General features: G+C 62.2%; 54 protein-coding genes (2 of these 54 running past the window's edge). 42 read left to right on the top strand and 12 right to left on the bottom strand.

All coding sequences use genetic code 11. From position 1 onward, the window contains the following. The 17 genes from nuoF to LHL23_RS03140 form a co-directional block, all read left to right on the top strand. Positions 1–416, top strand: the 3' portion of a protein-coding gene (gene nuoF / locus LHL23_RS03220) for an NADH-quinone oxidoreductase subunit NuoF (RefSeq protein ID WP_226428770.1). It extends 883 nt beyond the left edge of the window; 416 of the gene's 1,299 nt are visible here — the last part of the coding sequence; its start codon lies off the left edge, out of view; it ends in the stop codon at positions 414–416. A gap of 3 nt (positions 417–419) precedes the next feature. Continuing rightward, positions 420–836 (top strand): MAPEG family protein, encoded by a 417-nt coding sequence (locus LHL23_RS03215; RefSeq protein WP_226428769.1) that lies wholly within the window; start codon positions 420–422, stop codon positions 834–836. Between the two features lie 20 nt (positions 837–856). Next, on the top strand, positions 857–1,198 hold the full coding sequence (locus tag LHL23_RS03210) for a hypothetical protein (protein WP_222475053.1): 342 nt from the start codon (positions 857–859) through the stop codon (positions 1,196–1,198). A gap of 101 nt (positions 1,199–1,299) precedes the next feature. Further along, positions 1,300–1,704 carry a DUF5333 domain-containing protein gene (locus LHL23_RS03205; RefSeq protein WP_226428768.1) on the top strand — a complete coding sequence of 135 codons (405 nt, stop codon included), beginning with the start codon at positions 1,300–1,302 and terminating at the stop codon, positions 1,702–1,704. Between the two features lie 3 nt (positions 1,705–1,707). Then, positions 1,708–3,726 (top strand): NADH-quinone oxidoreductase subunit NuoG, encoded by a 2,019-nt coding sequence (gene nuoG / locus LHL23_RS03200; protein ID WP_226428767.1) that lies wholly within the window; start codon positions 1,708–1,710, stop codon positions 3,724–3,726. Next, positions 3,723–4,109 (top strand): hypothetical protein, encoded by a 387-nt coding sequence (locus LHL23_RS03195; protein ID WP_222475056.1) that lies wholly within the window; start codon positions 3,723–3,725, stop codon positions 4,107–4,109. Before nuoG ends, LHL23_RS03195 begins: the two co-directional genes overlap by 4 nt. 6 nt (positions 4,110–4,115) lie before the next feature. Continuing rightward, a complete protein-coding gene (gene nuoH, locus LHL23_RS03190) occupies positions 4,116–5,153 on the top strand; it encodes an NADH-quinone oxidoreductase subunit NuoH (RefSeq protein WP_019295986.1) in 1,038 nt (345 codons plus the stop codon). A gap of 3 nt (positions 5,154–5,156) precedes the next feature. Next, positions 5,157–5,651, top strand: a complete 495-nt coding sequence (gene nuoI / locus LHL23_RS03185; protein WP_226428766.1) for an NADH-quinone oxidoreductase subunit NuoI — start codon at positions 5,157–5,159, stop codon at positions 5,649–5,651. Further along, positions 5,648–6,067 carry a carboxymuconolactone decarboxylase family protein gene (locus tag LHL23_RS03180; protein ID WP_222475057.1) on the top strand — a complete coding sequence of 140 codons (420 nt, stop codon included), beginning with the start codon at positions 5,648–5,650 and terminating at the stop codon, positions 6,065–6,067. The genes nuoI and LHL23_RS03180 overlap by 4 nt, the downstream gene beginning before the upstream one ends. Then, entirely contained in the window at positions 6,064–6,666 is a 603-nt protein-coding gene (locus LHL23_RS03175) for an NADH-quinone oxidoreductase subunit J (RefSeq protein WP_222475059.1), read from the top strand. The genes LHL23_RS03180 and LHL23_RS03175 overlap by 4 nt, the downstream gene beginning before the upstream one ends. A 4-nt stretch (positions 6,667–6,670) precedes the next feature. Then, a complete protein-coding gene (nuoK, locus tag LHL23_RS03170) occupies positions 6,671–6,976 on the top strand; it encodes an NADH-quinone oxidoreductase subunit NuoK (protein ID WP_008553673.1) in 306 nt (101 codons plus the stop codon). Positions 6,977–6,982: 6 nt separating this feature from the next. After that, the gene (nuoL, locus tag LHL23_RS03165; protein ID WP_226428765.1) at positions 6,983–9,115 is read left to right on the top strand and encodes an NADH-quinone oxidoreductase subunit L; all 2,133 of its coding nucleotides are present in this window, start codon (positions 6,983–6,985) and stop codon (positions 9,113–9,115) included. Then, a complete protein-coding gene (locus LHL23_RS03160) occupies positions 9,115–10,662 on the top strand; it encodes an NADH-quinone oxidoreductase subunit M (protein ID WP_222475062.1) in 1,548 nt (515 codons plus the stop codon). The genes nuoL and LHL23_RS03160 overlap by 1 nt, the downstream gene beginning before the upstream one ends. 15 nt (positions 10,663–10,677) lie before the next feature. Continuing rightward, positions 10,678–12,117 carry an NADH-quinone oxidoreductase subunit NuoN gene (gene nuoN / locus LHL23_RS03155; RefSeq protein ID WP_226428764.1) on the top strand — a complete coding sequence of 480 codons (1,440 nt, stop codon included), beginning with the start codon at positions 10,678–10,680 and terminating at the stop codon, positions 12,115–12,117. Between the two features lie 71 nt (positions 12,118–12,188). Continuing rightward, positions 12,189–12,935: a biotin--[acetyl-CoA-carboxylase] ligase gene (locus tag LHL23_RS03150; RefSeq protein ID WP_226428763.1), complete on the top strand. Its 747-nt coding sequence runs from the start codon at positions 12,189–12,191 to the stop codon at positions 12,933–12,935. 12 nt (positions 12,936–12,947) lie between these two features. Then, entirely contained in the window at positions 12,948–13,730 is a 783-nt protein-coding gene (locus LHL23_RS03145) for a type III pantothenate kinase (RefSeq protein WP_065267100.1), read from the top strand. Next, positions 13,727–15,394 (top strand): ribonuclease J, encoded by a 1,668-nt coding sequence (locus tag LHL23_RS03140; RefSeq protein ID WP_226428762.1) that lies wholly within the window; start codon positions 13,727–13,729, stop codon positions 15,392–15,394. The genes LHL23_RS03145 and LHL23_RS03140 overlap by 4 nt, the downstream gene beginning before the upstream one ends. 159 nt (positions 15,395–15,553) lie before the next feature. Here the strand turns inward: LHL23_RS03140 and LHL23_RS03135 are convergent, their stop codons facing one another. The 4 genes from LHL23_RS03135 to LHL23_RS03120 form a co-directional block, all read right to left on the bottom strand. Then, on the bottom strand, positions 15,554–15,733 hold the full coding sequence (locus tag LHL23_RS03135; RefSeq protein WP_222475068.1) for an RSP_7527 family protein: 180 nt from the start codon (positions 15,731–15,733) through the stop codon (positions 15,554–15,556). A 204-nt stretch (positions 15,734–15,937) separates the two neighbouring features. Beyond that, on the bottom strand, positions 15,938–17,332 hold the full coding sequence (locus LHL23_RS03130; RefSeq protein ID WP_226428761.1) for a DEAD/DEAH box helicase: 1,395 nt from the start codon (positions 17,330–17,332) through the stop codon (positions 15,938–15,940). Positions 17,333–17,515: 183 nt separating this feature from the next. Beyond that, positions 17,516–18,457 (bottom strand): glycosyltransferase family 2 protein, encoded by a 942-nt coding sequence (locus LHL23_RS03125; RefSeq protein ID WP_226428760.1) that lies wholly within the window; start codon positions 18,455–18,457, stop codon positions 17,516–17,518. A gap of 100 nt (positions 18,458–18,557) precedes the next feature. Next, entirely contained in the window at positions 18,558–20,165 is a 1,608-nt protein-coding gene (locus LHL23_RS03120) for a peptide chain release factor 3 (protein WP_226428759.1), read from the bottom strand. Between the two features lie 189 nt (positions 20,166–20,354). Between LHL23_RS03120 and LHL23_RS03115 the strand changes: the two genes are divergently transcribed. Both LHL23_RS03115 and LHL23_RS03110 read left to right on the top strand, forming a co-directional pair. Then, a complete protein-coding gene (locus tag LHL23_RS03115) occupies positions 20,355–21,968 on the top strand; it encodes an ATP-binding protein (protein WP_226428758.1) in 1,614 nt (537 codons plus the stop codon). Positions 21,969–22,228: 260 nt separating this feature from the next. Further along, positions 22,229–22,594: a BrnA antitoxin family protein gene (locus LHL23_RS03110; RefSeq protein WP_226428757.1), complete on the top strand. Its 366-nt coding sequence runs from the start codon at positions 22,229–22,231 to the stop codon at positions 22,592–22,594. Positions 22,595–23,121: 527 nt separating this feature from the next. On the opposite strand, the gene LHL23_RS03105 is transcribed toward LHL23_RS03110, so the two are convergent. Next, positions 23,122–24,564, bottom strand: coding sequence for an NCS1 family nucleobase:cation symporter-1 (locus tag LHL23_RS03105; protein WP_222475076.1), 1,443 nt, complete (start codon positions 24,562–24,564; stop codon positions 23,122–23,124). A 168-nt stretch (positions 24,565–24,732) separates the two neighbouring features. On the opposite strand from LHL23_RS03105, the gene LHL23_RS03100 reads away from it, so the two are divergent. Beyond that, complete coding sequence (locus tag LHL23_RS03100; protein WP_226428756.1) at positions 24,733–25,389, top strand: GntR family transcriptional regulator; 657 nt, start codon at positions 24,733–24,735, stop codon at positions 25,387–25,389. Between the two features lie 740 nt (positions 25,390–26,129). Here LHL23_RS03100 and LHL23_RS03095 read toward each other — a convergent pair. After that, positions 26,130–26,987, bottom strand: coding sequence for a helix-turn-helix domain-containing protein (locus tag LHL23_RS03095; RefSeq protein ID WP_226428755.1), 858 nt, complete (start codon positions 26,985–26,987; stop codon positions 26,130–26,132). A 210-nt stretch (positions 26,988–27,197) separates the two neighbouring features. Here LHL23_RS03095 and LHL23_RS03090 point away from each other — a divergent pair, with 210 nt between their 5' ends. The 5 genes from LHL23_RS03090 to LHL23_RS03070 all read left to right on the top strand — a co-directional run bounded on the left by LHL23_RS03090 (position 27,198) and on the right by LHL23_RS03070 (position 31,200). Continuing rightward, positions 27,198–27,455, top strand: a complete 258-nt coding sequence (locus tag LHL23_RS03090; protein ID WP_226428754.1) for a hypothetical protein — start codon at positions 27,198–27,200, stop codon at positions 27,453–27,455. Between the two features lie 87 nt (positions 27,456–27,542). Continuing rightward, entirely contained in the window at positions 27,543–28,028 is a 486-nt protein-coding gene (locus LHL23_RS03085; protein ID WP_226428753.1) for a YHS domain-containing (seleno)protein, read from the top strand. Between the two features lie 61 nt (positions 28,029–28,089). Further along, positions 28,090–28,500: a VOC family protein gene (locus LHL23_RS03080; protein ID WP_226428752.1), complete on the top strand. Its 411-nt coding sequence runs from the start codon at positions 28,090–28,092 to the stop codon at positions 28,498–28,500. Between the two features lie 104 nt (positions 28,501–28,604). After that, the gene (locus LHL23_RS03075; RefSeq protein WP_222475082.1) at positions 28,605–29,309 is read left to right on the top strand and encodes an SDR family NAD(P)-dependent oxidoreductase; all 705 of its coding nucleotides are present in this window, start codon (positions 28,605–28,607) and stop codon (positions 29,307–29,309) included. Between the two features lie 184 nt (positions 29,310–29,493). Then, positions 29,494–31,200, top strand: a complete 1,707-nt coding sequence (locus LHL23_RS03070) for an FAD-binding oxidoreductase (RefSeq protein WP_226428751.1) — start codon at positions 29,494–29,496, stop codon at positions 31,198–31,200. A gap of 856 nt (positions 31,201–32,056) precedes the next feature. Here the strand turns inward: LHL23_RS03070 and LHL23_RS03065 are convergent. Continuing rightward, positions 32,057–32,908 (bottom strand): helix-turn-helix domain-containing protein, encoded by an 852-nt coding sequence (locus LHL23_RS03065; RefSeq protein WP_226428750.1) that lies wholly within the window; start codon positions 32,906–32,908, stop codon positions 32,057–32,059. A gap of 195 nt (positions 32,909–33,103) precedes the next feature. Between LHL23_RS03065 and LHL23_RS03060 the strand changes: the two genes are divergently transcribed. The 6 genes from LHL23_RS03060 (at position 33,104) to ade (ending at position 41,325) form a co-directional block, all read left to right on the top strand. Then, positions 33,104–34,864: an adenine deaminase C-terminal domain-containing protein gene (locus LHL23_RS03060; protein WP_226428749.1), complete on the top strand. Its 1,761-nt coding sequence runs from the start codon at positions 33,104–33,106 to the stop codon at positions 34,862–34,864. An 87-nt stretch (positions 34,865–34,951) separates the two neighbouring features. Continuing rightward, on the top strand, positions 34,952–35,965 hold the full coding sequence (locus tag LHL23_RS03055) for a BMP family lipoprotein (protein WP_222482394.1): 1,014 nt from the start codon (positions 34,952–34,954) through the stop codon (positions 35,963–35,965). Between the two features lie 54 nt (positions 35,966–36,019). Beyond that, positions 36,020–37,528 carry an ABC transporter ATP-binding protein gene (locus LHL23_RS03050; protein ID WP_222482393.1) on the top strand — a complete coding sequence of 503 codons (1,509 nt, stop codon included), beginning with the start codon at positions 36,020–36,022 and terminating at the stop codon, positions 37,526–37,528. After that, complete coding sequence (locus LHL23_RS03045) at positions 37,525–38,595, top strand: ABC transporter permease (protein WP_222482392.1); 1,071 nt, start codon at positions 37,525–37,527, stop codon at positions 38,593–38,595. Before LHL23_RS03050 ends, LHL23_RS03045 begins: the two co-directional genes overlap by 4 nt. Continuing rightward, positions 38,588–39,520: an ABC transporter permease gene (locus LHL23_RS03040; RefSeq protein ID WP_226428748.1), complete on the top strand. Its 933-nt coding sequence runs from the start codon at positions 38,588–38,590 to the stop codon at positions 39,518–39,520. The genes LHL23_RS03045 and LHL23_RS03040 overlap by 8 nt, the downstream gene beginning before the upstream one ends. Before the next feature lie 14 nt (positions 39,521–39,534). Beyond that, a complete protein-coding gene (gene ade, locus LHL23_RS03035) occupies positions 39,535–41,325 on the top strand; it encodes an adenine deaminase (RefSeq protein ID WP_226428747.1) in 1,791 nt (596 codons plus the stop codon). A 539-nt stretch (positions 41,326–41,864) separates the two neighbouring features. Here the strand turns inward: ade and LHL23_RS03030 are convergent. Next, positions 41,865–42,890: a Hint domain-containing protein gene (locus LHL23_RS03030; protein WP_226428746.1), complete on the bottom strand. Its 1,026-nt coding sequence runs from the start codon at positions 42,888–42,890 to the stop codon at positions 41,865–41,867. Between the two features lie 202 nt (positions 42,891–43,092). Here LHL23_RS03030 and LHL23_RS03025 point away from each other — a divergent pair, with 202 nt between their 5' ends. The 5 genes from LHL23_RS03025 (at position 43,093) to LHL23_RS03005 (ending at position 48,549) form a co-directional block, all read left to right on the top strand. Next, a complete protein-coding gene (locus LHL23_RS03025) occupies positions 43,093–43,872 on the top strand; it encodes an SDR family oxidoreductase (RefSeq protein ID WP_222475087.1) in 780 nt (259 codons plus the stop codon). Between the two features lie 15 nt (positions 43,873–43,887). Beyond that, entirely contained in the window at positions 43,888–45,012 is a 1,125-nt protein-coding gene (locus LHL23_RS03020) for a hypothetical protein (RefSeq protein WP_226428745.1), read from the top strand. 264 nt (positions 45,013–45,276) lie between these two features. Beyond that, positions 45,277–46,326, top strand: a complete 1,050-nt coding sequence (locus tag LHL23_RS03015) for a methyltransferase domain-containing protein (protein ID WP_226428744.1) — start codon at positions 45,277–45,279, stop codon at positions 46,324–46,326. Positions 46,327–46,548: 222 nt separating this feature from the next. Continuing rightward, entirely contained in the window at positions 46,549–47,655 is a 1,107-nt protein-coding gene (locus LHL23_RS03010; protein ID WP_226428743.1) for an ABC transporter ATP-binding protein, read from the top strand. Between the two features lie 42 nt (positions 47,656–47,697). Then, on the top strand, positions 47,698–48,549 hold the full coding sequence (locus tag LHL23_RS03005) for a GNAT family N-acetyltransferase (RefSeq protein WP_226428742.1): 852 nt from the start codon (positions 47,698–47,700) through the stop codon (positions 48,547–48,549). A gap of 64 nt (positions 48,550–48,613) precedes the next feature. Here LHL23_RS03005 and LHL23_RS03000 read toward each other — a convergent pair whose 3' ends face one another. Further along, the gene (locus LHL23_RS03000; RefSeq protein WP_065269410.1) at positions 48,614–49,288 is read right to left on the bottom strand and encodes a helix-turn-helix transcriptional regulator; all 675 of its coding nucleotides are present in this window, start codon (positions 49,286–49,288) and stop codon (positions 48,614–48,616) included. A 101-nt stretch (positions 49,289–49,389) separates the two neighbouring features. Beyond that, a complete protein-coding gene (locus LHL23_RS02995) occupies positions 49,390–49,698 on the bottom strand; it encodes a hypothetical protein (protein ID WP_222475095.1) in 309 nt (102 codons plus the stop codon). A 226-nt stretch (positions 49,699–49,924) separates the two neighbouring features. On the opposite strand from LHL23_RS02995, the gene LHL23_RS02990 reads away from it, so the two are divergent. The 4 genes from LHL23_RS02990 (at position 49,925) to LHL23_RS02975 (ending at position 52,252) form a co-directional block, all read left to right on the top strand. Continuing rightward, positions 49,925–50,140: a twin-arginine translocase TatA/TatE family subunit gene (locus LHL23_RS02990; protein WP_226428741.1), complete on the top strand. Its 216-nt coding sequence runs from the start codon at positions 49,925–49,927 to the stop codon at positions 50,138–50,140. A gap of 6 nt (positions 50,141–50,146) precedes the next feature. Further along, on the top strand, positions 50,147–50,623 hold the full coding sequence (gene tatB / locus LHL23_RS02985; RefSeq protein WP_222475098.1) for a Sec-independent protein translocase protein TatB: 477 nt from the start codon (positions 50,147–50,149) through the stop codon (positions 50,621–50,623). Next, positions 50,620–51,510, top strand: coding sequence for a twin-arginine translocase subunit TatC (tatC, locus tag LHL23_RS02980; RefSeq protein ID WP_222475100.1), 891 nt, complete (start codon positions 50,620–50,622; stop codon positions 51,508–51,510). The genes tatB and tatC overlap by 4 nt, the downstream gene beginning before the upstream one ends. 169 nt (positions 51,511–51,679) lie before the next feature. Beyond that, entirely contained in the window at positions 51,680–52,252 is a 573-nt protein-coding gene (locus LHL23_RS02975; RefSeq protein WP_226428740.1) for a GNAT family N-acetyltransferase, read from the top strand. A 308-nt stretch (positions 52,253–52,560) separates the two neighbouring features. Here LHL23_RS02975 and LHL23_RS02970 read toward each other — a convergent pair whose 3' ends face one another. Next, positions 52,561–53,379 carry a DUF2189 domain-containing protein gene (locus LHL23_RS02970; RefSeq protein ID WP_226428739.1) on the bottom strand — a complete coding sequence of 273 codons (819 nt, stop codon included), beginning with the start codon at positions 53,377–53,379 and terminating at the stop codon, positions 52,561–52,563. 312 nt (positions 53,380–53,691) lie between these two features. Between LHL23_RS02970 and LHL23_RS02965 the strand changes: the two genes are divergently transcribed. Continuing rightward, complete coding sequence (locus tag LHL23_RS02965; protein ID WP_226428738.1) at positions 53,692–54,333, top strand: hypothetical protein; 642 nt, start codon at positions 53,692–53,694, stop codon at positions 54,331–54,333. Positions 54,334–54,407: 74 nt separating this feature from the next. Here LHL23_RS02965 and LHL23_RS02960 read toward each other — a convergent pair whose 3' ends face one another. Further along, positions 54,408–55,580, bottom strand: a complete 1,173-nt coding sequence (locus LHL23_RS02960; protein WP_226428737.1) for an adenylate/guanylate cyclase domain-containing protein — start codon at positions 55,578–55,580, stop codon at positions 54,408–54,410. 228 nt (positions 55,581–55,808) lie between these two features. Between LHL23_RS02960 and LHL23_RS02955 the strand changes: the two genes are divergently transcribed. Next, positions 55,809–56,513: the 5' portion of an ATP-binding protein gene (locus LHL23_RS02955; protein WP_226428736.1), read on the top strand. Its footprint extends 138 nt past the window's final position; 705 of the gene's 843 nt are visible here — the first part of the coding sequence; its start codon is at positions 55,809–55,811; its stop codon lies beyond the right edge, outside the window.

Genomic DNA, 56,513 nt, shown 5'->3' with positions numbered 1-56,513 from the left:
GCGGCGAGAACATGCGCGACGCGATCATGGATTTCGATTACCTGCGCGGCGAACTGGGGTCCGGCCTCGGCACTGCGGCGGTGATCGTGATGGACAAGCAGACCGACATCATCAAGGCGATCTGGCGCCTGTCCAAGTTCTACAAGCACGAGAGCTGCGGCCAGTGCACCCCCTGCCGCGAAGGCACCGGCTGGATGATGCGCGTCATGGACCGCTTGGTGAAGGGCGAGGCCGAGCTGGAAGAAATCGACATGCTGTGGGACGTGACCAAGCAGGTCGAGGGCCACACCATCTGCGCCCTTGGCGATGCGGCGGCCTGGCCGATCCAGGGCCTGATCAAGAACTTCCGCGAGGAAATCGAAGACCGCATCCGGGCCCAGAAGACCGGCCGCATGGGCGCGATGGCGGCTGAGTAACAGATGGAAGCCTTCGCTGCATATTCCCACGCTCTGGCCGCGCTGGTGATCTTTACCCTGATCACCCTGGCGCTGTCGCCGTTTTCGGCGCTGGCCAAGCAGAAGGCGGGCCTCGCACCGGGGGCCACGCCGCGGGAGGATTATGCGGAAAAGGCGTACCGGCTGAACCGCGCATACCTGAACGGCTGCGAGACGCTGCCTGCCTTCCTCACCGTGACACTGGTGGCAATTCTGGCGGGTGCAGCGCCGTTCTGGGTGAACCTGCTGGCCTCGCTGGCGCTGGCGGCGCGGGTCATCATGATTTTCATTCACCTTCAGGGCATCGGCAAACCGCACAGCGGCCCGCGCTCTGTTTTCTATGTTGTCGGCTGGGCCTGCATGGCCGGCTTGGCGATCCTGGCATTGGTGGCAGTATTTTGAGCATCTTGAAGACATACCGGATGGCCGTTCCTGCGGCTTGCCTGGCGGCTCTGGCGCTGGTTTCGGCCTGCGGCACCTCCGTTACCAACAAGAGCCGCACGCTGTATGACGGCGTGCCGTTCAAGGCCAAGGCTAAGCCCATCGACAAGAAAACCGATCCGGCAGTGTTCCAGATCGACATCAAGGGCGTCGAACGGTCGCTCACGGGCGCGCGCGAAGCTGCGGCACATGGCGGCACCACCTACTGCGTGACGACCTATGGTTCTTCCAAGATCGAATGGGCCAACGACCCGCGCAACGAGGATATTCCGCTGACCATCACCGATGGCCGCGCCGTCTTCCAGGGGACCTGCACTCCGTGAGCGGATTTCCGGCATATCAGGGCCGTGCGGCCCGGCTGCTATTGCATAGCAGCGGCGCGGCCTTGCGCATGGGGGCTTCGAAACTGAAGGAGTCCCATGCCATGCGTGCCCTGATTGCTGCTGTTCTGACCACCTTTGTTGCCCTGCCTGCCCCGGCCCTGACCAAGCCGTCGCTGCGCGAAGTGCAGGAAATCGAAGACCCGCTGTTTGCCGTCGCCGTGGCCAAGGAAGTCTCGGATTATTGCGAGGAGATTTCCCCGCGCTACCTGAAAGGGCTGGTCGAGTTGCGCCGGCTCAAAGCGCGGGCAAACGAGCTGGGATACTCGGACACGGAAATCCGCAGCTACATCGAATCTGATGCCGAAAAGGCCCGGATGCGCGCCAAGGGAGAAGAACTCCTGGCGCAGAACGGCGTTGACTACGGCGAACCCGAAACATTCTGCGCCTATGGCCGCGCAGAGATTGAGAAAAACAGCGCGATCGGCGTGTTACTGAGGGCGAAATAGACCATGTCTGACCTCCGCAAGATCAACATTGACGGAACCGAGATCGAGGTGGATGGGGCGATGACCCTGATCCAGGCCTGTGAGGAGGCCGGCGTCGAGATCCCGCGCTTCTGCTACCATGAGCGGCTGTCGATTGCCGGCAACTGCCGCATGTGCCTGGTGGAGGTCGTCGGCGGCCCGCCGAAGCCCGCCGCCTCCTGCGCGATGCAGGTGCGCGACCTGCGCCCGGGTCCCGAAGGCCAGGCGCCGCAGGTCAAGACCAACTCGCCGATGGTCAAGAAGGCCCGCGAAGGCGTGATGGAATTCATGCTGATCAACCACCCGCTGGATTGCCCGATCTGCGATCAGGGCGGCGAATGCGACCTGCAGGACCAGGCGATGGCCTATGGCCTGTCGGGCAGCCGCTTCAAAGAGGCCAAGCGCGCGGTGGACGATCTGGACCTCGGTCCGCTGGTTTCCACCACCATGACCCGCTGTATCTCCTGCACCCGCTGCGTGCGCTTCACCACTGAGGTGGCAGGCATCACCCAGATGGGCCAGACCGGGCGCGGCGAGGATGCGGAGATCACCTCCTACCTGAACCAGACGTTGCAATCGAACCTGCAGGGCAACATCATCGACCTGTGTCCGGTGGGCGCGCTGACGTCGAAGCCTTATGCTTTCACCGCCCGCCCGTGGGAGCTGACCAAGACCGAAACCATCGACGTGATGGACGCGCTGGGGTCGAACATCCGCGTGGATACCAAGGGCCGCGAAGTGATGCGGATCCTGCCGCGCAACCACGACGGCGTGAACGAGGAATGGATCAGCGACAAGACCCGCTTTGTCTGGGACGGCCTGCGCCGCCAGCGCCTTGACCGTCCTTACGTGCGCGTCGACGGCAAACTGAAGCCCGCCACCTGGGCGGAGGCGCTGTCTGCTGCTGCAAATGCCATGAAGGGCAAGAAGATTGCGGGCCTGATCGGCGATCTGGTTCCGGTCGAGGCAGCCTTTGCGCTGAAGCAGCTGGTCGAGGGCCTGGGCGGCAAAGTTGAGTGCCGCACCGACAACGCCCGCCTGCCGATCGGCAACCGGGCGGGCTATGCCGGCACCGCCACCATCGAGGATATCGACAACGCCAAGTTCATCCAGCTGATCGGCACCAACCCGCGCGACGAGGCGCCGGTGCTGAACGCCCGCATCCGCAAGGCATGGCTGAACGGCGCACAGGTCGGCCTGGTCGGCCAGCCGGCGGACCTGACCTATGAATACGCCCACGTCGGCACCGACCGCGCTGCGCTGGAAGGCCTGCTGAACAAGGACTACGGCGCCGTCAAGGACGCACCCTCTGTCGTGATCGTCGGGCAGGGTGCCCTGCGCGAGGCCGACGGCCTGGCGGTTCTGGCCGCCGCGCAGAAACTGGCTGCCGATACCGGCTCCAAGCTGATGGTGCTGCACACCGCCGCTTCCCGCGTCGGGGCGATGGACATCGGCGCTGTGACCGAAGGCGGCATGGCCGCAGCCATCGACGGGGCAGAGGTGATTTACAACCTCTGCGCCGATGAGGTGGAAATCGACGCAGGCACTTTTGTGATCTACCAGGGCAGCCACGGCGACCGCGGTGCGCACCGCGCCGACGTGATCCTGCCGGGCGCTGCCTACACCGAGGAGAACGGCCTGTTCGTGAACACCGAAGGCCGCCCGCAGCTGGCCATGCGTGCTGCATTTGCACCGGGCGAGGCCAAGGAGAACTGGGCCATCCTGCGCGCGCTGAGCGCCGAAGCTGACGCCAAGCTGGGCTATGACTCGCTGGCGCAGCTGCGCCAGGCGCTGGTCGCGGAAGTTCCGCATCTGGCCCGGATCGACGAAGTGGCCGAAAAGGACGGCGAGCCGCTGGAGCAGGACAAGCTCGGCAGCGCGTCCTTCCTGCCCGCGGTCAAGGATTTCTACCTGACCAACCCGATCGCCCGCGCATCGCAGCTGATGGCGGAGCTGTCGGCAGGCGTGAAGGCCCGCGAAACCGGGAAACTGGCCGCCGAATGATCCGCTTCGCCCTCATAACCCCTTTTCTGCTGGCCGCCTGCGCAATGGCGCCCGGCACTGAAGGCGCGCAGCCCGCTCCTGTCTACGAAGGGGTGGAAACCAGTCTGCTGGAGGGCGATCTGGTGCAATTCAACGTCTCCATGCGCGGCGCTGCCGCGCCTGGCGACCTCGACAAATATGCGGAATGCGCCGCCGCGCAATATGCGCTGATCCGGGACTACGGGTTCGCGCGCCATGTGCGCACAACAACGAAACAGGCAGGGGGCAGCCGGACCGCTGATGCGGTCTATCTGATTTCGCCCTCTCTGCCGCGCGGCCTGCGCACCATCGACGCCAGCGTCGCGGTCGCGGATTGCGCGGCAAACGGAATACCCACGGTGTGAGGACCTATGGCTGATTTCTTTAACACTCCAGGCGGCATCGCTGTTCTGATCCTGGCGCAAGTGCTTGCAGTTGTTGCCTTTGTGATGATCTCGCTCCTGTTCCTCGTCTACGGGGACCGCAAGATCTGGGCTGCGGTCCAGATGCGCCGGGGCCCGAACGTGGTGGGCGTCTACGGCCTGCTGCAATCGGTGGCCGATGCGCTGAAATACGTGGTGAAAGAGGTGGTGATCCCGGCCGGCGCCGACCGCACCGTCTTTATCTTGGCGCCGATGACCTCTTTCGTGCTGGCGATGATCGCCTGGGCGGTGATCCCCTTCAACGACGGCTGGGTGCTCTCTGACATCAACGTCGCTATCCTCTATGTCTTCGCGGTCTCCTCGCTGGAGGTTTACGGTGTGATCATGGGCGGCTGGGCGTCGAACTCGAAATACCCGTTCCTGGGCAGCTTGCGCTCTGCGGCGCAGATGATCTCCTACGAGGTCTCCATCGGCCTCATCATCATCGGTGTGATCATCTCTACCGGTTCCATGAACTTCGGCGACATCGTGCGCGCGCAGGACGGCGATCTGGGCCTCTTGAACTGGTACTGGATCCCGCATTTCCCGATGGTCTTCCTGTTCTTCATCTCGGCGCTGGCGGAAACCAACCGGCCGCCGTTCGACCTGCCGGAAGCGGAATCGGAACTGGTCGCAGGCTATCAGGTGGAATACTCGGCGACTCCGTTCCTCTTGTTCATGGCCGGTGAATACATCGCCATCTTCCTGATGTGCGCGCTGACCTCGCTGTTGTTCTTCGGCGGCTGGCTGTCCCCGATCCCGGGCCTGCCCGATGGCGTCCTGTGGATGGTCGGCAAGATGGCGTTCTTCTTCTTCCTCTTCGCAATGGTGAAGGCGATCACGCCGCGCTACCGCTACGACCAGCTGATGCGCCTGGGCTGGAAAGTGTTCCTGCCGTTCTCGCTGGCCTGGGTGGTCTTCGTGTCCTTTGCTGCAAAATTTGACTGGTTCTGGGGCATCTTCGCCCGCTGGACCGTGGGAGGCTAACTGATGGCGAACATCGACTACACCCGCGCCGCCAAATACTTCCTGCTGCAGGATTTCTGGGTCGGCTTAAAACTGGGGCTGAAGTATTTCTTCGCCCCCAAGGCCACCCTGAACTACCCGCACGAGAAGGGCCCGCTGTCGCCCCGTTTCCGCGGCGAGCACGCGCTGCGCCGCTACCCGAACGGCGAGGAACGCTGCATCGCCTGTAAACTCTGCGAGGCGGTCTGCCCGGCGCAGGCGATCACCATCGACGCGGAACCGCGCGAGGACGGCAGCCGCCGCACCACGCGCTATGACATCGACATGACCAAATGCATCTACTGCGGTTTCTGCCAGGAAGCCTGCCCGGTGGATGCGATTGTCGAAGGCCCGAACTTCGAATTCGCCACCGAAACCCGCGAGGAGCTGTTCTACGACAAGGAGAAGCTGCTTTCGAACGGGGAGCGCTGGGAAGCCGAGATCGCCCGCAACCTGGAAATCGACGCGCCGTACCGATGACTGATCCCAAGAACCCTTTCGAGGCCATGATGGCCCAGGCCCAGCAGATGGCCAAGGCGTTCAACCCGGCGCTGGAGAACTTCTCGCCCTCCGAGGCTTTCAAGGAGTTCGAGGCGCTGTGGCCGACCATGCCCAAAGAGGTCATGGAAATGATGTTCGGCAACACCGTCAACAAAGACGGGCTGGATGCCAAGACCCGGCTGCTGCTGACACTGGCCGGGCTGACAATGCAGGGCGCGCAGGCCGACAGTGCCGTGCGCCAGACCGTTCGCCACGCCCTCGCGGCCGGCGCCAAGAAACAAGAGATCGTGGAAACGATCGGACAGATGTCGGTGTTTGCCGGCATTCCGGCCATGAACCGGGCGCTGGATCTGGCGCAATCGGTCATGGACGACAAAAGGGACGATGAGACATGAGCGTTTTTGCCTTCTACCTCTTCGCCATCAGCGCCATCACCGGCGGGCTGTTCACCGTGATCAGCCGCCAGCCGGTGCATTCGGTACTGTGGCTGATCCTGGCCTTCCTTTCCTCGGCCGGGCTGTTTGTGCTGTTGGGGGCGGAGTTCGTCGCCATGCTGCTGGTCATCGTCTACGTGGGCGCGGTCGCGGTGCTGTTCCTGTTTGTGGTGATGATGATCGACGTCGACTTTGCCGAGCTGAAGGCGGAGATGGCGAAATACATGCCGCTGGCGCTGCTGATCGGCCTTGTGATCCTGATGCAGTTCGTGATGGCCTTCGGCGTCTGGGAAACCGCCCACAAGGCGCCGGAGCTGCTGGCCAATCCGGTGCCTGCGGACCGCCACAACACCGAGGCGCTCGGCCTCATCATCTATGACCAATATTTCCTTCTGTTCCAGCTGGCGGGCCTGATCCTGCTGGTGGCGATGATCGGCGCGATTGTGCTGACCCTGCGCCACCGCACCGACGTCAAGCGCCAGGACGTGGTTGCGCAGATGATGCGCGACCCGGCCGCCGCGATGGAGCTTAGGGACGTGAAACCGGGGCAGGGGCTGTGATCCAATGATCGGACTTGAACATTATCTGACCGTCGCGGCGACGCTGTTCGTCATCGGCATCTTCGGGCTCTTCCTGAACCGCAAGAACGTGATCATCCTGCTGATGAGCATCGAACTGATGCTCTTGGCGGTGAACATCAACCTGGTCGCCTTCTCCAGCTTCCTGGGCGATCTGGTGGGGCAGGTCTTTACCCTGTTCGTGCTGACCGTGGCCGCCGCAGAGGCCGCCATCGGCCTTGCGATCCTGGTCTGCTTCTTCCGCAACCGCGGCACCATCGCCGTGGAAGACGTCAACGTGATGAAGGGCTAAAGAAACATGGAAACCATCCTTCTCTTTGCCCCGCTGGTTGGCGCAATTATCTGCGGCTTCGGCCACAAGATGATCGGCGAGAAAGCCGCCACCGTGACCGCCACGGCGCTTTTGTTCCTTGCGGCGCTGCTCAGCTGGATCACCTTCCTGTCGTTTGACGGGGTGACCCAGAACATCGAGATTTTCCGCTGGATCGAAAGCGGCTCGCTGTCGACCTCCTGGGCGATCCGCCTGGACCGGCTGACCGCGATCATGCTGATCGTGATCACCACGGTTTCGTCGCTCGTGCACCTCTATTCCTTCGGCTACATGGACCATGACCCGCAGTGGAAAGAGGGCGAGAGCTACAAGCCGCGCTTCTTTGCCTATCTGTCGTTCTTCACCTTCGCGATGCTGATGCTGGTGACCTCCGACAACCTGGTGCAGATGTTCTTCGGCTGGGAAGGCGTCGGCGTGGCCTCCTATCTGCTGATCGGCTTCTACTACCGCAAGCCTAGCGCCAATGCAGCGGCGATGAAGGCCTTCATCGTCAACCGGGTCGGCGACTTCGGCTTTGCGCTGGGGATCTTTGGCCTGTTCTTCCTGACCGACAGCATCAACCTGTCTGACATCTTTGCAGCGGCACCCACGCTGGCGGAAACCCAGGTGTCCTTCCTGTGGAGCGAATGGAATGCGGCGAACCTGCTGGCCTTCCTGTTGTTTGTCGGCGCGATGGGCAAATCGGCACAGCTGATCCTGCACACCTGGCTGCCGGACGCGATGGAAGGCCCGACCCCGGTGTCGGCGCTGATCCACGCCGCGACCATGGTGACCGCGGGCGTGTTCCTGGTCTGCCGCATGTCGCCGCTGATCGAGTTCGCGCCTGAGGCCGCGGCCTTCATCACCGTGCTGGGGGCTGCCACTGCCTTCTTCGCGGCCACCGTGGGCCTGGTGCAGAACGACATCAAGCGCGTGATCGCCTATTCGACCTGCTCGCAGCTGGGCTACATGTTCGTGGCGGCTGGCGTCGGCATGTACTCGGCGGCGATGTTCCACCTGTTCACCCACGCCTTCTTCAAGGCGATGCTGTTCCTCGGCGCCGGTTCGGTGATCCACGCCATGCATCACGAGCAGGACATGCGGAACTACGGCGCGCTGCGCAAGAAGATCCCCTATACCTTCTGGGCGATGATGATCGGCACGCTGGCCATTACCGGTGTTGGCATCCCGCTCAGCGGCTGGGTTGGCTTTGCCGGCTTCGTGTCCAAGGACGCCATCATCGAAAGCGCCTATGCGGGCGGCTCGATGTTCGGCTTCTGGGCGCTGGTGATCGCCGCCTTCATGACCTCCTTCTACTCTTGGCGCCTGATCTTCATGACCTTCTACGGCGAGGCGCGCGGCGACAAGCACACCCATGACCATGCCCATGAAAGCCCCTGGACCATGCTGGTGCCGCTTGGCGTGCTGGCGGTGGGTTCGGTCACCGCGGGCATGATCTGGTACAGCAGCTTCTTCGGTCACGCTGATCAGGTCGGCAAGTTCTACGGCATCCCGGTGGCGGAAGCATCCGCTGCGGCACATGGCGAAGAGGCCGGCCACGGTGAAGAGGCTGCGCATGGCGACGACGCTGCGCACGGTGAAGAAGCCGCCCACGGCGAAGACGCGGCACATGGCGGTGAGCACCACTATGTGTTTGCCGGCAAGCCGGGCGAGGGCGCGCTGTACATCGGCAAGGACAACCACATCCTGGAGGATGCCCATGCGGCGCCGAAATGGGTGAAGCTGTCCCCGTTCGTCGCAATGCTGGGCGGCCTGGTCCTGGCGCTGTGGTTCTACATCTGGAACCCGTCGCTGCCCGCGCGCCTGGCGCAGCAGCAGCGCCCGCTGTACCTGTTCCTGCTCAACAAATGGTATTTTGACGAAATCTATGACGTGATCTTTGTCAAACCGGCCGTGGCCATCGGCCGCTTCTTCTGGAAACGCGGCGATGGCAGCACCATCGACGGCTTCCTGAACGGCCTGGCCATGGGCGTTGTTCCCTTCTTCACCCGCCTCGCGGGCCGGGCGCAGTCCGGTTACATCTTCACTTATGCCTTCTGGATGGTGCTGGGCATTGCAGCCCTGGTCACCTGGATGTCGATCGGCGGAGGAACGCACTGATGGACAATCTCCTTTCTATTGTCACCTTCATCCCGGCGCTCGCGGCGGCCATTCTGGCCCTGTTCCTGCGCGGCGAGGATAGGGCGGCGCAGCGCAACGCCAAGTTTGTTGCGCTCTTTGCCACCACGATCACCTTCCTGGTGAGCCTGGGCATCTATTTCGAGTTCGATCCTGCCAACACCGGCTTCCAGTTTGTCGAGGACCGGGAGTGGATCTTCGGGCTCAAGTACAAGATGGGCGTCGACGGCATCTCGGTACTGTTCGTGATGCTGACCACCTTCATCATGCCGCTGACCATCCTGGCCAGCTGGTCGGTCACGGCCCGCGTGAAGGAATACATGATCGCCTTCCTGCTCCTGGAGACCCTGATGCTGGGTGTCTTCATGGCGCTGGACCTGGTGCTGTTCTACCTGTTCTTCGAGGCGGGCCTCATTCCGATGTTCCTGATCATCGGTATCTGGGGCGGCAAGGAGCGGATCTACGCCTCCTTCAAGTTCTTCCTCTACACCTTCTTCGGCTCGGTGCTGATGCTGGTGGCGATGGTCTTCATGTATGTGGATGCCGGCACCACCGATATCGAGACCCTGCTGACCCACAGCTTCTCGGCGGCGTCGTTCGACGTCTTGGGCATCCATGTGCTGGGCGGCGCCCAGACGCTGATGTTCCTCGCCTTCTTTGCCTCTTTCGCGGTAAAGATGCCGATGTGGCCGGTGCACACCTGGCTGCCGGACGCGCACGTGCAGGCGCCGACCGCGGGCTCCGTGGTGCTGGCGGCGATCCTCCTGAAGATGGGCGGCTACGGCTTCCTGCGCTTCTCCCTGCCGATGTTCCCGGTGGGCGCGGACGTGATGACCGATGTGGTGCTGTGGATGTCCGCGATTGCGGTGGTCTACACCTCGCTGGTGGCGATGGTGCAGGAAGACATGAAAAAGCTGATCGCCTATTCCTCGGTTGCGCACATGGGCTTTGTCACCATGGGCATCTTTGCCGCCAACCAGCAGGGCATCGACGGCGCCATCTTCCAGATGCTGTCGCACGGCTTCATCTCCGCCGCGCTCTTCCTTTGCGTCGGCGTCATCTATGACCGCATGCACACCCGCGACATCGACGCCTACGGCGGCCTGGTGATCCGGATGCCGGCTTATGCGCTGGTCTTCATGTTCTTCACCATGGGCAACGTCGGCCTGCCGGGCACCTCGGGCTTCATCGGTGAATTCCTGACCCTGATGGGCACCTTCCAGAAGAACACCTGGGTGACCGCAGTGGCGGCAACCGGCGTGATCTTCTCGGCCGGTTACGCATTGTGGCTCTACCGCCGCGTGGTGTTCGGCGACCTGATCAAGGGCAGCCTGATGGGCATCAAGGACATGTCCGCGCGCGAGCGCTTTGTCTTTGCGCCGCTGGTCGTGATGACCCTGCTGCTGGGCGTCTACCCGGCGCTGGTCACCGACATCATCGGCCCCTCGACCGAGGCGCTGATCGCAAACTTCAACCAGTCTCTGGCGGCGGCCGATACCTCGGCAGCCACCCAGATTGCTTCGCATTAAGGGAGCATCAGGCAGATGATCCAAGCTGATCTTACTGTAATCCTGCCAGAGATCGTTCTGGCGCTTTACGCCATGGCGGCGCTGATCGGCGCCGTCTACACCGGCAAGGACAAGCTGGCGGTGCCGATGGTCTGGGCGACGGCGGCGCTGCTGGCGCTGCTGGCATTCTGGATCGCCTCCAGCCCGGACGGCACCAGGACCGCCTTTGGCGGCATGTTCATCGACGACGGCTTCTCGCGCTTTGCCAAGGTGGCGCTGCTGCTGGGCGCGTCCGCCGTGCTGCTGATCGGCCAGGACTACATGGCGCGCCGCGGAATCCTGCGGTTCGAGTTCCCGATCCTGGTGGCGCTGGCCGCTGTCGGCATGATGATGATGGTCTCCGCCGGCGACCTGATGTCCCTCTACATGGGGCTGGAACTGCAGTCTTTGTCGCTCTACGTCGTGGCCGCCATGCGCCGGGACAGCGTCAAGTCGACCGAGGCGGGCCTCAAGTACTTCGTGCTGGGCGCGCTGTCCTCCGGCCTGCTGCTTTACGGCGCCTCGCTGGTCTACGGCTTTGCCGGCACCACTCAGTTCGCGGGCATCATCCAGGTGGCGGAGCAGGGCCATATGTCCATCGGCATGCTGTTCGGCCTGGTCTTCATGATCTCCGGCATGGCGTTCAAGGTCTCGGCGGTTCCGTTCCACATGTGGACCCCGGACGTCTACGAAGGCTCGCCGACCCCGGTCACCGCCTTCTTTGCCACAGCGCCGAAAGTTGCGGCCATGGGCCTGTTTGCACGCGTCCTGTTTGACGCCTTCGGCGGCGCGGTCTCCGACTGGCAGCAGATCATCGTGGTGCTGTCGGTGCTGTCGATGTTCCTGGGTGCCATCGCGGCGATCGGCCAGCGCGACATCAAGCGGCTGATGGCGTTCTCCTCGATCGCCCACATGGGCTATGCGATGATCGGCCTGGCCGCTGGCACCGAGCAGGGCATCACCGCGATGCTGGTCTACCTGGCGATCTACGTCACCATGAACATCGGCACCTTCTCCTTCATCCTGATGCTGGAGAAAGACGGCAAGCCGGTGACCGACATCCTGGCCCTGAACCAGTTCGCTGCGCGCGAGCCTGGCAAGGCGCTGGCGGTGCTGATCCTGATGTTCTCGCTGGCAGGCGTGCCGCCGATGCTGGGCTTCTTTGCCAAGCTGGGCGTGTGGCAGGCCGGTGTGGCTGCAGACCTGATGGGTCTGGTCATCGCCTCCGCCGTGGCCTCCGTCATCGGTGCGTTCTACTACATCCGTATCGTCTTCTACATGTACTTCGGCACCGGCGAGGACGACGTGGAAGCCAAGGGATCGCCGGTTCTGGGCGTGGCGCTGATGGCCTCTGCCGCGCTGATGCTGGTGGGGGTGGTTTACCAGTTCGGCATCGACGGCGCCGCCGCTGCCGCCGCAGCAACCCTTGTAAATTGATCTGCTTTTCAGGCAGGCTGGAAAGGCCCGGTCACGCGACCGGGCCTTTTCGCACTTTCTAAGGATTGCAGATGAGCTGGCCAGCAGGATACGGAAAACGGGTGCTCGCCGAGGTGGACAGCACCCTGAATGAGGCAGCCCGCATCGCCGGGGAACTGGCAGGTCCGGAATGGATCCTGGCCCTGCGCCAGACCCAGGGGCGCGGCCGCCGCGGCCGCGACTGGAAGGACCCCAAGGGCAACTTCGCCGCCACCCTGGTGATGCGCCCCGAAGGCGCGCCGGACCAGGCCGCGCTGCGCAGCTTTGTTGCCGCCTTGGCGGTCTATGACGCCTGCGTCGCGGTCACTGGCCGCAGCGAAGGGCTGTCCCTGAAGTGGCCCAACGATGTGCTGCTGAAGGGCGGCAAGCTGGCCGGCATCCTGCTGGAAAGCGCCGGCAACGGGCAGGGGGTCAACCACCTGTTTGTCGGCATCGGCGTCAATCTGGTGGAAACCCCGATGAAGGAATGGCTGGAGCCCGGCGCAGTCTGGCCTGTGTCGCTGTTGTCTGAGACCGGCGTGCAGGTCACGCCGGAGGAATTCCTGGAAGCCGTGGCCGAGGCCTTTGCCCGCTACGAGCAGCAGTTCGCGACCTACGGGTTCGAGCCGATCCGCACCGAATGGCTCGCGCGTGCGGCCAAGCTGGGCGAGGTAATCACTGCCAAGACCGCGTCGTCAGAGACCGAAGGCACCTTTGAAACGGTGGACGCCAGCGGCAACCTTGTCCTAAACACCGCCAAGGGCCGCGTCAGCATTCCCGCGGCGGACATCTATTTCTAGGAAGGAGCAGCAATGCTTCTGGCAGTTGATTGCGGCAATACCAATACCGTCTTCTCGATCTATGACGGCGAGAAGTTCATCGGCATGTGGCGCACGGCCACCGAATGGCAGCGCACCGCCGACCAGTATTACGTCTGGCTCAACACGCTGATGCGGCTGCAGGGGATCGAGGCGGATATCACCGACATGATCATCTCCTCCACCGTGCCGCGGGTGGTGTTCAACCTGCGTGTGCTGGCGGACCGCTATTTCAACACCCGGCCTTTGGTTGTTGGCAAACCCGAATGCCTGCTGCCCGTCGCGGTGCGGGTGGACGAAGGCACCGCGGTCGGCCCCGACCGGCTGGTCAACACGGTGTCAGGCTTCGACACCTACGGCGGCAACCTGATTGTGGTGGACTTTGGCACCGCCACAACATTCGACGTGGTGGCCGAGGACGGCGCCTATGTCGGCGGGGTGATCGCACCCGGCGTGAATCTCAGCCTGGAGGCGCTGCACCAGGCCGCCGCAGCGCTGCCCCATGTGGACATTTCCAAGCCGCAGAACGTGATCGGAACCAACACCGTCGCCTGCATGCAATCCGGTGTGTTCTGGGGCTATGTCGGCCTCGTGCGCGAGATCTGCGAGCGCATCAAGGCGGAACGCGCGGTGCCGATGAAAGTAATCTCAACCGGCGGGCTGGCGCCATTGTTCCAGCAATCTGCCGATCTGTTTGACGCATATGAGGATGATCTCACCATGCATGGGCTGCAGATCATCCATAAATACAACAAGGAAAACGGTACTGACGCATGAGCAGTGATAGATTGATCTACCTGCCCCTCGGCGGGGCGGGTGAAATTGGCATGAACGCCTATGTCTACGGCTATGGCCCGCAGGGCAAGGAACGGCTGGTCCTGGTGGATCTGGGCGTGACTTTCCCGGATATGGACACCACGCCGGGCGTGGACCTGATCATGCCCGACATCACCTGGCTGAAGGAGCGCGCCGACCGGCTGGAAGGCATCTTCATCACCCACGGGCATGAGGACCACATCGGCGCCATTGCCCATCTCTACGCGCATCTGAACGTGCCGGTCTACGCCCGCGCCTTCACCGCCAACCTGGCGCGCCGCAAGATGGAAGAGGCCGGCCACGACCCGGCCAACGTGCACACTGTGCAGGCCTGGCCCGAAGTGACAAAGCTCGGTCCCTTCACCATCGGCGTTGCGCCGATGAGCCACTCGATCCCGGAAAGCGGCGGGCTGGTGATCGACAGCCCGGCGGGGCGGGTGGTGCACACCGGCGACTTCAAACTGGACGCAAACCCCCTGGTCGGTGAACCCTTTGACCCGGAGATGTGGGCGGAGATTGCCAAGGACGGCATCCAGGCGCTGGTCTGCGATTCCACCAATGTGTTCTCGCAGCACCCGGGCCGCTCGGAATCGGAACTGCCGGAGGAGATCACCAAGCTGTTTTCCGAGGCCAAGGGCCTGGTTGCGGCCACCACATTCGCCTCCAACGTGGCGCGGGTGAAAACCCTGGCCGTGGCCGGGGTGAAGGCGGGCCGCTCCGTTGTCCTGCTGGGCCGAGCCATGCGCCGGATGATCGAAGCCGCGGTGGAAACCGGCGTTCTGACGGATTTCCCGAAAACGATCAGCCCCGAGGACGCCGCCAATGTGCCGCGCGACAACCTGATGCTGATCACCACCGGCAGCCAGGGCGAGCGCCGCGCTGCCACCGCCCAGCTGGCGCGCGGCAAGTACCGCGGGCTGGAGCTGAAAGAGGGCGACCTGTTCCTGTTCTCCTCCAAGACCATTCCGGGCAACGAAAAGGGCGTCATCCGCATCATCAACCAGTTCTCCGAAATGGGCGTGGATGTGGTTGATGACAGCTCCGGCCTGTACCACGTCTCCGGCCACGCCAACCGCCCGGACCTGGAAGCGGTTCACAAGCTGCTGAAGCCCAAGATGCTGATCCCGATGCATGGCGAGCACCGCCACCTGCGCCAGCACGCCCGCCTGGGCGAGGAAAAGGGCATCGCCAGCGCCGTGGTCGTGAACGGCATGATGATGGACCTGACCGGCGATGCCCCCTCTGTGACCGAGTGGATCGAGACCGGCCGCACCTATCTGGACGGTTCGGTGAAATACGGCGCACTGGATGGCATCGTGCGCGACCGCATCCGCATGGCGCTGAACGGCCATGTGCTGGTGACGGTGATCCTGGACGAGGAAGACGAGCCGCTGGGCGAGCCCTGGTGCGATCTCAAGGGGCTGCCGGAAACCGGCACCTCCAAGGCCGCGCTGGTGGAGGTGATGGAAGAGGACCTGAACCAGTTCCTGATGCGCGCCGGTGCGAAAACCCTGCGCGACGACGACAAGCTGGAGCAGGAGCTGCGCCGCATCGCCCGCCAGACTGCACAGGCCGAAATCGGCAAGAAGCCCGAAGTGACGGTGGTGGTCAGCCGCATGCGCTGATCCTGCCGGAAGGGCAGGGCGGTTCTCCCGCCCGGCCCAGGCTGCACCAAAGATGCAGCGGGCCCAAACTGCCACCGCTTGAAAATGAGAAACGCCGCGGCCCCTGAGGCACGCGGCGTTTTCAATTCAGATGCAGCTCCAGTGGGAGCGGCGGACGTCTCAGCCGTGCAGCGGGCGGGCGCAGCTGGGGCAGGAGACCACTTTGCGCGGGGCGCTGAAAACGGCGCGGAACAGGCTGCGCATCATGGCGGCAAAGGCCTGGGCGCGCAGTTCGTGGGCGCGGGCTTCGATGGCCTGGTACTGGGAGATGGTCAGGGTTTTGGTGTCGTTGGTATTCATGGCTTGGCCCATCATCAATGGCGCGTTTCTCAGTGTTGCGAACCCTATACGCCTGTTGCGGCGGGCTGACACCGGCCAAGATCGAAGACCCGTTATGCTGCAAATGCAAAGGTGGCTATGCTGCGTGTGCATGGTGCGCGGCGCCGGGTGCCACGAAAAAGGCCGCCCCGGGGGGCGGCCTCAATTTCCATCGGATGGGCCGGATCAGCTGGCGCGGCGCTCTGCAAAGCTGAGGGCGATGAAGCTCGGCAGGTGGTCGCCCATGCCGACCACAACCTTGTCGTCGCGCTTGCCGTGCTTGCCGCGGCCCGAGGTGGACCGGTCGGTCTTTTGTGCGGGCTTCTCGTCCTTGCGGCCGCCGCGGGTGTCTTCCGTGCGGGGCTCGCGGCTCTCGCGGGCCTCAGCCTCCGGCTTGGCGGACCGGGCGGGCTTTTCCCGCTTGGGTTCCGGCTTGACCGGGTTCTCCAGGCGCGGGATTTCCTTCTGGAACAGCTTTTCCACCGCATCCAGCGCCTTGTCGTCGCGCGGAATGCAGATGGTGATCGCCTTGCCCTCGCGGCCGGCGCGGCCGGTGCGGCCGATGCGGTGGACATAGTCCTCGGCATGGCCGGGCACGTCGAAATTGAACACATGGCTGACGCTCGGCACGTCCAGGCCGCGGGCCGCCACATCCGAGGCCACCAGGATGCGCAATGACCCTTCACGGAAGGCGTCCAGGGTTCTGGTGCGCTGGCTCTGATCCAGATCGCCGTGGATCGCGGCCGCGTCATAGCCGTATTTCTTGAGCGATTTCGCGCAGATATCCACATCCGTCTTGCGGTTGCAGAAGATGATGCCGTTGGTCAGCTTGTCGCCCTCGGCGTCGATCAGCGCCCGCAGCACCTTGCGCTTTTCGCTGCCCTCGCGGTCGCGGCGCGATGCCTTGAACTGCACCACGGCCTGTTCGATGGTCTCCGACGCGGTGGCCTGACGGGCCACTTCGATACGGGCAGGGCCGGACAGGAACGTGTTGGTGATCCGTTCGATCTCCGGTGCCATGGTGGCCGAGAAGAACAGGGTCTGGCGGGTGAACGGCGTCAGCGAGAAGATGCGCTCGATATCCGGGATGAAGCCCATGTCGAGCATCCGGTCGGCTTCGTCCACCACCATGATCTGCACGCCGGTCAGCAAGAGCTTGCCGCGCTCGAAATGGTCCAGCAGGCGGCCCGGGGTGGCGATCAGCACGTCGACGCCCTTGTCGATCAGCGCGTCCTGCTCCTTGAAGGAGACACCGCCGATCAGCAGCGCCTTGGTGAGCTTCACATGCTTGGCGTAAGTGTCGAAGTTTTCCGCCACCTGGGCGGCCAGCTCGCGGGTGGGGCACAAGACCAGGCTGCGCGGCATCCGGGCGCGGGCGCGGCCGCGGGCCAGAAGCGTGATCATCGGCAGCGTGAACGACGCGGTTTTGCCGGTGCCGGTCTGGGCGATTCCCAGTACATCACGACCCTCCAGCGCCGGCGGGATGGCCCCTGCCTGAATCGGAGTGGGGTTTTCGTACCCGGCTTCCTCAATAGCCTTGAGGACCTTGGGATTAAGGTTCAGATCGGTGAATTTTGTCATATGCATCCGTGATTGCGGACACTGACCTGGCCCGCGCGTGTGTGTTGCAGCCGGCTCCGCAAAAGGTCATGCGGTGTGGCAGCTGCCGGCTCGTGGCGGGGCATAGCAAAATCCCGTGCGCAGGTCAATTAATGGCGGATTTTACAAGGTTTTCGTTCCCGGGGTGGGCAAAATGGAAACAAATCAGCCAAAACCGGGGAAGTGTTTTTGCCGTTTCTCTTCCAAGCCGAGGCGGCGAATCCTCAGCAGCCCGCGGTCCTGCAGCTTGCGGTAGACATCCGGGTCCCGCGCGCTGACCTCGTCGAAGAAACCGCGCAGTCCCTCGGCCCCGTGCTCCTCTTCGATCAGCGACAGCAGCTCATGCGCGCTGAGCCCGCCCAGCAGCCTGGAAAAGCCGGCACTCAGCCCGGGCCGGTAGGAGCCGCGCTGCAGCCGGAACCGGTAGACGGACTGCCAGTGCTCCCAGCTGGCGGCGTGGCAATGGCACAGGTCCGCCTGATCCAGCTCGCAGGTAGCGGCGGCCTTCTCGCCGTCCAAAAACAGATTGTGGATGCGCAGCTCGGCGTTTGTCAGGCCGGTCCTGGCAAAGACCTTTCCGGTGGTATGGCTCAGAAAGCCGCCTTTGAGGAAACTGCCAAAAGCCGGGTAGAGCGCGCGCACCTCGGTTTCGCGGTCCGGCCCTTTTGGCACCATCGCCTTGAATTCCCCGTCCCGGCCCGCCAGCGCTTCGACCGGGCGCACCCGGGCGCTCTGGATACCGCCGGGCAGGGCGGCCAGCATCTGCCCCAGATCCGTTTCCGGCCACAGAAACTCATCCGCGTCGATATGGGCGATCCAATCCGTCTGAATCCGCTCATAGGCGTGGGTGGCGTTCAGCGTCTGGCGGAACTGGTGCTTGGCGGGGCGGTTCCTGTTATGCCGTTTCCAATAGGCGCTGTCGCAGACCGTGACCCGCACCTTGGGGTGCTGCTTCAGATGCCCATAGGCTTCGGGGTTGGGTTCATCCAGATAGATGTGCAGCCGGTGGGCGCCCAGGTCGAGGTGGTAGGCGGCAAACTCCAGAACCGTCCTGGCGTCAGCCTTGATGGTGCTGACGATGCCCCATTTGACATCCCGGTCCGCCATTGCCTGCCTCTTGCCCTGCTGTTCGCCCCAACCATTTCCCTAGGCAAAGAAAAGCGCAAGCCCCGCAAAGAAAAACGCCCGGGCGATCCGGGCGTTTCATTCAGACCATCATTTCCTTGGTCGCTGTCAAATTCAGCTCGGGGTAATCCCGCACCACCCGGTCGATGTCCCATTGCAGGCGGGTCAGATAGACGATGTCGCCGTCGTGGTCATGGGCAATGTGCTGCTTGTTGGCGTTGATGAACTTGTCCACCGCCGCCTTGTCGCCGCTGACCCAGCGGGCGGAGGTGAACTGGCTTGCCTCAAACCGAACCGGCAGGCCGTATTCCATCTCGATCCGGCTGGCCAGAACCTCGAACTGCAGCTGGCCGACCACACCGACGATGAAGCCGGAGCCGATCGATGGTTTGAACACCTTGGCAGCGCCTTCCTCGGCGAACTGCATCAGCGCCTTTTCCAGGTGCTTGGCTTTCATCGGGTCGCCAGCGCGCACGCCCTGCAGCAGTTCCGGCGCAAACGACGGGATGCCGGTCACGCGGATCGCCTCGCCCTCGGTCAGCGTGTCGCCGATGCGCAGCTGGCCGTGGTTGGGGATGCCGATGATGTCGCCGGCCCAGGCTTCCTCCGCCAGTTCCCGGTCGGAGGCCAGGAATAGCACCGGGTTCGACACCGCCATCGGTTTCTTGGTGCGCACATGGGTCAGTTTCATGCCGCGCTTGAAATGGCCCGAGGCCATCCGCACGAATGCCACCCGGTCGCGGTGCTTGGGGTCCATGTTGGCCTGAACCTTGAACACGAAACCGGCGACTTTCTTTTCCTCCGGGCTGACCTGGCGCGGCTCGGCGGACTGCGGCTGCGGCTCGGGGCCGTATTTGCCGATGCCGTCCATCAGTTCCTTGACGCCGAAGGAGTTGATGGCGGAGCCGAACCAGATCGGGGTCATGTGGCCCTCAAGCACCGACTGCGGGTCTAAGCTGGGCAGCAGCTCGCGCGCCATCTCGACCTCTTCCAAGAGTTTGTCCAGCAGATGCGCAGGCACGTGTTCGGCCAGCTTGGGGTCGTCCAGGCCCTCAATCGCGATGCTTTCCGCCACCTTGTTGCGGTCGGCGCGGTCCATCAGTTCCAGCCGGTCGCGCAGCATGTCATAGCAGCCGATGAAATCGCGGCCCACACCAATGGGCCAGCTGGCCGGGGTTACGTCGATCGCCAGCATCTCCTGGATTTCGTCGATGATCTCAAAGGTGTCGCGGCTTTCGCGGTCCATCTTGTTACAGAAGGTCAGGATCGGCAGGTCGCGCAGGCGGCAGACCTCGAACAGCTTCTGGGTCTGGCTTTCCACACCCTTTGCGCCGTCGATCACCATCACCGCCGCATCCACCGCCGTCAGCGTGCGGTAGGTGTCCTCGGAAAAGTCCGAGTGGCCGGGCGTGTCCACCAGGTTGAAACGGAAGCCGCTGAAATCAAACGACATTGCAGACGCCGAGACTGAAATCCCGCGGTCCTTCTCCATCTGCATGAAGTCCGAGCGTGTGCGCCGCGCCTCACCCTTGGCGCGCACCTGGCCGGCCATCTGAATCGCACCGCCATAGAGCAGGAACTTTTCAGTCAGCGTGGTCTTGCCGGCGTCCGGATGCGAGATGATCGCAAAGGTCCGGCGCCGCGCGATTTCGGGCGGCAGTTCGGGGCGGTTTGCAGCGGTGTCCAACATGCGGCTGGCTGTAGCCACAAACCGCGAAAGAGGCAAGGAAAACGGCGTCCCTGTGCCCCGCTGCAAGACCGGGGCGCAAGCGGGCCAAATTCAGTTTGGCCTATAAATTGCTAACGCTTTTCCTGTAACACGGGCGCCAGGACCGTGTGTTACAGGATTTCAAAGGCCTCCCCGTTTCAGGAACGATACGTGCAACAAGATGAATTTTCATATCATTTTGAAGTTCTCGACGCCGTAGAGCTTGCGGTGATCGTTCTGGAAGTGGGGGACGACGGGCTGCCGCGCTACATCGCCATGAACACCAAGTCGCGTGAGTTTACCAAGCTTGAGCACAAGGACTATGCCGGCAAGACAGCGCTTGAACTCTATGGCGGGGCAACTGGCCGCCGTGCCTTGAACCAGCATCTGGCGGTCATCAGCAGCGGCAAGGAAGCAACCTACGACATCGTCCTTCCCACGCAGCACAAGGAAAAATACCTCAGCACGACGCTCAGGCCGGTGTTCAACGCAGACGGCCGCCTGGTCTATCTGGTGGGTTCCTCCAGCGACATAACCTCCGAACGGGAGCGGGACGAGGCGCTGGAACTGACCAGGATGGCCCTGGACAAGGCGGAGGAGGCGAGCCAGGCCAAGGAACGGTTTCTGGCCAACATGAGCCATGAAATCAGGACGCCGATGAATGGCATCATCGGCATGTGCGAATTGCTGCAGGAGACGGATCTGGACGAGCAGCAGCGGCTGTTTGCAGACACCATCCTCAACTCTGCGACTGCGCTGCTTGGCGTCATCAACGATGTGCTCGACTTCTCCAAAATCCAGGCCGACAAGATCTCGCTGCACGACGCGCCGTTTTCGCTGCAGGACCTGGTGCAGGATGTGGGAACCCTGCTGTGGGCGAGAGCCGCCTACAAGGGGATCGACCTGCGCACCGATTACCCTGCGGACGCGCCGCACGAGTTCACCGGCGATGCCAGCAAGATCCGCCAGATTCTGATGAACCTGCTCGGCAATGCCATCAAGTTCACCGAAGACGGCCACGTGGCCGTCAGCGTCAGCTATGATCCCGGGGCGGCAGCGCTGCCCCTGCGCATCCAGGTCTCCGATACCGGCATCGGGATTGAGCCGTCGCAGCTCAAATGGATCTTCTCCGCCTTCGAACAGGTCGACCGCCGGTCCGCCCGGGTGATCGAGGGGACCGGTCTGGGGCTGGCGATCACCCAGGCGCTGGTGGAGCGGATGGGGGGCACGATCACCGCCAGTTCCGTGCCCGGGCAGGGATCGGTCTTCACGGTAGCCCTTGACCTGAAACAGCCGGATCACCATCTTCCGCGGCCCACCGATGATGCGGCTGCCGTGTTCCGGGACCACAGGCAGGCGCTGAACCTGCAGCCAAGCCAGCCGGTGCCGGAGCTGCCGCCGGGCGCGCTTGCGGGAAAACGCATTCTCGTGGCCGAGGACAACAGGACCAACCAGCTGCTGGTGCGGAAAATGCTGAAATCCACCGGTGCCGAACTGCGGTTTGCCGAAAACGGCCGGATTGCGCTGGAGGCTTATAAATCCGAGGGCTGCAACCTGATCCTGATGGACCTGTCGATGCCGGTCATGGGCGGTCTGGAGGCCGCCCGCAGGATCCGCGCCCACGAGCGCAGCGCCGGACTGCCGGAGTGCCCCATTGTCGCCCTGACCGCCAACGCCCAGCCCAGCGACGTCGAGGCGTGCCTGGCCGCCGGCATGAATGACTTCCTGTCCAAGCCCTTCCGCAAGAACGAGCTGCAGGCCCGGATCCTGCGGCAGGGCGGGTAGGGCTGGCAGGCTCCGCCGGGCCGTCTGGCGGGGGCCGGGGCCTGGCCCGCGATACGCGGAAAGAGACGGGAAAGACGGGGGCGGCATGCGTGCACCGCCCGTGCACCCCTTGTGCACCGGTTGGCGGACGAAACCGCCCGCCCTGCCGTGTTGCGCGGGCACCGTACGCACCGCTGGGGCGGAATTAACCTGATCGGGGCAGGCTGGGATCAGCGCGGGAGGGCCGCCCGCCGGAACCGCTGCTGCCAAGGGAGGGTGCGATGCCCAGTAAGCGATATTACGACAACGAAATGCAGCTGGAGCTGGACGCGCTGCAGCAGGACCTGCGCCGCGACTGGCTGGACAAGAGCCTGCCGCGCGAGTGGGACGGCATGGACAGCTGGGAGCGGATCGACAAGCCGAAGACAAGGGTGACGATCCGGCTGGACGCGGACATGGTGAAATGGTTCCGCAAGCTGGGTCCGAATTACAGCCGCCGCATCAACTCGGTGCTGCGGACATACTGGATGGCGCTGATGGCGGGCCAAATCCAGGCCCATGACAAGGACAATACGATCCTGCGTTTGAGTCTTGCGGCACGATACATCGCGATGGGGCGAAATGCGGATGGGACGGAGCGGGAGTGAGGGTGTTGGCGGAATTGCGGAGCGCGCGCTTTGAATCGCCTGGCCATTGTCCGGGAGCCGACCTTCAGCAATAGCGCAGCCAACAACGGTTTCGAGCCCGAGGCAGCTATTGCCATTTCTCACTGCGTGCGCTCGCAGCATAAAATCGCCGCGGCCGCATCATTTTCAGAGACGCCGTGCGGCGTGACGAGCGGCCATTCGTTCGGGATGCAGCGAGGCCGTAGGTGGCAATCTACAGGATGCGGGACCTTCCCGGCTTTCACCGCGAGAGCAGCAGGGATGGTCAGGGACGACAGCATAGAGCAGTAATGGCCCCGGATCTCTTAGAGCAATGATGCTGAGCTTTCTATTGGGGGGAAATCCGCAATTCGACGAAGACAATGAAACGCCTGGTAGAGGAATTTGGGGCCAATCAGTTCTTCCGGTCCAAGATCGAAAGTTGATCGTTAAGGGTTTGAAACACCATCAATTTTTAAACAAGACACCGGTGGCGGCTGGGCGCCACCGGTTGGTTTTTCTGGAGGCTGTCAGGATTTCGTCTGACCCTTGACTAGCGCGTTGTAGATCACGCCGCCCAGGACCGCACCGATCACCCAGCTGTAGCCCGACAGGAAGGCGAACCACGGAACCCAGACCGTTGCGACCGAGAAGACCGCTGCCAGCCCAAAAGCTTTCACCGCAGCCCGGTTCCAGCCATTGTCGTAGTGATAGATGCCGCCGTCCATGTTGTAGAGGTCATCTTCTTTCAGTTGCTCTTTGCGCAGCAGGTAGTAGTCAACGATCATGATGCCAAAGACCGGCGCCAGCGTTGCGCCCAATGTGTTGACAAAGCCGCTGATGCCGAACTGGCTGATGAAGCTGTTCCAGAAACCGCCGATCACCAGGGCGAAGATGGATGTGATGAGGCCAGCCTTTCGGAAGCTGATTTTCTCAGGCGCCAGATTGGCGATACCGTTCACTGCGGGAATGAAGTTCGCCACCAGATTGATGCCGACAGTAGCGGCAAAGAAGGTGATCGCAGCAACGATGCCTAGCAGCACGCTGTCGGTGCGCTCGACGATCTCAGTCGGGTTGATGATCTCTTCACCAAACACCACGGCCGCACCGCCGGTGGTCAGCAGTGCCAGCGCCGAGAACAGGATCATGTTGAACGGAAGCCCTGCCAGGTTGCCCATGATCATGGCGGGCTTGTCCTTGGCATAGCGCGAGAAGTCACTGAAGTTGATCATCACTGCGGCAAAGTAGGCGACCATGGTGCCGACGATGGCAATGAAGCCTGTGACTTCGGTCCAGAAAGTGCCCTCGGGGTTGGCGAAAATTGTGGCGGTGGCTTCCAGCAGCTGCCCATCCGAACGCTGCCACAGCACGACGACCAGGCCGATCATCACCAGATAGACGAAGGGACCCGCGATATTCAGGAAAGTCTCAACCCAGCTCATACCGCGCCAGAAGATCACGATGTGAAAGCCCCAGACGATGACGAAGGACAGCCAATCGATACCGGTGAGGCCAAGAATTTCCGTCCCGCCACTTATGCCTGTGACCGAACGGATCAGGAGCGCCAGCGCGGTTGAGGCAAAATAGACCTGCACGCCGTACCAGAACACGGCCACTGTGGCCCGCAGCACCGCTGGCAGTTTGGCGCCCTCGGTACCCATGCTGGCCCGTGCAAGGACAGGATAGGGGATGCCGTATTTCTCACCTGCCGCACCTGACAGGTTCACCATCCACATGACGAACAGCCCGGCTGTGATCAGCGCTGCAAAGGCAGTCCAGCCCCCAACGCCATAGGAGATGAACAGCGACGCCACCAGCGAATAGCCAAACAGCGACTGCACATCGTTTGCCCAGATATTGAAGATGGCGAACCAGCCCCAGGTTTTCTCGTCGCTGCCAACGGGGTTCAGCGCATTGCCTTCGGGGTTCAGTGTGCCCCCATGCACGACATGCATTTCATCAGTTGCGGTCATGTTTTCCTCCCTTGAGCCCAGTGTGCGGGCGGCAGGTGTTCAACCGCCTGGCCGCGTAAGAAATTGAGCTTGCAACTGACATGTTAGAAGGTATCTTACGAAGTGGACTATAAAAAACTTCAGATAGGACTTTAAGGCATCTGCGGGTAATGAAGGGGGAGAGCGGTCATGAACAAAGCACAGGATGTCCAGCTTCTTGCGGATCAAGCCCAGGATGCCCTGTGGGCTGCTTTGCGGAGCGGGCAGCTGCGGGCCGGGCAATTCCTGTCGATGTCGCAGCTGGTGACGCTACTTGATCTCCCTTTGTCCGCGGTTCGTGAAGCGGTTAAGCAAGCCAGTTCACAGGGGCTGGTAGTTACCCTGCCCAAACGCGGTATCCAAGTGATGGAGGCGCATCCGGTAACGATCCGCGAATGCCTCGATTTCCGCATGGTACTGGATCAGGAGGGGGCCCGGCGCCGGGCGGCCGGCGGAAATTGCGACGATCTTGCGCCACTGCGGGAACAGCATCAGGCAATGCTGGACGCCGCCCGCGGCAATGCTGGCAGTGACCTGCCACCGCAAGCGATCCAGGTTGATTTGTCGCTGCATGACTATCTGGCTGCTGGGCTGGAAAACTCCCAGCTGGCTGCAGCTTACAATGCCAACCGGATGCGCATCGCGATTATCCAGAACGCACGGCCGTTTCTCCAGCTCCGCATCGTCTCGGCAATGGAAGAGCATCTTGCGGTCATTGATGCCTTGCAGCGCCGTGACGGCACTGCAGCTGCAGAAGCAATCCAGTACCACTGCGAGCAGACGAAGCGCTGGTGGGGTGTTGCCTGACGTCCAGCACCCTCCCCGCGGCAGATCCATTTCTTACCCCAAATCACAGGATTGTTGCGGTCTTGTTCGTCACCAGGTGCTCTCAGCGAAAGTGTCCGTTGAAGCAACCATATCTTCGGCGTGTATTTCCAACAGCAAATCTCGTTTTTGCCGCAATCGCAAAAGCACACATTGCTGACCTTGGGGCTGCGGTCTTTTGTTGGCGCCCCCACGAACGGCTGCCATGCTCCGTTCCTGGCGTGCTGTACACTCGATGGGGTGCCAGGCGATCAACAACCGCAATGGGCTCAAGGCGTAGGTGGTCTACGCAGCGGACACATGTACGGCCGCTGGAATGCCTATGCAGCAAGCACCACGGAACCAGTTGTCGGCAGTAACGGTCAAGCCTCTGACTATCCGCCGTTTGGTTCGACGTGCCGTCCTTGACGCTGCAAGAACCGACTATTGCGCCGAAAACGGTGAAACCTGGCTGTGAGCCCAAAGCGGAACTGTCAAAATCTTGCTGCGCAAGCACGCAGCGTGCCGCCTCGCCGCGCCGCCCAAAAACTACCGCCGCATAGCAGGGGGAAACCCGGCCATTCAGGCAGCGTGCAGAAAGTTATGGGCCATGAAAAAATACTGCCGGGATCTGGCAGCCTTTCGCCGTGGGCGCGCGGCTCTTGCTGACACTGGTATTGCGGCCCGGTCTGTGCTCTTGCGCGATGCTGCCAACGTTTGGGTCAAATTGCATCTGCTAAGCTTCAAGCGCCGCGAAATTGTGCCGGCGTGATACCCAAGCGCCTGCGGAAAGTGGTCGTCATGTGGCTCTGCGACGAAAAGCCGGTGGCATAAGCAATGCTGGCTATCGGCTCATTTGTTTTACTAAGCAGCCTGCGCGCTTGCTCAATCCTTCTCGACAAGACGTAATTGTGCGGCGTTTCACCCGTTTTCTGTTTGAATGCGCGGGCAAACCGGTGCGCCATCACCCCGGAAAGCCTAGCCAGCTTCTCCACTGTCAAATCCGTTTCGAGATTTCCATCAATGTATTCAATAACTTTGTCCAAGATGTTTTGATCAAGCAGATCAGTGCGGCGGGTGCGTTGCTGCTCCGGCGGCAAGGTCAGCATTTCCACAATCAGCGCGAAACAGAGCGCGCGCAAATAGTCGCCGGATATGTCATCTGCCAGGATGTGCCGGCGGATGCGGTTTGCGAGTTCGGTTGTGAACGGCTTGGGGCCGCCAATGACGACGCGAGGTTCAAGGAGGTCCTCCGGGATTTGCAAAGCGGCCGCCAGATCTGTTCTCAAGGCTTCGAAACTGAATATGAGCGCGAGCACTTCCGGTGCAGACTCCGAAGTGCCGCGCAGGGGAAAGCATGGGGGCGCGACAATATACTCGTAAGGCCGGCGGTCATAATGCCTTAACCGGCCGCCGGCGAGCGAGCTCTGCCCCTCATCGCCAGAGAAGCTGATACTTGCGAAGCTGTCACGCAAGCGGACGTTGAAGTGCCTTTTGCCGGCCGGCACCAGCTCAACAAAAAAATCTCCAAACGCAATGCGCTTGCCCCAGACCGGCAGCTCTCCGAGAGGTGGCGCAGTTATGTCGAGCAGCTGTTTCAAGGCAACTCCTCCCCCAGAAACACCTTCAAGCCGAGTGTAGCAAAATCTCGCAGGATCTTCTCCTGAACGCCCTTGCCGGAGCATTCCGCCGGTCTGCAGAATTGTGAAACGTGCAAATCTGAAAGAGATGGGCCGGCTAGTCTGGCATTCTTCCTGACATCCCCTGGCCACCTACTCAGGCCTGGCGCAAACGCAAATGGGAGACGTCCGATGACTGGTATTTCTGAACTGGAGAAACATTCTACTCTTACCTCTCCTGCACTGAAAATCCGGGGATGCCGGAGAGGCGCGAGAGCCATGAAAAACCTCCTGCGCCGCCGCGGCCTGGCAGACACCGTGCTTCTTCCCGCGGATCTGCAACTGCTGCTCACCCGCGCCAGCAGGCTGGAGTATCTGATCGGCAATGATGCGCCAGACATTGTCTTGCGCGCCGAACTGCGCCTCTTGCAGGCCGCCGTTCGCCCCTGAACGCATCAGCGCAGGACAGCAGCTCTCTACGCGGGAAATCCGCCCCTCCAGCGGCCGCTTTCACTCATCTCAACCAAGGAGACTGACATGAGACCCAAAACTGCTATGGCTACCGCCGTGCTGGCTGGCTTTGCCGCCTTTTCCGAAAGCGCCTTTGCTGCCGATGAATACAATGTCTCTGCCGGGTTGACCGCCGCTGGCGCGCCGCTCGCACTGCACGGCACGGATCCTGTCGCCTTTCTCGAACTTGGCAGCCAGTCAGCGGGCTCCGCCCGTTACACCGCAGTCCATGACGGTGCGGCCTATTATTTCACCTCTTCCGGCAACAAGGATGCCTTCGAGGCCAATCCCAAGGCGTACCTGCCGCAGTACGGCGGCTTTTGCACCTTTGGCGTTTCCAAGGGCAAGAAATTCGACGGCGATCCCCAATATGCGGAGATCGTCGAAGGCAAACTCTATGTATTCCTGAATGAAGAGGTGCTGCGCGCCTATCAGGAAGACCGTGCCGGCACCATTGCGCGCGCCGCTGAGAACTGGCCGCGTATCCGCCATGCTGCCGCGGCTGAACTCTGATCCGTTTCGATGCCGCGCTCCTTAGACCGCCTGTATCCAAACTTTTGAAAGGGAGATGGAAATGCCCTCTGACGCACTGACAAAAGGGGCTCATCACATTGGGCTGACAGTTCGCGATCTTGGCGAAACCCGCGACTTTTTCACTGGCACACTTGGCTTCGCCCAAGTTGGCGAGTTGCCGGACTATCCTGCCGTATTCCTGAGCGACGGCACCACGATGATCACGCTTTGGCAAGCGCAGGATCCGGCAACTGCAGTTCCGTTCGACCGCAAGAACGTGATCGGGCTGCACCACCTCGCATTGACTGTTGACGGCAGTGCCGCGCTGGCCGCGCTGCACGAGACACTGGCGGTCACCGCCGGCGTGGAAGTTGAGTTTCCGCCTGAGCCGCTGCTAGGCGGCCCGGCCCAGCACATGATGTGCGCGATCCCGGGCGGAATCCGGATGGAGCTGATTGCCCCGGCGCCATGATGCCCAAAGCGGCGCAGGCCATCCTGCGCCGCTTTGCCGCCCCTCCCGGGCCCTTTCTTACCGATGCAACCGCCCGGTCCGGGACGGTTGAACAGGAGGCATAGATGACCAAACCGATCGCTATGATTACCGGTGTCGGCGAAGGAACTGGCGCCGCCATCGCCCGGCGCTTCTCCAAAGCCGGCTACCGCGTCGCCATGCTGGCGCGCGGCAAATCGCGGCTGGAGGCGCTGGAACGGGAGCTTGACGGCGCCGTGGCCTTCCCATGCGACGTGTCAGATCTCGATGCGCTGGTTAGGGCATGCGAGGCCGTCAAGCAAACGATGGGGCCACCCTCCGTCCTTGTCCACAATGCCGTGCGGGCCACGTTCGAACGGTTCGACGAGGGGGATCCGGAAGACCTGGAGCGCAACTTCCGCGTCAACACCACTGCTCTCCTCTACCTGGCACGCGCCTTGGTCCCGGACATGCTGACCCGCGGTGAGGGCGCCATCATGGTCACCGGCAACACCGCAGCCTTTCGGGGTGTGCCGGGCTATGCGTTGTTCTCGCCGACAAAGGCGGCTCAGCGCAACCTGGCGCAAGCTTTGGCGCGCGATCTTGGCCCGAAGGGAATTCACGTTGCCTACTTCAACATCGACGCTGTCATCAACGTGCCGTGGACACGGGACAGGTTCCATCCTGATAAGCCGGATGACTTCTTCATCGAGCCCGCCGACATTGCCGGCGAAGTGCTGAATGTGGCGCAGCAACCCCGCTCAGCCTGGTCGTTCGACGTGGAGATCCGTCCGTTCGGCGAACGCTGGTGATTGCCATGCCGCCCCGCCGTGGCTTGCCGCGGGACTTTCGTGCGGAAGGAACCTGAAAGGCGGGGCCGCCGGAGCGCTCCGGACAAAGGGCGGCACAAGACATGTCCGCTGCCGCTGGGAATTTGGCGCCAAGGCGGATCTGCCGTCTCCTCCGGCACCAGAAACCTTAAGAATGGAGGTTCCTATGAACATGACAGAAGAAACCGCAAAATTCTCTAACGGCAGCCCGGAGACTTCACGCGCAGAAGCCGAAGGCTCCCCGTCTCCGTTCCATGCCGGTGAGCAGGCGGTCCAGGAAAGGCTGGGCGTCCGCGATATCGAGGACTGGGCCCGTCAGGTCGTGCGCGGCTATCTGCCGGAGCAGCACCGCGAGTTCCATACGGCTCAGCCATTCCTCGTTACCGCTGCCAGAGACCGCGCCGGCCGTCCCTGGGCGACGCTGCTCGATGGCCCGGAAGGATTTGTGACCTCGCCCGACCCGCACCGCATGGTCCTGGCCTCGGAACCGCACCCCGGCGATGCCCTGTCAGGCGCATTTGTCCCTGGCGCGGACATCGGCATCCTCGGGATCGAATTGGAAACACGGCGGCGCAACCGCGTGAACGGCTGCATCGGCCAGGGCGCAGCGGGTGCAATTACGGTTAACGTCGCGCAGTCGTTCGGGAATTGCCCGCAGTACATTCGCGAACGCCGATGGCGCCGGGCCCCGGCAAACCAGCCCGGTAAAACCAAGCGCTGCGCCTCGCTGACAGAGGCGCAGCGTGTCTGGATCGACACTGCGGACACCTTTTTCATCGCCAGCGGCTACCGTAGCGAGGGCGGCAACCCCGCCTTCGGCATGGACGCTTCGCACCGGGGCGGCGACCGGGGCTTCGTGCGCACGCTGGATGGCGGATCGCTGCGGTTTCCCGACTATGCCGGCAACAACCATTTCAACACGGTTGGCAATCTCGTCCTGGACCCGCGTGTGGGCCTGTTGTTCGTCGAATTCGAAACCGGCAGCCTGCTGCAGGTGACAGGCGAAGCGTCAATTGAATGGGATCCGGCAGACCTCGCCGATTATCCCGGCGCCCGGCGCCTGATCACCGTACGTGTCCATGAAGCTGTCGAAACCCGCAACGCCATTGCGCTGCGCTGGGATGCCGACGCGGAGTCGGTCCGGTCGCTGCGCCTGTCTGAAAAGATCAGGGAAAGCGCCGACGTAACTTCCTTCGTGTTCGAAGCACGCGACGGCGGGCCGCTCGACCAATTCGAGGCAGGGCAGCACCTGCCGATCGAGGTTGCCTTGCCAGATGCGCCCGCTCCCGCCAGGCGCACTTACTCGCTCTCGGGCGCACCCGCCGATGCGCGATACCGGATATCCGTGAAACGCGAACCAAAGGGTCTCGTATCGCGCTATCTGCACGACCATGCCGAGCCAGGCACAATCATCGAGAGCCGCAGGCCAGCCGGAATATTCACGCTTCGGTGCAGCACGTGCCCGGTTGTGCTGATCGGTGCCGGGGTGGGCATCACGCCAATGATCAGCCTGCTGCACGCCATTGCCGCGGAGGACGTTGGCCGCCCGGTTTGGTTTATCCACGCAGTCCGCGACGGCCGTCACCATCCCTTTGCCGGCGAGGTGCGCAACCTCGCCACGGCGCACCCCAATATCCACACGCATTTTGCCTACAGCAGGCCAAGGAACCAGGACAAGCGCGGCACGCACTACGACAGCGAGGGCCGCCTTACCCCTGAAGTGATTGGGGCGCTGGTGGATCGCGCCGACGCCCAATACTTCCTGTGCGGGCCACCGGCTTTCATGGCTGGTCTCGAGAGAGGATTGGGTCAGCTAGGCGTCTCAGCGGAACAAATCCACGTCGAGTCATTTGGGCCGCAGATGCTCAGTTGATAAAGCGTGCGGTCAAGGGCTCCGGCGTCACGGCCAGCTGTTCCCTGCTGGCTTGGATCCGGTCCCGAAACGGGCCGCGCGGCCTCGGGCAGAGTGGGGGCAGAACCTCATGCCGCTCGGCGCATGCCCAAACAAGCACTCCTTCCGCGACGACGGCGGCCTCGCCGTTCCAGCGGATTGCCTGCCTCTTACAGCACGAAGATAGGACGTCTGCATTGTCCGGCGTGTAGATAGTTGAGGCCGGCTGCAACGAATGGCGGTTTGAAATGCGCCCTACAGCCTGCCTCTGAAGGTCTGGTCTGGGGAAACTGCGACACCGCTGAAGGGCCGCTGCTGTGGGCGCAAAAAAGTTCTGATGCTTTCTGCAACCGCATCCGCCGCGGCGGCAAATGTCCGCTTTGTCCGGCCTCGCTGCCAGTCCAAGCCCGACCAAGTGAACGGCCTCTGTCTCGGAGGTCAGCCATTCACGCCCGACGCGGCGAACTTGAGGCATGAGCCCACACCGGAAGTGCTGAAATCTTGCTGCGCGCGCTCGCAGAACGAATTACGCCGCGAATGCATCCTTTTCACCGCCGCCGCGAGGCATGAAGAGCGGCCATTCTGGCCAAGCGCCGCGAAGTCTTGATAGGCAGGGAAAGTCCGGACCTAAGCCACCGATGCGAATACACGTGCAAAGTGTGTCAAAACATCTTTGCGCCCGCTTCAGCCTTCCCAAAATCGGTCATTCAAAGCCAAGCTGCAGGGCGGATTTCAAACCGTCCATGCGCTGCATCTAGCTTCAACATTCGAAACGCGGGACAATCCGGGCTCATGCTACCGCAGCGAATTGGGTGCGGGAACACTGCATCACTTCAAATCACTGACCAATCGCTTCATCTGCATCGGGCACTTCTCCACACCATTTCTGAGCGCGTAGTTCACGCGGCGAAAGCTGATATCTTTCCTTTATCAGACGAGAAAAGTGGTTTGGTGTCTTGAAGCCGGTCTGATACGCGATCTGACTTATGCGCATGCCGGTGTGCTGGAGCAAATAGGCTCCGCGACGCACCCGCAGCCGCCACAAATAGTCCAGCGGGTTCTCTCCGAAGGCGGCATTGTACAGCCTGTTCAGATGTTGAGGCGACAATCCTGACACTTTGGCCAAGACGGCAGATGTGACTGGTTCGCTCAGGTGCTCTTCGATGTAACGGCGGACCAGCTGAGCCTGGCGGGGGATGTCAGCCGAGGTTGTCTCCAGAGTCTTGCGTGCCAACAGTTCTTCAAGAACCGCAACGCCCAGAGCGGATGAAAAACTCCGCATCTCTCCGTAGATGCCAGTGGGGATATTTGCGCCTATCTTCATGAGCGAAGCGGCTGCCGGCGAAACCTGCATTGGACCGCAGAAAGGGGCGATAGCGACAACCCGAGCAGCGTCCAGGCCGCCCGAGATATACTGGCACCACAATACATTGCACATGCTGGCCGGACCGTAGCGGTATTCCAAAGTGTGCCTAGAGGCAACCAACGCGATACCAGGCGAGGACAACTGGAAGGAAGCGCCATCAGCGCGGATTTCGACTTGTCCAGTACGAAGATAGACGGCCTCCATTTGAAAGCCGGTCATGGGCCCAAAGACTTCACCTTCCCGGTATGTGCTTTCTCCAAAGGCGAAGGTGGCGTCTGGCCCTACCAGGTTCGAAATGGATAAGGTGGCAGAGGCGGCGCTCATCTGTGACTCCTCACTGAATCAAGTAATGAAATACTGTATTTGCGTAGTATACTTGGCAATGGCGGCGTTAAGCAACATAGCTACTTGGCTCCTGAATGTTCACCACAGACAAGTAATAACGATGAGGGATACGTTAATCCCGTTGAGAAAACCACGTCTCTCGCTGACTGTTTATGAAAACGGGAGAACAGTATCGTGGAAATCAAAGAACTGATCCGAGCCGGACACGGCGAAGTTAAAGCCGATTTGGTGATAACCAATGGCCAGTTAATCAATGTAGCCTCCTCCGAGATTTATCCGGCGGAAGTTGCGATCAAGAACGGGTATGTCGTGGCGATCGGCGATGTCGATCACTGCAAGGGTCCTGAGACCCAGTTTCACGACGCCGGCGGCCGCTATCTGGCGCCGGGCATGATCGACGGGCATCTGCATGTGGAATGCTCAAAACTGTCGGTCTCCGGCTTTGCTGATCTGGTTGTGCCGTACGGGACAACCTCGATTGTATCCGGGCTGGACCAGATCCTGGTTGTCTCTGGACTCGAGGGTGTGCGCCACTTCCTGGATGAAGCCAACGCGGGGCCCATGACAATCCACTGGGGTGCGCCTTGCAAGACGCCCTACACAATGCCGCGTTCTACCGTGAACCACTATTTCAGCCCCGATGATCACCGCGCCACCCATGACTGGCCGGAGTGCATCGGGATCTGGGAAACCGTGCGTGAGTTCATCCAGGAAGAAGACGATCATGTGATCGAAGCGCTGGAGATCGCCCGCAAGAACAAATTGCCGGTGTTCGGCTGCTCACCGATGTGCAAGGGTTCCAAACTGGCTGGCTACGCCAGCGCAGGTATCCGGCTGGATCACGAAAGCTATGAGGTAACCGAGGCGCTGGAGAAGCTGCGCAATGGCTTGTTCATCCTGATCCGCGAAAGCTCGATCAGCCATTTCCTGGACGAAAACATTCAGCTGGCTACCAAACACGCGCCGGAAGCTGCGCACCGGGTCAGCTTCTGCACCGACGATATAGTGGCCACGGATGTCCTGGAACGCGGGCATCTGGACAACATGGTCAGAATGGCGATCCGCGCAGGCGTGGAGCCGATGGAAGCCATTCAGATGGCCACCATCAACAGCGCTGTCGCCTGCCAGATCGACCATAAGGTCGGCCTGATCGCGCCGGGCCGCCAAGCGGATATCGTGCTGGTAGACAGTCCGCAGAGCTTCAACGTTCAACAGGTCATCGCCAAGGGCAAGTTTGTGGCGCAGGACCTCAAGATGCTGGAACCCGTGACCCGTCCGGATCGCCCGAAGTTCCTGACCGAGACCATGAAAGTCGCTCCCGTCTCCCCTGCCGACCTGCGGGTCCGCACGGATGAGGATGCAGTCAAAGTTCTGTCAATGAACATGTCAACGGAAGTGCCTTTTGTACGCAACCGGCGTGAGGCGGTACTGCGGGCTAGTGACGGGGTTGTACTGCCGGATACCGAACAGGATGTGCTCTATGTCAGCGTGGTCGAACGCTATGGCAAGACCACTAACAAGCCGGTCGCCTTTGTTTCGGGATTTGGTCTGAAATACGGAGCCATGGCCACCTCCACCGCGCCGGATGACAACAACATCGTCTGCATCGGAACCAATCCTGAGGACATGGCCGCGGCGATCAATTGGGTGATCGAAAAAGGCGGCGGACAAGCTTTTGTCAAAGAAGGTGAAGTGACCGTAGGCCTGGAACTTCCGATTGGGGGGATCGTCTCGGATATCGACCCTGTCGAAATGGCCGCCAAGGAAGAGGCATTGGACGCGGCTGCTCGTGAGGCGGGCTGTCGGCTGGAGTGGCCCTTCATGAACATGTTCGTCCTGTCCATCACCGCCATTCCGGAATTTGCGATCACTGATCTTGGTGCCGTCGACTGCGTAGCGCTCAAGACCTTCGATCCGGTTCTGGAACCGGCCTGATCACGGCCGCGGCCCGGATCTTGCGGAGGAGAGGGCAAGGAGGGGCCGCAGCCAGCGAAGAAATGACAACAACGGGAGGAAGAACCTATGAACATTCGCAAACACGCAGCCATTGCTGCCTTGTCGATTGCCACAGCGGCGGGAAGTGCCACCGCCGAAGAGCCAACGGAACTGGGCATCGGCCTGATCCTGGCTACTGGCCCAGAGGCGGCCTGGGACGCCACATTGCTGCGAGACCTGGAAGGGGTGGTGGAATCCGCTCCGCACGGCCTTGATATCGCTTTCAAGAATATCAATGGGAAATGGGGTGAAGACGCTGGCGATGCAATGGAGCTGCTGGCCAAATCGGGCCGCTACCAAATCATCTGGGCGCACAGCAGCTACTCCGACCAGGTCAAGGCACTGCAGGAGAAGTATCCGGAAATACTGTTTGTCCTGGTGGGGGCCGGGAACGAAGGTTTGGGCGGCAACGCCTATTGGGTTTACAAGCGCGCGCACGAGCCCTCCTACCTACTTGGCGTGCTGGCTGGCCGACTAACCGAGAACAATGTTGTCGGTGTAGTCGGCCAGTTCCCTTCCGAAGACGTGAACGACCAGATCAACAGCTTCTTTGCAGGTGCTCGCTCGGTAAACCCGGAGGTCCAGCGCAAAGTCGCCTTCATTGAAAGCTGGTACGATCCGGCCAAAGCCGAACAGTTTACCAACGCACAAATTGCCGCCGGGGCGGATCTGACATTCCAAATGGTCGAAAGCTTCGAGACCTGTGAAAAGGCCAGCATCATGTGTTTTGGCAACTATGTCGATCACGGTGAGACTTCGCCGGACTCGGTCGTTGCCAGTGCGCTGATCTCCTGGACCGAAGACATCAACTGGGTCATCGGTGAATGGTACGACTATGCCGCCAATGGCACACCTTATGACGGCAACACCTCCGAGAAATGGGTCCCTATGGCCGACGGCGGCAGCGCGCTATCCAGCTTCCACGCTTATGAGGACAAGTTGTCCGCCGAGCTGAAGGAGGAGATTGCCACCTTGTCCGCGCAAATCGCCTCAGGCGAATTGGCGATCCCTGTCGATCTGTCACTGCCCACTTCCGACTGACCGATATCCCGGCTTCCCGCCGCGCGGGAAGCCGGCTTACCCAGGATTCTGACGATGCCCATACCGACCATAGAAGCCCGCGGGCTTTGCAAAAGTTTTGGCCCGGTCCGCGCCAACCACGACATTAGCTTTTCTGTGCATGCCGGGGAACTACTGTGCCTCTTTGGCGAGAACGGAGCCGGGAAATCAACGCTTTCGGCCTGTCTGACCGGCCTGTTCCCGCCGGACAAAGGCGAGATTATCTACAAGGGCGCACCGCTCAAGATGAGCTCAGCTGCCGATGCTATTCGCGCAGGGATAGGGCTGGTTCATCAGCACTTTGTGCTGGTGCCGGACTTCACCGTGCTGGAGAACATTGTCATCGGATCGGAAAGGCGGCTGGTGGTTAACTACGGCGAGGCAGAAGCCAAGCTTCGGCAGATCTGCGAGACCTACGGCATCGATATCGACCCCAATGCGCTGGTGCGAGACCTTTCAGTAGGCGAGCAGCAATGGGCCGAACTGTTGAAGGCGCTATATTTTGATGCTGACCTGCTGATCCTGGACGAACCGACCGCCACGCTCGACATCGAAAACTCCAAAAAGCTGTTCCGTATCATCGAAAAGCTCAAGGCAGATGACGTGGCGCTTATCCTGATCTCGCATTTCCTTGACGAGGTAATGCAGTCTGACCGGGTGGCCGTTCTTCGCCAAGGCGAGGTGGCCGGCATCCGCTCCACGTCTGAGACCTCCCCCGAAGAGCTGACCAGGATGATGGTTGGTCGCGATTTGGAGCCGAAGGTACGGCAGGCCTCTTCTGTCGGCCCGGCACGGTTAATGCTCGAGAATGTCACTGTTGGTCAGAAGGGGCAGAAGCCGGAACTGAGCAATATTTCGCTAACAATCCATCAAGGCGAGATCTTCGGGATCGCCGGCGTTGCCGGCAATGGCCAGAACCCGCTGATGGAGGTGATCGCCGGGGTACGCGTGCCTGCTTCCGGGCGGATCACTCTGGATGGGACCGAGATTAGTGGCTTAAATGCTCGCGTCATTAAAGACATGGGGCTGGGGCACATCCCCGACGACCGCTTTGTCGAAGGGCTGGTGCCAGAACTCTCGATCGAGGAGAACTTGATCCTAGGCGATCACCGCGGTTTCTATTCCCGCGGCGGGCTGCTTGATTTCCCCAAGATGCGTATGAGCGCGGAGCGGATGATCAGGGAGTACCAGATCTCGGCCCCCTCCGCGGAAACTCCTACTGGTAACCTGTCGGGCGGTAACGCCCAGAGGGTGATCCTGGCCAGGGAAAAGCGGCTTGCGACACGAGTGCTGCTCGCCAACCAGCCGACACGCGGGCTGGATGTAGGTGTCATCGAATACATCCATACCAAACTGCTGGAGAAGCGCGCTGAAGGCGTTGCGGTGCTGATTGCCTCCTCCGAATTGGAAGACTTGATGAACCTTTGCGACCGGATCGGAGTGCTGTTTCAGGGCCGCCTAATGGGGATCGTCGAGGCCGGAAGAACCAATCTCGAAGAAATCGGCCTGCTGATGGCAGGCCAAGCGATGGAGGAGGCCGCATGATCACCATTACCCCCCGCACATCCGCAGGCTGGCAGGCGCAGCTTGCAGCCTATGTTCTAGCGCTGCTCCTGGGCTTTAGCGCTTCGGCCCTGCTGATAACAGCAAGCGGCGCCAGCGTTTCCGAAGGGTTTGGTGCGCTTTACGAAGGCGCCTTTGGCAGCTGGGAGGCAGTGCTGCAAAGCTTGGTTGCAGCGACGCCGCTGATATTTACTGGCCTGGCTACCGTGATTGCCTTCCGGGCTGAGATCTGGAGTATCGGCCAGGAAGGGCAAATGTTTGCCGGTGCCATGTGCGGCTATTGGGCCAGTCTGTATCTGGGCGGCGCCCCGTGGCTGATCGCAATTCCAATTATCATCCTGGCCGCGATGGTCGGCGGCGGCGCTCTCGGCGGACTGTGCGGCTGGCTGAAGACCCGATTCAGTGTCAATGAGATCATCTCAACTGTGATGCTGAACTATGTGGTTGTCTATCTGCTTTCGTACTTGCTGGCAGGCGGGCCGTGGACTGCAGAAGGTTCCACCTCTTACCACCAGACACCGGTGTTCGCTGAAAACTTCCACCTGCCGCTTTTGGTCGGCAGTGTGAAGCTGCATATCGGTTTCCCGCTCGCCCTGGCCGCGGCGGCGGTGTGCTGGGTGATCATCAAGAAAACGCCGCTGGGCTTTGAGATCCGCGCCCTTGGCTTCAACCCCACAGCGCTGCGGTTCAAGGGCGTAAATGTCACCCGCACCGTGCTGATTGTTATGTGCCTCAGCGGTGCGTTATCAGCGCTGGCAGGGGTTTCCGAGATTTTTGGCGTCAACTACCGTTTGCGCGGCGATGTGATGGCAGGCCTTGGCTTTACCGGCATCATCGTCGGCATGATTGGTGGGCTGAACCCCATTGGCGCAGTGATCGCAGCGCTCTTGTTCGGCGCCTTGGCCAACGGTTCACTATACATGAGCGTGCTGTCCGACATCCCTCCGTCTCTGGTGCCTGCAATGCAGGGCATCCTGCTGCTTTTCTTCCTCAGCGCATCAGTTCTGGTCCGTTACTCAATCAACATTGTGAGGCCTGTTCATGTCTGAGCTGCTTGCCCCCGATATCCTTATGTCGATCATAACCGCCGCTATGGGTGTGGCCACGGTGATCCTGCTGGCCGCTCTGGGCGAATTGGTAACCGAACGCTCAGGCATCTGGAACATGGGTGTCGAAGGAGCCATGCTATTCGGCTGCCTGATTGCCTATCTGGTAATGGCGGAAACCGGCTCTCCCGTCCTTGCAGCCATGGCGGCAATGGCCTCCGGGCTGGCGGCCGGATTGCTGATCGGCGTCATGACCGTAACCCTGCGAGTAGATCACTTTGTCACCGGTCTTGGCTTCAATCTTCTGGCCAGCGGCCTGACACTGTTCTGGTTCCGCAGCTATGTGGGCGGCGGCAAACCGCCCAGTTATTCGACTATCAATGAGTTTCCGGTGCCGCTTTTGTCTGAAATTCCAGTGATCGGTCCGATCCTGTTTGACCAGCACCTGCTGACCTACGCGGCTTTCCTGAGCGTGCCCTTCATCGCGTTCTTCCTGCGGCGGACTACCTACGGGTTGGAAACTCGCGCCGCGGGCGAAAACCCGCAGTTCTTGGAGGCCAAAGGCCTGTCGGTAGCGACCCGCCAGTACAGCGCGCTGCTGTTCGGTTCGGCGTTGACTGCCCTAGGTGGCGCCTTCTTGATGATGGCCTTTGCTGATCAGTTCCGCCCGGATATCTCCGGCGGCCGAGGCTGGCTGGCCATTGTGGCGGTCATTGCCGGCAACTGGCGCCCGGTCCGCACCATGATCGCGGTGCTGATCTTTGCCTTCCTGGACAGTGCTGCAGTTCATGCGCAAGGCGTCGGTGTCGACATTCCTTATCAGTTCTTCCTGATGCTGCCTTACGTGGCCTCGATCTTGCTTCTGGTGATGATCCGCAGCCGCTCAGGCCAGCCTGCAAAACTTGGCGTTCCCTATCTCAAGCACTAACGACAGGAGTTCCCATGTCTATTCCTTCCTGGACAGAATCCGCACCGCGCCTGATCGACACCGCAATGGGACGTACCCCAGCCGACAGTGTCATCCGCGGCGGCAAATGGGTGAATGTGTACTCGGGCGAGATCATCCCTAACACAGATATTGCCATCGCCGCCGGACGGATAGCCTATGTCGGCCCGGACGCAAGCCACGCGATCGGCGCTAATACCAAGGTAATCGAGGCCAAGGGCCGCTACATGGTGCCGGGTCTGTGCGATGCACATATGCACGTCGAAAGCGGCATGGTCACAGTGACTGAGTTCGCCCGCGCGGTAATCCCGCACGGCACCACCTCAATGTTCATAGATCCGCATGAGATCGCTAATGTGTTGGGCCTGGCTGGAGTTCGGCTGATGCATGACGATGCCGCTAGCCTGCCGATCAACGTACAGGTGCAAGTGCCCTCCTGCGTGCCCTCGGCACCTGGGTTGGAGAACGCAGGCGCAGAGTTCAGCATCAGGGATGTAACCGAAGCGCTTGGGTGGCCACAGACCTGTGGCCTTGGTGAAATGATGAATTTTCCCGGCGTCGCCATGAATGATCCCAAGATGATCGGCGAAATCGGCGCCACTCAACTGGCCAACAAGACCGTTGGCGGTCATTTCGCCTCGCCGGATCTTGGGCTGATGTTCCATGGCTATGTGGCCGGCGGTCCGGCGGACGATCATGAGGGCACCCGCAAGGAAGATCCCGTCGCCCGCATCCGTCAGGGCATGCGCGCCATGCTCCGGCTTGGCTCGGCCTGGTATGACGTGGCCGAGCAGATCAAGGCAGTCACAGAGGATGGAATGGACCCGCGGAACTTTCTCCTCTGCACCGACGATAGCCACTCCGGAACGCTGGTGAACGACGGTCATATGAATCGTGTGGTCCGCCATGCCATCCAGCAGGGGTTGAAGCCCATCACCGCCATTCAGATGGCCACTCTTAACACCGCCCAGCATTTCGGCATGGAAAAGGATATCGGCTCCATCTCCCCTGGTCGCCGGGCTGATATTATCTTGACCTCCGACCTGCCGACCCTTCCGATGGAACTTGTGATGGCTGCTGGCGAGGTGCTGGCGGAAGATGGCAGGCTTACAGCAAATATTCCCTTCAACGACTACCCGGAATTTGCCAAGAACACCGTCAACCTTGGCAAGCGCCTGGCTGCGGATGACTTTGACATTTATGCCCCTGAAGGCGCGGCAGAGGTGAGAGCCCGGGTCATTGGCGTCATTGAAAACCAAGCCCCGACACGGGCGCTGGAGGCCAATCTCAGCGTCGAGAACGGGTTGGTCAGCATGGATGCCGGAAAAGATGTCTGTCAGATAGCGCTGGTCGAGCGCCACCGAGGTACCGGCGGTGTGGTGAATGGCTTCGTGTCCGGTTTCGGCTATGACAAACCCTGTGCGGTGGCCTCAACTGTCGCACATGACAGCCACCATATGATTGTTGTTGGCACCTCCAAGGAGGACATGGCGGCAGCGGCCAATCACCTGGGAAAAGTCGGCGGGGGTATCACCGTCTTCTCCGAAGGCAAGGAGCTGGCAACAGTTGAACTGGCCATTGCCGGTCTGATGTCAGAGGAACGCGCGGAGATTGTCGCCGAGAAAGCCGCGGCAATGGTCGCCGCTATGGGCACATGCGGCTGCAAGCTGAACAATGCCTATATGCAGCATTCGCTGCTGGCGCTGGTTGTGATTCCCGAAATCCGGATTTCAGATTTGGGGATCATTGACGTCTCAAAATTTGAAAAGGTCGATCTGTTCATCTGAATCAGGAGGAGAACGGCTACCGTAACCACCCTTCTGGAACCTTAAGCGAATACTCACTTGGTTCTGTGTTCTATGAGATTGGCTTCTGGTTTTCATTGCGAAGGAAATAAACTGCCGTATTCCCTCCCGTCGCAGCGCGAATTGAGAGCGGGTGCAGCAAACTTTCGCTGCACCTGCGATCAACGAGAATTCAGCGTGAGCTGCTCGCCTCAAACGTCTGCAGTTTGAAGTTAGCCTGTTCTCCAAGCCAGGAGACAAACAATGCTCATAAACCGTTTCAGCGAAGAGCAGATTACAGGCATCCTGAAGGGAGCATCAGGTCGAATGACCACAAACGGGAAGTTCGCCGCGCGGCCGAAAACCTCGCGCTGCAGGAGCGAGGGGTTTCTGCGGCAGCAATAGCTGCAAGAGCAAAAGGCGGCTCCGTCCGCCCACCAGTCAGCCGGCGTCCATTCACTGAAGGTCTGCTTTTGCTGACTTGGCCATGCAGCCCGATGACGGATTCCAGCTGGAAGCGGACTATTTGCAATTAAGCAGGCCTACCGCAACGACGCCCGCTTCAACAGCCGCACCGCATCCGGCCGGTCCAGCAGCGACCGGCTCACGTCCAATCCGTGGGCGCCTTGCTTGTGGGCGGCGGGCAGGGAGACCTGTCGGTCTCCGGGGCGGGCGGTCCAGAAATCCTCGGGCAGCACCGGGCGGGTGACGGGATCGAGGAAGGTGCTCTCGGCGGCGATCCCCTCGGCGTAGATGATATGGTGCTGGTCAAAGAGGATCTGGAAGTAGTCGGCAAAGCCGCCGTCCAGCACCACCACGCTGTCGCCGTTCACCAGGTCGCGGGCGCGGACCAGGATTTCCGGGGCGCCGGCGCCGATCTCGTCACGGCGCTGGTAGACCATCAGCCGGTGGCCGGGGCTGACGATCAGGTCCTCGGCGTTGTTCAGGGCGCCCTTGCGGATCAGGATCGGGGCTAGGTCGCCCACCGCGCGCAAGGTCGACTGGCCGACCCAGCGGACCTCCTGGATGCCGTCGTCGCGGGTCAGCACCCGGTCGCCCGGGCGCATGTCCTCGATCGCGCGCTGGGCGCCGGTGGACAGCGTGATGCGGGTGCCGCGGGTGAAGGAGACGCAGGCCGACTGCGCTAGCTTGCGCCGGGCCGGCTCGCGCTCTGCCTTGACCAGCGTGTAGGGCATCTGCGGCTGCAGCGGCGCCAGCGGCACCAGGTAGATGGCGGCGATATAGCCCTCGGTGTCGGCCTCGACCATCACCAGGGTTTCGGTGTTGGGGCCGCGGTCGGGCATCAGGGTCAGCAGGCAGTCGAGATGCAGCACGGCGCCTGGAGTGCCAAGCGCGCTGTCGCCGGCGATTGTGAAGCTGCCGTCGTGATGGGCGGCGATGCCAAGCCGCTGCGGCGGGGCCGGGCTGTCGAGCAGATAGATGTCATCCAGCACCAGATCCTCGAGCACCCCGAGCGGGTCGCCCATGTTGGCGCCGTATTCAACGCGGAAACGCTCGGCCGGGTAGGCCTGGACGGAAGAAAGGCTGGCGGTCACTGTCTGTCCCATCTGCGTGTGTTTTCAGATCCATATGCGCATGGCGCAGGTGCTGTCCAACGGGTTTGCCCGCTGAATGTGGCACAATGGCGGTGGAACGGGGCTGATTTTCCGGCAGCTTCACGATTGCGTCAGGCACCGGGCGGGTCTGGCCTTTGGCGGGCGGGCGGTGCAAGCTCCGGCAAACGGTGAAGATTCCGGAGGGAGGACAACAATGGATCTGGGTATTTCGGGCAAGCGCGCGCTGGTCTGTGCCAGCAGCAAAGGGCTGGGCCTTGGCTGCGCCGAGGCGCTGGCAGAGGCTGGTGTGAACCTGGTGATGAACGCCCGGGGGGCGGAGGCGCTGGAGGCCTCGGCGCAAGCCATCCGCGACCGGTACGGCGTCGATGTGGTGACGGTGGCCGCGGATGTGGCCACGCCCGAGGGTCAGAAGCAGGTGCTGGATGCGGCGGAGGGCGTCGATATCCTGGTGACCAATGCGGGCGGGCCGCCGCCGGGCATGTGGACCGATTGGGACCGCGAGGATTTCATCAAGGCGCTGGATGCCAACATGCTGGCGCCGATTGCGCTGATGAAGGCGCTGCTGCCGGGGATGATGGAGCGCGGCTGGGGCCGGGTGGTCAACATCACTTCGGTCTCGGTCAAGTCGCCGGTGTCGGTGCTGGGGCTGTCGAACTCGGCCCGCGCGGGGCTGACCGGCTATGTCGCGGGCACCTCGCGGCAGGTGGCGGGCTTTGGCGTCACCATCAACAACCTGCAGCCGGGCATTCATGCCACCGACCGCGCCGTGGCGCTGGATGGCGGCGCGGCCAAGGCGCAGGGGATCACCCCCGAGGAGGCGCAGAAGCAGCGCTTCGCCACCATTCCCGCGGGCCGCTACGGCACCCGCCAGGAATTCGGCGCCGCCTGCGCCTTCCTGTGCTCGCAGCACGCGGGCTTCATCGTCGGGCAGAACATCCTGCTGGACGGCGGCGCCACCAACACCACGATGTGACGAGGGGCGGCGCAGATGGATGGCGGGTTTTCCCTGAAGGACCAGTTGTTTAACCGGGATAAGGTCCGCTATCTGGCGGGGCTGTTCGCCGCGGCGGACAGCGGCTTTGATGCCGGCGGCTTCGAGACGCGGGTGATGGCAGACCTGCCGGCGCTGGAACTGAAGCAGCGGATGACGCTGATTGCCGGTGTGCTGGCGGACCACCTGCCGGAGGATCTGCCGGAGGCCGCGCCGGTGCTGCTGAAGGCGCTGCCGCCGCCGCTGGACCCGTCCAGGACCGACGATGACTTCGGCGATTTCATCTTTGCCCCCCTGGGCGAGTACGTGGCGGCCAGGGGTGTCGAGGCGCATCCGGAACTGTCGCTGGACCTGCTGGAGGAAATCACTCAGCGGTTCTCCATGGAATGGGCGATCCGCCCCTTCCTGAACCGCTGGCCTGCCGAAGTTCTGGCGCGGATGGAGGCGTGGGCCAGCCATTCCAGCTATCATGTGCGCCGCCTGGTGAGCGAAGGCACACGGCCGCGGCTGCCCTGGGGCGAGGCGGTGGGTTTGCAGCTGGAAGAGCCGCTGCCGCTGCTGGACCGGCTGCACGGGGACGGCACCCGCTATGTCACCCGCTCGATCGCCAACCATCTGAACGACATTGCCAAGAAGAATCCGGATCTGGTGATGGACCGGCTGGAAACATGGCGCGCCGCGGGGGCGCAAGCGGCCAAGGAGCTGGACTGGATGACCTCCCACGCGCTGCGCGGGCTGGTCAAGGCAGGCCACCCGCGGGCGATGAAGATGCTGGGCTATGACCCGGATCTGGCGCTGGGCGCCGAAATCGCGCTGCAGTCGGAAAATGTGCGGATTGGCGATGCTCTGGAGTTTTCGGCGCAGCTGGAAGGGCAGGCAGGCGCGCCGGTGCTGGTCGATTATATCCTGCATTTTCAGCGGCCTGGCGGAAAGGTTTCCGCCAAGGTGTTCAAATTGAAGCAGGCCAAGATCACCGGCGGAAAGCTGGAGTTGAGCAAGAAGCATAAGCTGAAAGGCAACGCCACAACCTTCAAGCTGGTGCCGGGACCACACCGGATCGAACTGATGGTGAACGGCAGGGTGCGGGCCGAGGCGGCGTTTGAGCTGCTGCCGGAGGGCTGAGCCTCAGCCTCGTCATCGAAAATATGTTCCGCCTGGCCGAAGGCCAGGCAGCGCCCGTCCCGCCCCCCTTCATGCCGGAGGCGTGCTTCCAGCACGACGCGGGCGCTTCGCTTCCTGCCCCGCCGGGCCGGGCGCTGCCCTAACCGAACTACCGCAATCCCCACGTTCTATCACAGTTGCGTCAAGCCTCCCGCCGACCCGATTGCCGGAGGGCCTGAGGGGCGCTATCCGGATGGTCCGGAACCATCAGGAAAGGCGCCCCCCATGAAACATGAAAACGTGCAGGCCTATTACGGCGAGGTGCTGCAGGGCAGCGATGACCTTCAGACCAATGCCTGCTGCACGCCGGACGACATGCCGGATCATGTGAAGGCGGTGCTGTCGAAAATCCATGACGAAGTGCTGACCCGCTATTACGGCTGCGGCCTGATTGCGCCCGAGGCGCTGGAGGGGGCGCGCATCCTCGACCTTGGCTGTGGCGCGGGGCGGGACGTCTATGCGCTGTCTGCGCTGGTGGGCGAGCACGGCAAGGTGGTCGGCGTCGACATGACACCCGCCCAGCTAGAAGTGGCCAAGCGCCATCAGGATTACCACGCCGAGGCCTTCGGCTATGCCAGGTCCAACGTCGAGTTCCACCATGGCTACATCGAACAGTTGGAGGAGCTGGACCTGGAACCGGGCTCGTTCGACATCATCGTCTCCAACTGCGTGATCAACCTGGCCACCGACAAGGGCGCGGTGCTGCGCGGGGCGCATCACCTGCTGAAAGAGGGCGGGGAGATGTACTTCTCCGACGTCTACGCCGACCGCCGGGTGCCGGAAGAGATGGCAAAGGATGAGGTGCTCTATGGCGAATGCCTGTCCGGGGCGCTGTATTGGAACGATTTCCTGACGATCGCGAAGGAGTCGGGCTTCAAGGACCCGCGGATGGTGACCTCGCGCCTTCTGACCATTGAAAACCCGGTACTGGAGAAAAGGGTGCAGCCGCTGAAATTCCTGTCGGCCACCTACCGGCTGTTCAAATTGCCCGCGCTGGAGGCGGCTTGCGAGGATTACGGGCAGGCGGTGATCTACAAGGGCACCATCGGCCACGCACCGCATCGTTTCATGCTGGACGACCATCATGTGATCGAGGCGGGCAAGGTGTTTCCGGTCTGCGGCAACACCTGGATGATGCTGCAGGACAGCCGGTTTGCCCCGCATTTCGAGTTCATCGGCAGCTTCGATACCCACTATGGCGTCTTTGCCGGCTGCGGCGGCAATTCACCCTTCAACGCGCTGGAACAGGACAGCGCGGCGCCGGGCTGCTGTTAGAACGGTCAATTTGCCATTGAGACTTACCGCCCGGCGGCACCGCCGGGCAGCGCCCGTCCGCCCCCACGGGCGGACGCTTCGCTTCCCCGCCCTCGGACGGACGCTGCCCTCAGCGCGATTTGATGGCCGTCCGCTGCTTTTCTCACCGCTTGCAGCTCTGCCGCTGGGTTGCTATCCCGGCGTGAACCCAAGCGTTTTCATCGGAAACAGCACTGAGGCCCCATGAACACTGCCCCCGCCGGCATCAGCCGCACGATTGCCCCGCCGCGGCTGGAAATCCGCAACATCCGGCGCTTCTTCGAGGGGCGCGCGGTGGTGGATGATGTCTCGCTGCAAATTCAGGCCGGGCAGGTGACCTGCCTGCTGGGGCCGTCCGGCTGCGGTAAATCCACGACGCTGCGGATGATCGCAGGCGTGGAAATGCAGGACAGCGGCGAGATTTACGTTGATGGCAAGCTGATCTGCGACACCGTGTTCCGGGTGCCGCCGGAACGGCGCGAGATCGGGCTGATGTTCCAGGACTTCGCCCTGTTCCCGCACCTGAGCGTCGCCGACAACGTCGGCTTTGGCCTGAAGGGCAGCAAAGACGAGAAACGCGCCCGGGTTGAGGAACTCTTGAACCGGGTGTCGCTCAAGCGCTTCATCGACGGCTACCCGCATCAGCTGTCGGGCGGTGAGCAGCAGCGGGTGGCACTGGCCCGCGCGATTGCGCCGCGGCCGCGCATCATGCTGATGGATGAGCCGTTCTCCGGCCTCGACAACCGGCTGCGCGACGGCATCCGCGACGAGACGCTGAGCCTTTTGAAGGAAGAGGACACCGCCGTCCTGCTGGTGACGCATGAGCCGGAAGAGGCGATGCGCATGGCCGACGAGATCGCGCTGATGCGCGGCGGCCGGATCGTGCAGCAGGGCGCGCCCTACAACGTCTATACCCACCCCGTTGACAAGGCCGCGGTTTCCTTTTTCAGCGATGTGAACGTGCTTAAGGCCGAGGTGAACGGCGCCTTGGCGCGCACTGCCTTTGGCGAGTTTCTGGCGCCCGGCGTAGCGGATGGCACCGCGGTGGAGATCGTGTTCCGCCCGCAGCATCTGCGCATCGACTTCGACCGCGGCGGCCAGGGGCCGCTGCCGACCCCCAGCGACGGCGTCCCGGCGCGGGCCGTGGTGGAACGCGCGCGCTTCCTGGGCAGCGAGAGCCTGGTCGAGTTCCGGATGGATTTCGACGGCTCGATCCTCAGGGCGACGGTGCCCAACGTGTTCCTGCCGGAAGCCGGCCGGGTTATGTGGCTGACAGTGCGCCGCAACCGCTGTTTTGTCTTTCCCGCCTGACCGTTAGCGGGCATTCTGCAGCCAGCGAAACGGGAGGTGCAGATGCGGGGCAGCTATCAGATCCGGGCCTTGCTGCCCGCGGAAATCCGGACCGCCGCGGACTGGGCCGCGCGCGAGGGCTGGAACCCCGGCCGCCAGGATGCGGCCTGTTTTGCCTCTGTGGACCCGCAGGGGTTCTGGGGCGGGTTCCTGGACGGGCAGATGATCGCCTGCATTTCGGTGGTGAACTACGGGCAGGCATTTGCTTTCCTGGGCTTCTACATCGTGGCGCCGGAGCATCGCGGCCAGGGCTATGGCTATGCCCTGTGGCAAAAGGCGCTGGAGCATGCCGGGGGCCGGGTTGTCGGCCTTGACGGGGTGGTGGTCCAGCAAGAGAACTACCGCCGGTCCGGATTTGAGCTTGCCTACCGCAATATCCGCTTTGGCGGGGTGCCGTCAGCCGGGCTGGCGGTTTCCACCGGGTTTGAAGTGCAGGTGCTGACCGCCCCAACGGCGGAGCTGGAAGCGCTGGACGCCCGCGTCTTTCCGGCGCCGCGCCGGGCGTTCTGGCAGCAGTGGCTGGGGGCAGAGGGGCATCACTCCTTTGCCGCGTACCTGGACGGGAGTCTTGCCGGTTTCGGCACCCTGCGGCCCTGCGGCAGCGGCTGCAAGATCGGGCCGCTGGTTGCAGTGTCCCGCCCGGCGGCCGAGGCGGTTCTGGCGCGGCTGCTGCGGGAGCTGCCGCCCGGGCAGGAGGTGTTCCTGGATGCGCCGGAACCCCATGCCGCGGCGGTTGACGTGGCGCGCGCGCTGGGGCTGGAACCGGTGTTCGAGACCGCCCGGATGTACCGAGGCGCTGCGCCGCAATTGGAGACGGATCTGATCTTTGGCGTGACGAGTTTCGAACTCGGGTAGGGGGCTCTACCCCCGGCCCTGTGGGCCACCCCCGGGATATTTTCAGCCAGATGAATAAAGGATCTTAGGAGCCGTAAGGATCGTAATCCTGCAGCCGCTTGCCGGGCTCGTCCACGAATAGCTCGGGCAGGGCAGAGGCATCCTCGATCAGGTCTACCCGGAACACCCGGAAATCCCCGCGCGTCTCGCACCAGGCGGTGAGGGTCCAGACCCGGCCCCAGTATTCCATGTGAAGCGGGCGGATTTTCCGCTCTGTCAAAGTGCCGTCGATACGCCGGTAGCTCAGCTGCAGTTTCTGCCGCGCCTTGATGGCGGCGCGCAAACTGGGCATGTGCGCGAGGGCGCGGGCGGCGTCCGAGAACGGGTAGACCGCGAACTTCCAGGCATCGGCCTCGGCGATGGTCTGCTCCGGCAGCACTGCGTCCACCTTGGCGGCCAGCGACAGGGCGGCGGCCTTCAGGTCCGGATCGGCGGCCTCAGCCACAATGGCCATGCCGAGGTTCAGCGCCTCCAGCTCCTCCGGCGTCAATGTCAGCGGCGGCAGGCTGATCTGCTCGCGCACCATGTAGCCGACGCCGCGTTCTCCCTCCACCGGCACGCCGGACGCCACCAGCGTGTCCATGTCGCGGTAGATGGTGCGGGTGGAGACCTCCAGCCGTTCGGCAATGTCCTGGGCGCGGTGCAGCTTCCCGTCGCGCAGGATCTGGATGATTTCGAAAAGGCGGTCGGTGCGGCGCATGGGTCTAGCCTTCGCGCGGGGAAAGGGGGAGGTCAAGGGCTGCGCCCGGCCCGCAGGCGCAGCCTGCAATTCCTGTGGCCCCCAGGCGCAGCCCCCGGTGATTAAGGCGCCATCTGCCACAGCACCTCTTCATGGCGCATGCTGGCGCTGTCCGGCGCAAGGGCCGCCACCACCTCCGGCGCGAAGTCCTGCTGCATGAACTCCTGCGCCACCTTTTGCGCCGTGGCCATGTCCTTCCACACAACGTAGTCGGTCCACTTGCCGTCCTCGCCCTGGCTCAGCTGGCGGGTGACAAAGCCGTCCTGGGCGCGCACGAACCCTTCGGTGCGCTGCATCAGGGCAGTGAAATCCGCCGGACTCACGCCCTCGGCCAGTTTGAAAGTCACGATTTCGGCGACATGTTTGCTCATCACGTTTCTCCTAATGTGCTGTGATGGGCTGGATTTACCGCCTTGCAACTGACATAAACCTGTCAGTTGGATGCAAGCCATCTGTAAAAAATGCGGAAACCGCCCCTTGCGGAGCATTCTGGAAGACGGAGTTGCTTTCGCTCAAGGCGGGCCGCGCGCTAAACCCGTAGCGAACAATTCCACCGGCGCCCGCAATCCGCGCCGGATCAAGTAAGGAGAGACTCACATGCTCAACAATATCGGCCTGCCTGGCCTGCTGCTCATCGCCGTCGTGGTTCTGGTCCTGTTCGGCCGTGGCAAGATTTCCTCGCTGATGGGTGAGGTCGGCAAGGGCATCACCTCGTTCAAGAAGGGCATCAACGAAGGCACCAAGGAGCTGGAAGAAGACGCTGCGGCATCGGCCAAGGACGTGACCCCCGAGGCCGAGAAAGACAAGGCGTAAGCGCGGATGTTCGATCTTGGGTGGACCGAACTGCTGGTCATCGGCGTTGTCGCGCTGATCGTCGTCGGCCCCAAGGACCTGCCGGTTCTGTTCCGTAACATCGGGCGGTTCGTCGGCAAGGCCAAGGGGATGGCGCGCGAGTTCAGCCGGGCGATGCATGACGCGGCGGATGAGGCCGGGGTCAATGAGGTCGCCAAGGGCCTGAAGGCTGCAACCAATCCCGTCGGCACCGCCATGGACGGGGTCAAGCAGGCCGCGCAGGACATGGCCAAGTCGATCGACCCCACCAAATACGACCCCGATAGCGAGACCGGCAAGCTGGCGGCTGAGCGCGCCGAGGACGCCAAGAAGATCCAGGCGTCGACAGCGCGCGCCGCAGCCGAGCGCAAGGCGCGCGAGGCCGAGGAGGCGCTGGCCAAGGCGGAGGCCGCCGAGGCGGCGCTGAAGCCTGCGGCACCGAAGGAAGAAGAGGCCAAGTCATGAGCAAGACGGATGAGATCGACGACTCAACCGCACCGCTGATCGAGCATCTGGCCGAGCTGCGCAACCGTCTGATCCACTCGGTTGCGGCTTTCATTGTCGGCATGGTGATCTGTTTCACCGTGGCGACGCCGGTGTTCAACTTCCTGACCGCCCCCCTGTGCCAGGTGCTGGCCGAGAGCGGCCAGGACTGTGCGCTGATCTTCATCAGCCCGCAGGAGGGCTTCTTTGTCGCGATCAAGATCTCCTTCCTGGGCGGCTTTATCCTGGCGTTTCCCTATATCGGCTTCCAGCTGTGGCGGTTCGTGGCACCAGGGCTCTACAAGAGCGAGAAGGGGGCGTTCTTGCCCTTCCTGATCGCCTCGCCCTTCATGTTCCTCTTGGGCGCAAGCTTTGCCTTCTATGTGGTGACACCGCTGGCCTATGACTTCTTTCTGGGCTTCCAGCAGTTCGGCTCTGGCGGCGAGGCGGTGACCAGCGAGGAGGTGAACCAGGGTCTCAGCGTGGTGTTCCAGGGCTCCGCCCAGGAGTACCTGAACCTGACGATCAAGTTCATCGTGGCCTTTGGCCTGTGCTTCCAGCTGCCGGTGCTGCTGACACTGATGGGCAAGGCCGGGCTGGTGAGCGCCGAAGGCCTGGGCTCTGTCCGCAAATACGCGGTGGTGGCGATCCTGGTGCTGGCCGCGCTGGTTACGCCGCCGGATGTGATCACCCAGATCATCCTGTTCGTGGTGGTTTACGGGCTGTACGAAGTCTCGATCTTCCTGGTCGGCCGGGTAGAGGCCAAGCGCGAGGCGCAGCTGCGCGCGGAGGGCTACTATGACGACGAGGAAATGGAGGCCCATCCGGATGATCCGGCGGCCGCCGAGGCCGGGGACGGCAAGGGCTGACGGGCCTGAGAGGGTTTGAAATGGAAAAGCGCGCCTGAGAGGGCGCGCTTTTTTCTTGCTGCAGGAAAGGTCGAGAGTTCAGAGCCGCAAGGAGACCGAATCTCAATCTTGTGATACGCTTGCGCTGCGCTGAGAAATACGAACCGCACGTTGTTGAACGAGGGCTGCCATGTTCCGGAAAGCCGACCGGTCTGTAGAAAATGAGGTGCTCAGCGCTTTGACAGTGGGCTTCTCCGCCGATCCTTTCATGCGCTGGCTGTACCCCGAGCCGCACGCGCTCCTGAAACATTTGCCGCGGGTGATGAATTTCTTCGGCGGGCGCGCGCTTGACCACGGAGGCGCTTACCGGAACGATGACTTCACTGCCGCCGTCTTATGGCTTCCGCCGGAAGTGCATCCAGACGAGGAGAGCCTTGTGGCGTACTTCGAGGAAACGGTTGCCCCGGAAAAACACGCCGCACTGTTTGCCACATTCGAACAGATGGACAAGTTTCACCCGCAGAATCCCTGCTGGCATCTGGCGTTCATTGCGGTCGACCCCTCCCGCCAGGGCAAGGGCGTTGGTTCGGCTCTGCTGAAGGCATCGCTTGAACAATGCGACGCCGACGGAAGGCCGGCCTATCTGGAATCCACCAATCCCGCCAACTTGACGCTGTACCGGCGCTTTGGGTTCGAGCAGATCGGGCTGATCGAAACAGGGGAAGCACCTCCGTTGTTTCCGATGCTCAGACAGCCGGCCTGATCTATTGGCGTGGCGGCAGCATAACTTCGGTCTGTGAGTGCAAGGTAAGCTGTGCGGCGGCGGGCGTCTCGACGCAATCGTATTTTGGGCCAATCCTGCTTCCACCGGCAAGGAGGATGGGTTCGTCAAAAACGTTCGGCCCGGTTATTCCGGTCATCTTCAGGATCTGCGGTATACGCCTGCCGCTGTTTGCTGCCATTGCTCAGCTCTGTTCGCCCGGGGACTTGCCCCTCGAAAGCCTGAAAATTGGGTTTCACAACCCTGCGGACGAAAAAGCACGCAGCTGCCCCAGGTGATGGCGGGGCAGATCACTCCTCCGCTGGTGACACCGCCCGCTTATAGAGATGCCATGTGGTGTGGCCAAGGATTGGCAGGGTGAAGATCAGGCCCAGAAACGCCGGCACCAGCGACAACAGCACGGTGACCGAAATGATTGCCGCCCAGACAAGCATGACCACCGGATTTTCCGTGACCACGCGAATGGACGTCAACATGGCGGAAACGAAATTGGTTTCCTGGTCGAGCAGCATGGGCATGGCGACGACGGTCACCGTGAACAGCACAGCCGACAGAAAGGCGCCGACGCAGGTGCCAATCGCAAGGAAGATCCAGCCCTGCGTTGTGAAGAATACCGCGTTCAAGAACCCGTCAAAACCCGAGAAGGACACGTCCTGCAGGGTGATCGCCAGCCAAAGCCGGACCTGATACATCCACACCCAGAAAATGAACAGGGTAACAAAGGCCATCCAGCCCATTTCGCGCTTGCGTTGATTGGCCATGACGGTGAGGATTTCGAACCAGCCGAAACTCTCCCCCTTCTGCAACCGGCGGGACATTTCATAAAGCCCGGCGGCGGCAAAAGGCGCGACCAGCGGAAATCCTATAGCGGCGGGAATGATCATCCAGATCTTGCCGAGCCAGACCAGGATCCAAACAAACAGAATTCCGAAAACCGCATAGAACAGGCCGAAGAAGCCGCTCATGAGGGGGCGGGCCAGAAAGTCGGAATACCCGGCCTTCAGCGACGCGGTGATATCATCCGCAGTCACCTTGTTGACCTTGGGCATGGCCTGCGGCTGCGGCGTCAGCTTGCCCGGCGGTGTAGAACCTGCAGTCTTGGATGTCATGACACACTCCTCCCAAAGCATGGCACCGCGCTGGTCCGTTTGCCAACAGGCCCAGCAGAAAACAGGCATCCCCCCTCCGCATACAAGTCTGCATCAGGTGAGGCATGCGGGCAAGGGGGGAGTATGGCAACTGGGTCGCGCTCATTTTTCCTCTAGGGTTTCAGCGTATTCAGTCGCCGCCCGCATCAGCGAAACGCCAAATCGCCGAACCGGTCCCCCCCAACAATCTTTCGTGAAACCCCGCCCGCCAGCGTATCCTTGCGCCGCCCCATGCGGCATCCTGCGGCCAGTCCTGGAGAATGGGAGGTTTCCATGAACAAGTTTCTCGCAGCCCTGACCTGCACCGCGGCCTGCGCGCTGGCTTCCGCGTCGATGGCGGAAGACCCGCCGATGGGGTTCTTTGTCACCTCCGTCGGCCTTGGCGACGGCGGCAATCTTGGCGGGCTGGAAGGGGCGGACGCCCATTGCGCCAGCCTGGCAGAGGCTGCGGGCTCCACCGGGCGGACCTGGCGTGCCTACCTCAGCACCCAGGAAGAAGGGACACGCGGCATCTCCGCCCGCTCGCGCATCGGCACCGGCCCCTGGTACAACGCCAACGGCGAGCTGATCGCGGTGGATCTGGACCAGCTGCACATCATGCCCAACCTGTATCTGCGGACCGCGGTCGACGAGAACGGAAACCGGATCAAGGGCCGCGGCGACGATGTCAACGAGCATGACATCCTGACCGGCACCCAGGCTGACGGCACCGCCTATTTCCCCTGGCAGGAAGGCGATAAGACTTGCTCGAACTGGACCTCCAACGGCGAAGGCTCGGCCACGGTCGGCCACCACGACCGGCATGGCGGCGGCAACACGTCGTGGAACGCCGCGCATAACTCGCGTGGCTGCAGCGCGGAAAACCTGCGCTCCACCGGCGGCAACGGCTATTTCTACTGTTTCGCAGCGGATTGAGGCGGCCGGCGGCGGCAGGGCAAGCCGCGAGACGTGATTGAAGCACCGGGACGCGCCTGATCAGGCGCATCTTTCTATGCGCCGGGGCCGCGCAGGCAGAACACCTCTATCGGATCGGAAATCCCGCGCACGCTGTGGTATCCGCAACTGGCGAACAGATCCGGGGCAGCCGCGGCGACAGCGGTGGATGCAAGAACGGAATGTCCCGTGGATTTCGTCAGCCCCTCGATCCGGCTCGCCAGGTTCACCGCGGCGCCGAGCACGGTGAAATCAAGCCTGCCGGGGCTGCCGATGTTGCCATAGCTGACCCGGCCCGCATTGATGCCGATGCCGATGTCCAGCGGCGGCCTGCCGGTTTCAGCGCGGGTGCCGTTCACTCTGGCCAGCCCGGACAGGGCCTCTTGCGCCGCCCGTGCTGCCTGTCGGCACTGGCCTGCGCGGCTGCTGCCGTCAGCGACGCTGAAGATGGAAAGAATGCCGTCTCCCATGAACTTCAGCACGTCGCCGCCTGCTTCCTCAACCGCCTGCACGACCGCATCGAAATAGGTGTTCAGGGTCTCGAACACCTCTTCCTCGCTGGCGCGGTCGGACAAAGCGGTAAAGCCGCGCAGGTCGGTGAACATGACGACGGCCTCCAGCGATGTGCGCTCGCCGCGCTTGATCGATCCGTTCCAGACCGCGTCTGACGGGCCATCGCCCAGATAGGTCCGCAGCAGGCTGCGCGAGGACTTGCGCATGGTGACGGGTTCCAGGGCGCAGGAAAGGCCGGGCAGGGAGGCCTCGATCATCTGCAGGTTCTCCGCCGTGAAGCCGCTGTCCGACTGGGTAACAAAGGTGCAGCCGTGCATCGACTCGTCGCCGTAATACAAGAGCGTGGCATAGTAGTCGGTGCCGCCAGCCTCCGCGAACTCATGATAGGAAATGTGATCGGCCTCCGGGTCGAGCCCGCGCAGGCTTTTGTGCAGCGGGCGGCGGTGGGCCAGGATGTATTCGAAGGAGCTGCCGACATAGCTGTCCGTCAGCATCACATCATGGGTGACGTCGTAGCTCTCTGTGCTCTCTGGCGTCCAGACCACCCCCCAGGCAATCAGCAGCGGGTTCGCGAACCGCTGCCCGATATTGACCCGCCACAGCGGCACGCCGGCCGCAATCAGTTCCGTGCAGAAGCGGGACACGACCTTGACCGGATCGCCGGACCGGCGGCCTTCGGTCATCATCCAGCGGGAGAGTTCGGTTACGGCATCCATGGAAGCAGACTATCCTTTGAACCGGCATCCGAACAGGTGTTGAAGTCTGGCGGCGGTCCAAGACCGGATGCGGCGCGGGGCTGCTTTGCAAACGGGGCCGCCCGGATCCCACCGGCGGGAACATCGAAGATACTTCTGCCCAGCCGGGGGTTCTCCCCCTTGCCGCTTGCCCCTGAACATGCTTTGAAATCCGGCAACTGACGGCCCGATGACGAAGGGAGGCACCCCATGGACCAGATCGCATTGACCCGCATTGCCGAGGCGCTGGAGCGGATGTCGCCCGCGCCGCTGGAAACCCCGGATTTCAACGCGGCCAGTGCCTTTGTGTGGCATGTGGGGCCGGAGCGGCTGGAGCCGGTGGAGGCCGTGAACCGGGTTGATCTGAACCTCCTGGTGGGCATCAACCGCTCCCGCGATACGCTCTTGGAGAACACGCGGCGGTTTGCCCAAGGCTTTGCCGCCAACAACGCGCTTCTGTGGGGCGCGCGGGGGATGGGCAAGTCAAGCCTGGTGAAGGCCGTGCACGGCGCGCTGGCGGCGGATCACCCGGACCTGAAACTGGTGGAGCTGCAGCGCGAGGATCTGCCCTCGGTGGCGCGGCTGCTGGGGCACCTGCGCGGCTCTGAACACCGGTTCATCCTGTTCTGCGACGACCTGTCGTTCAGTCATGACGACCAGCATTACAAGAGCCTCAAGGCGGTGCTGGACGGCGGTATCGAAGGGCGGCCGGAAAACGTGGTGTTCTACGCCACCTCGAACCGCCGCCACCTGATGCCGCGGGACATGATCGAGAATGAACGCTCCAGCGCCATCAACCCGTCGGAAGCGGTAGAGGAGAAGGTCTCGCTGTCGGACCGGTTCGGGTTGTGGCTGGGCTTCCACCCCTGCGATCAGGACGAATACCTGGCGATGATCGAGGGTTACTGCGCGGCC

The organism is Leisingera sp. McT4-56, assembly GCF_020514995.1.
Taxonomy (GTDB): domain Bacteria; phylum Pseudomonadota; class Alphaproteobacteria; order Rhodobacterales; family Rhodobacteraceae; genus Leisingera; species Leisingera aquaemixtae_A.
Note: the sequence above shows the minus strand (reverse complement) of the source record. Positions and strands in the feature narration are given on the sequence as shown.

What these genes read in the sequence shown, in the direction of transcription:
- LHL23_RS03215 (WP_226428769.1), top strand. Translation starts at nt 420, where the DNA reads ATGGAAGCCTTCGCTGCATATTCCCACGCTCTGGCCGCGCTGGTGATC.
- LHL23_RS03210 (WP_222475053.1), top strand. Translation starts at nt 857, where the DNA reads ATGGCCGTTCCTGCGGCTTGCCTGGCGGCTCTGGCGCTGGTTTCGGCC.
- LHL23_RS03205 (WP_226428768.1), top strand. Translation starts at nt 1,300, where the DNA reads ATGCGTGCCCTGATTGCTGCTGTTCTGACCACCTTTGTTGCCCTGCCT.
- nuoG (WP_226428767.1), top strand. Translation starts at nt 1,708, where the DNA reads ATGTCTGACCTCCGCAAGATCAACATTGACGGAACCGAGATCGAGGTG.
- LHL23_RS03195 (WP_222475056.1), top strand. Translation starts at nt 3,723, where the DNA reads ATGATCCGCTTCGCCCTCATAACCCCTTTTCTGCTGGCCGCCTGCGCA.
- nuoH (WP_019295986.1), top strand. Translation starts at nt 4,116, where the DNA reads ATGGCTGATTTCTTTAACACTCCAGGCGGCATCGCTGTTCTGATCCTG.
- nuoI (WP_226428766.1), top strand. Translation starts at nt 5,157, where the DNA reads ATGGCGAACATCGACTACACCCGCGCCGCCAAATACTTCCTGCTGCAG.
- LHL23_RS03180 (WP_222475057.1), top strand. Translation starts at nt 5,648, where the DNA reads ATGACTGATCCCAAGAACCCTTTCGAGGCCATGATGGCCCAGGCCCAG.
- LHL23_RS03175 (WP_222475059.1), top strand. Translation starts at nt 6,064, where the DNA reads ATGAGCGTTTTTGCCTTCTACCTCTTCGCCATCAGCGCCATCACCGGC.
- nuoK (WP_008553673.1), top strand. Translation starts at nt 6,671, where the DNA reads ATGATCGGACTTGAACATTATCTGACCGTCGCGGCGACGCTGTTCGTC.
- nuoL (WP_226428765.1), top strand. Translation starts at nt 6,983, where the DNA reads ATGGAAACCATCCTTCTCTTTGCCCCGCTGGTTGGCGCAATTATCTGC.
- LHL23_RS03160 (WP_222475062.1), top strand. Translation starts at nt 9,115, where the DNA reads ATGGACAATCTCCTTTCTATTGTCACCTTCATCCCGGCGCTCGCGGCG.
- nuoN (WP_226428764.1), top strand. Translation starts at nt 10,678, where the DNA reads ATGATCCAAGCTGATCTTACTGTAATCCTGCCAGAGATCGTTCTGGCG.
- LHL23_RS03150 (WP_226428763.1), top strand. Translation starts at nt 12,189, where the DNA reads ATGAGCTGGCCAGCAGGATACGGAAAACGGGTGCTCGCCGAGGTGGAC.
- LHL23_RS03145 (WP_065267100.1), top strand. Translation starts at nt 12,948, where the DNA reads ATGCTTCTGGCAGTTGATTGCGGCAATACCAATACCGTCTTCTCGATC.
- LHL23_RS03140 (WP_226428762.1), top strand. Translation starts at nt 13,727, where the DNA reads ATGAGCAGTGATAGATTGATCTACCTGCCCCTCGGCGGGGCGGGTGAA.
- LHL23_RS03135 (WP_222475068.1), bottom strand. Translation starts at nt 15,733, where the DNA reads ATGAATACCAACGACACCAAAACCCTGACCATCTCCCAGTACCAGGCC.
- LHL23_RS03130 (WP_226428761.1), bottom strand. Translation starts at nt 17,332, where the DNA reads ATGACAAAATTCACCGATCTGAACCTTAATCCCAAGGTCCTCAAGGCT.
- LHL23_RS03125 (WP_226428760.1), bottom strand. Translation starts at nt 18,457, where the DNA reads ATGGCGGACCGGGATGTCAAATGGGGCATCGTCAGCACCATCAAGGCT.
- LHL23_RS03120 (WP_226428759.1), bottom strand. Translation starts at nt 20,165, where the DNA reads ATGTTGGACACCGCTGCAAACCGCCCCGAACTGCCGCCCGAAATCGCG.
- LHL23_RS03110 (WP_226428757.1), top strand. Translation starts at nt 22,229, where the DNA reads ATGCCCAGTAAGCGATATTACGACAACGAAATGCAGCTGGAGCTGGAC.
- LHL23_RS03105 (WP_222475076.1), bottom strand. Translation starts at nt 24,564, where the DNA reads ATGACCGCAACTGATGAAATGCATGTCGTGCATGGGGGCACACTGAAC.
- LHL23_RS03100 (WP_226428756.1), top strand. Translation starts at nt 24,733, where the DNA reads ATGAACAAAGCACAGGATGTCCAGCTTCTTGCGGATCAAGCCCAGGAT.
- LHL23_RS03090 (WP_226428754.1), top strand. Translation starts at nt 27,198, where the DNA reads ATGACTGGTATTTCTGAACTGGAGAAACATTCTACTCTTACCTCTCCT.
- LHL23_RS03085 (WP_226428753.1), top strand. Translation starts at nt 27,543, where the DNA reads ATGAGACCCAAAACTGCTATGGCTACCGCCGTGCTGGCTGGCTTTGCC.
- LHL23_RS03080 (WP_226428752.1), top strand. Translation starts at nt 28,090, where the DNA reads ATGCCCTCTGACGCACTGACAAAAGGGGCTCATCACATTGGGCTGACA.
- LHL23_RS03075 (WP_222475082.1), top strand. Translation starts at nt 28,605, where the DNA reads ATGACCAAACCGATCGCTATGATTACCGGTGTCGGCGAAGGAACTGGC.
- LHL23_RS03070 (WP_226428751.1), top strand. Translation starts at nt 29,494, where the DNA reads ATGAACATGACAGAAGAAACCGCAAAATTCTCTAACGGCAGCCCGGAG.
- LHL23_RS03065 (WP_226428750.1), bottom strand. Translation starts at nt 32,908, where the DNA reads ATGAGCGCCGCCTCTGCCACCTTATCCATTTCGAACCTGGTAGGGCCA.
- LHL23_RS03055 (WP_222482394.1), top strand. Translation starts at nt 34,952, where the DNA reads ATGAACATTCGCAAACACGCAGCCATTGCTGCCTTGTCGATTGCCACA.
- LHL23_RS03050 (WP_222482393.1), top strand. Translation starts at nt 36,020, where the DNA reads ATGCCCATACCGACCATAGAAGCCCGCGGGCTTTGCAAAAGTTTTGGC.
- LHL23_RS03045 (WP_222482392.1), top strand. Translation starts at nt 37,525, where the DNA reads ATGATCACCATTACCCCCCGCACATCCGCAGGCTGGCAGGCGCAGCTT.
- LHL23_RS03040 (WP_226428748.1), top strand. Translation starts at nt 38,588, where the DNA reads ATGTCTGAGCTGCTTGCCCCCGATATCCTTATGTCGATCATAACCGCC.
- ade (WP_226428747.1), top strand. Translation starts at nt 39,535, where the DNA reads ATGTCTATTCCTTCCTGGACAGAATCCGCACCGCGCCTGATCGACACC.
- LHL23_RS03030 (WP_226428746.1), bottom strand. Translation starts at nt 42,890, where the DNA reads ATGGGACAGACAGTGACCGCCAGCCTTTCTTCCGTCCAGGCCTACCCG.
- LHL23_RS03025 (WP_222475087.1), top strand. Translation starts at nt 43,093, where the DNA reads ATGGATCTGGGTATTTCGGGCAAGCGCGCGCTGGTCTGTGCCAGCAGC.
- LHL23_RS03020 (WP_226428745.1), top strand. Translation starts at nt 43,888, where the DNA reads ATGGATGGCGGGTTTTCCCTGAAGGACCAGTTGTTTAACCGGGATAAG.
- LHL23_RS03015 (WP_226428744.1), top strand. Translation starts at nt 45,277, where the DNA reads ATGAAACATGAAAACGTGCAGGCCTATTACGGCGAGGTGCTGCAGGGC.
- LHL23_RS03010 (WP_226428743.1), top strand. Translation starts at nt 46,549, where the DNA reads ATGAACACTGCCCCCGCCGGCATCAGCCGCACGATTGCCCCGCCGCGG.
- LHL23_RS03005 (WP_226428742.1), top strand. Translation starts at nt 47,698, where the DNA reads ATGCGGGGCAGCTATCAGATCCGGGCCTTGCTGCCCGCGGAAATCCGG.
- LHL23_RS03000 (WP_065269410.1), bottom strand. Translation starts at nt 49,288, where the DNA reads ATGCGCCGCACCGACCGCCTTTTCGAAATCATCCAGATCCTGCGCGAC.
- LHL23_RS02995 (WP_222475095.1), bottom strand. Translation starts at nt 49,698, where the DNA reads ATGAGCAAACATGTCGCCGAAATCGTGACTTTCAAACTGGCCGAGGGC.
- LHL23_RS02990 (WP_226428741.1), top strand. Translation starts at nt 49,925, where the DNA reads ATGCTCAACAATATCGGCCTGCCTGGCCTGCTGCTCATCGCCGTCGTG.
- tatB (WP_222475098.1), top strand. Translation starts at nt 50,147, where the DNA reads ATGTTCGATCTTGGGTGGACCGAACTGCTGGTCATCGGCGTTGTCGCG.
- tatC (WP_222475100.1), top strand. Translation starts at nt 50,620, where the DNA reads ATGAGCAAGACGGATGAGATCGACGACTCAACCGCACCGCTGATCGAG.
- LHL23_RS02975 (WP_226428740.1), top strand. Translation starts at nt 51,680, where the DNA reads ATGTTCCGGAAAGCCGACCGGTCTGTAGAAAATGAGGTGCTCAGCGCT.
- LHL23_RS02970 (WP_226428739.1), bottom strand. Translation starts at nt 53,379, where the DNA reads ATGACATCCAAGACTGCAGGTTCTACACCGCCGGGCAAGCTGACGCCG.
- LHL23_RS02965 (WP_226428738.1), top strand. Translation starts at nt 53,692, where the DNA reads ATGAACAAGTTTCTCGCAGCCCTGACCTGCACCGCGGCCTGCGCGCTG.
- LHL23_RS02960 (WP_226428737.1), bottom strand. Translation starts at nt 55,580, where the DNA reads ATGGATGCCGTAACCGAACTCTCCCGCTGGATGATGACCGAAGGCCGC.